At 71.5% G+C, this 41,914-nt stretch carries 40 protein-coding genes and 1 pseudogene; 21 read left to right on the top strand and 20 right to left on the bottom strand.

Annotation, left to right across the window (positions count from 1 at the left end; genetic code table 11):
- Positions 1-91 precede the first annotated feature (91 nt).
- The gene (locus tag ABZX61_RS63515) at positions 92-775 is read right to left on the bottom strand and encodes an HAD family hydrolase (RefSeq protein ID WP_355212438.1); all 684 of its coding nucleotides are present in this window, start codon (positions 773-775) and stop codon (positions 92-94) included.
- A 220-nt stretch (positions 776-995) separates the two neighbouring features.
- Positions 996-2,435 carry an ATP-binding protein gene (locus ABZX61_RS63510; RefSeq protein WP_355212435.1) on the bottom strand — a complete coding sequence of 480 codons (1,440 nt, stop codon included), beginning with the start codon at positions 2,433-2,435 and terminating at the stop codon, positions 996-998.
- A gap of 548 nt (positions 2,436-2,983) precedes the next feature.
- On the opposite strand from ABZX61_RS63510, the gene ABZX61_RS63505 reads away from it, so the two are divergent.
- From ABZX61_RS63505 to ABZX61_RS63490, 4 genes are all read left to right on the top strand, one after another.
- A complete protein-coding gene (locus ABZX61_RS63505; RefSeq protein WP_355212432.1) occupies positions 2,984-3,391 on the top strand; it encodes a hypothetical protein in 408 nt (135 codons plus the stop codon).
- Positions 3,392-3,544: 153 nt separating this feature from the next.
- A complete protein-coding gene (locus ABZX61_RS63500; RefSeq protein WP_355212444.1) occupies positions 3,545-4,162 on the top strand; it encodes a hypothetical protein in 618 nt (205 codons plus the stop codon).
- A gap of 342 nt (positions 4,163-4,504) precedes the next feature.
- A complete protein-coding gene (locus tag ABZX61_RS63495) occupies positions 4,505-5,671 on the top strand; it encodes a glycosyltransferase (RefSeq protein ID WP_355212429.1) in 1,167 nt (388 codons plus the stop codon).
- 118 nt (positions 5,672-5,789) lie between these two features.
- Entirely contained in the window at positions 5,790-5,960 is a 171-nt protein-coding gene (locus ABZX61_RS63490) for a hypothetical protein (protein WP_355212426.1), read from the top strand.
- A gap of 46 nt (positions 5,961-6,006) precedes the next feature.
- On the opposite strand, the gene ABZX61_RS63485 is transcribed toward ABZX61_RS63490, so the two are convergent.
- The 3 genes from ABZX61_RS63485 to ABZX61_RS63475 form a co-directional block, all read right to left on the bottom strand.
- Entirely contained in the window at positions 6,007-7,380 is a 1,374-nt protein-coding gene (locus tag ABZX61_RS63485; RefSeq protein WP_355212423.1) for an MFS transporter, read from the bottom strand.
- 246 nt (positions 7,381-7,626) lie between these two features.
- On the bottom strand, positions 7,627-8,043 hold the full coding sequence (locus ABZX61_RS63480; RefSeq protein WP_355212420.1) for a RidA family protein: 417 nt from the start codon (positions 8,041-8,043) through the stop codon (positions 7,627-7,629).
- A 22-nt stretch (positions 8,044-8,065) separates the two neighbouring features.
- The gene (locus tag ABZX61_RS63475; RefSeq protein ID WP_355212417.1) at positions 8,066-8,656 is read right to left on the bottom strand and encodes a TIGR03086 family metal-binding protein; all 591 of its coding nucleotides are present in this window, start codon (positions 8,654-8,656) and stop codon (positions 8,066-8,068) included.
- Between the two features lie 58 nt (positions 8,657-8,714).
- Between ABZX61_RS63475 and ABZX61_RS63470 the strand changes: the two genes are divergently transcribed.
- The gene (locus ABZX61_RS63470) at positions 8,715-9,203 is read left to right on the top strand and encodes a MarR family winged helix-turn-helix transcriptional regulator (RefSeq protein ID WP_355212414.1); all 489 of its coding nucleotides are present in this window, start codon (positions 8,715-8,717) and stop codon (positions 9,201-9,203) included.
- An 11-nt stretch (positions 9,204-9,214) separates the two neighbouring features.
- Here the strand turns inward: ABZX61_RS63470 and ABZX61_RS63465 are convergent, their stop codons facing one another.
- Entirely contained in the window at positions 9,215-9,991 is a 777-nt protein-coding gene (locus ABZX61_RS63465; RefSeq protein ID WP_350742447.1) for an SDR family oxidoreductase, read from the bottom strand.
- 198 nt (positions 9,992-10,189) lie between these two features.
- On the opposite strand from ABZX61_RS63465, the gene ABZX61_RS63460 reads away from it, so the two are divergent.
- Positions 10,190-11,059 (top strand): helix-turn-helix transcriptional regulator, encoded by an 870-nt coding sequence (locus ABZX61_RS63460; RefSeq protein WP_355212411.1) that lies wholly within the window; start codon positions 10,190-10,192, stop codon positions 11,057-11,059.
- 52 nt (positions 11,060-11,111) lie between these two features.
- On the opposite strand, the gene ABZX61_RS63455 is transcribed toward ABZX61_RS63460, so the two are convergent.
- On the bottom strand, positions 11,112-11,798 hold the full coding sequence (locus ABZX61_RS63455) for a GntR family transcriptional regulator (protein WP_350742451.1): 687 nt from the start codon (positions 11,796-11,798) through the stop codon (positions 11,112-11,114).
- Between the two features lie 239 nt (positions 11,799-12,037).
- Between ABZX61_RS63455 and ABZX61_RS63450 the strand changes: the two genes are divergently transcribed.
- The 10 genes from ABZX61_RS63450 to acnA are packed head-to-tail and all read left to right on the top strand — an operon-like array spanning position 12,038 to position 23,495.
- Positions 12,038-13,195 (top strand): extracellular solute-binding protein, encoded by a 1,158-nt coding sequence (locus tag ABZX61_RS63450; protein ID WP_355212407.1) that lies wholly within the window; start codon positions 12,038-12,040, stop codon positions 13,193-13,195.
- A gap of 10 nt (positions 13,196-13,205) precedes the next feature.
- Entirely contained in the window at positions 13,206-14,954 is a 1,749-nt protein-coding gene (locus ABZX61_RS63445) for an iron ABC transporter permease (protein ID WP_355212404.1), read from the top strand.
- Positions 14,947-16,044: an ABC transporter ATP-binding protein gene (locus ABZX61_RS63440; RefSeq protein WP_355212401.1), complete on the top strand. Its 1,098-nt coding sequence runs from the start codon at positions 14,947-14,949 to the stop codon at positions 16,042-16,044. Before ABZX61_RS63445 ends, ABZX61_RS63440 begins: the two co-directional genes overlap by 8 nt.
- A 5-nt stretch (positions 16,045-16,049) precedes the next feature.
- Positions 16,050-17,120 carry an isocitrate/isopropylmalate dehydrogenase family protein gene (locus ABZX61_RS63435; RefSeq protein WP_355212398.1) on the top strand — a complete coding sequence of 357 codons (1,071 nt, stop codon included), beginning with the start codon at positions 16,050-16,052 and terminating at the stop codon, positions 17,118-17,120.
- Positions 17,117-17,764, top strand: coding sequence for an aspartate/glutamate racemase family protein (locus tag ABZX61_RS63430; RefSeq protein WP_355212395.1), 648 nt, complete (start codon positions 17,117-17,119; stop codon positions 17,762-17,764). The genes ABZX61_RS63435 and ABZX61_RS63430 overlap by 4 nt, the downstream gene beginning before the upstream one ends.
- A complete protein-coding gene (gene otnK, locus ABZX61_RS63425) occupies positions 17,761-18,966 on the top strand; it encodes a 3-oxo-tetronate kinase (RefSeq protein WP_355212392.1) in 1,206 nt (401 codons plus the stop codon). The genes ABZX61_RS63430 and otnK overlap by 4 nt, the downstream gene beginning before the upstream one ends.
- The gene (gene otnC, locus ABZX61_RS63420) at positions 18,963-19,574 is read left to right on the top strand and encodes a 3-oxo-tetronate 4-phosphate decarboxylase (protein ID WP_355212389.1); all 612 of its coding nucleotides are present in this window, start codon (positions 18,963-18,965) and stop codon (positions 19,572-19,574) included. The genes otnK and otnC overlap by 4 nt, the downstream gene beginning before the upstream one ends.
- The gene (locus ABZX61_RS63415) at positions 19,571-20,626 is read left to right on the top strand and encodes an Ldh family oxidoreductase (RefSeq protein ID WP_355212386.1); all 1,056 of its coding nucleotides are present in this window, start codon (positions 19,571-19,573) and stop codon (positions 20,624-20,626) included. Before otnC ends, ABZX61_RS63415 begins: the two co-directional genes overlap by 4 nt.
- Entirely contained in the window at positions 20,614-20,919 is a 306-nt protein-coding gene (locus ABZX61_RS63410) for a putative quinol monooxygenase (protein WP_350743286.1), read from the top strand. The genes ABZX61_RS63415 and ABZX61_RS63410 overlap by 13 nt, the downstream gene beginning before the upstream one ends.
- Before the next feature lie 14 nt (positions 20,920-20,933).
- On the top strand, positions 20,934-23,495 hold the full coding sequence (acnA, locus tag ABZX61_RS63405; RefSeq protein ID WP_355212441.1) for an aconitate hydratase AcnA: 2,562 nt from the start codon (positions 20,934-20,936) through the stop codon (positions 23,493-23,495).
- On the opposite strand, the gene ABZX61_RS63400 is transcribed toward acnA, so the two are convergent.
- Positions 23,443-24,195 (bottom strand): TetR/AcrR family transcriptional regulator, encoded by a 753-nt coding sequence (locus ABZX61_RS63400; protein ID WP_355212383.1) that lies wholly within the window; start codon positions 24,193-24,195, stop codon positions 23,443-23,445. The genes acnA and ABZX61_RS63400 overlap by 53 nt on opposite strands.
- 95 nt (positions 24,196-24,290) lie before the next feature.
- Between ABZX61_RS63400 and ABZX61_RS63395 the strand changes: the two genes are divergently transcribed.
- Positions 24,291-25,040 carry an SDR family oxidoreductase gene (locus ABZX61_RS63395; protein WP_355212380.1) on the top strand — a complete coding sequence of 250 codons (750 nt, stop codon included), beginning with the start codon at positions 24,291-24,293 and terminating at the stop codon, positions 25,038-25,040.
- Between the two features lie 78 nt (positions 25,041-25,118).
- The gene (locus tag ABZX61_RS63390) at positions 25,119-25,505 is read left to right on the top strand and encodes a pyridoxamine 5'-phosphate oxidase family protein (protein WP_355212377.1); all 387 of its coding nucleotides are present in this window, start codon (positions 25,119-25,121) and stop codon (positions 25,503-25,505) included.
- A gap of 84 nt (positions 25,506-25,589) precedes the next feature.
- On the opposite strand, the gene ABZX61_RS63385 is transcribed toward ABZX61_RS63390, so the two are convergent.
- From ABZX61_RS63385 to ABZX61_RS63370, 4 genes are all read right to left on the bottom strand, one after another.
- Complete coding sequence (locus tag ABZX61_RS63385; RefSeq protein WP_355212374.1) at positions 25,590-27,200, bottom strand: phospholipase A2; 1,611 nt, start codon at positions 27,198-27,200, stop codon at positions 25,590-25,592.
- Between the two features lie 222 nt (positions 27,201-27,422).
- Positions 27,423-29,138 (bottom strand): ABC transporter ATP-binding protein, encoded by a 1,716-nt coding sequence (locus tag ABZX61_RS63380; RefSeq protein WP_355212371.1) that lies wholly within the window; start codon positions 29,136-29,138, stop codon positions 27,423-27,425.
- A complete protein-coding gene (locus tag ABZX61_RS63375) occupies positions 29,135-30,886 on the bottom strand; it encodes an ABC transporter ATP-binding protein (protein ID WP_355212368.1) in 1,752 nt (583 codons plus the stop codon). The genes ABZX61_RS63380 and ABZX61_RS63375 overlap by 4 nt, the downstream gene beginning before the upstream one ends.
- 275 nt (positions 30,887-31,161) lie before the next feature.
- A complete protein-coding gene (locus tag ABZX61_RS63370; RefSeq protein ID WP_355212365.1) occupies positions 31,162-31,734 on the bottom strand; it encodes a dienelactone hydrolase family protein in 573 nt (190 codons plus the stop codon).
- A gap of 254 nt (positions 31,735-31,988) precedes the next feature.
- On the opposite strand from ABZX61_RS63370, the gene ABZX61_RS63365 reads away from it, so the two are divergent.
- The 3 genes from ABZX61_RS63365 to ABZX61_RS63355 all read left to right on the top strand — a co-directional run bounded on the left by ABZX61_RS63365 (position 31,989) and on the right by ABZX61_RS63355 (position 34,154).
- Positions 31,989-32,945 (top strand): aminoglycoside phosphotransferase family protein, encoded by a 957-nt coding sequence (locus ABZX61_RS63365; RefSeq protein WP_355212362.1) that lies wholly within the window; start codon positions 31,989-31,991, stop codon positions 32,943-32,945.
- A 224-nt stretch (positions 32,946-33,169) separates the two neighbouring features.
- The gene (locus ABZX61_RS63360; protein WP_355212359.1) at positions 33,170-33,607 is read left to right on the top strand and encodes a DNA-binding protein; all 438 of its coding nucleotides are present in this window, start codon (positions 33,170-33,172) and stop codon (positions 33,605-33,607) included.
- A 154-nt stretch (positions 33,608-33,761) separates the two neighbouring features.
- Complete coding sequence (locus tag ABZX61_RS63355) at positions 33,762-34,154, top strand: nuclear transport factor 2 family protein (protein ID WP_355212357.1); 393 nt, start codon at positions 33,762-33,764, stop codon at positions 34,152-34,154.
- Positions 34,155-34,315: 161 nt separating this feature from the next.
- Here the strand turns inward: ABZX61_RS63355 and ABZX61_RS63350 are convergent, their stop codons facing one another.
- From ABZX61_RS63350 to ABZX61_RS63315, 8 genes and pseudogenes are all read right to left on the bottom strand, one after another.
- Positions 34,316-35,116 (bottom strand): class I SAM-dependent methyltransferase, encoded by an 801-nt coding sequence (locus ABZX61_RS63350; RefSeq protein WP_355212355.1) that lies wholly within the window; start codon positions 35,114-35,116, stop codon positions 34,316-34,318.
- Positions 35,117-35,296: 180 nt separating this feature from the next.
- Entirely contained in the window at positions 35,297-36,487 is a 1,191-nt protein-coding gene (locus ABZX61_RS63345) for a cytochrome P450 (RefSeq protein WP_355212352.1), read from the bottom strand.
- A gap of 249 nt (positions 36,488-36,736) precedes the next feature.
- Positions 36,737-37,048 carry a S8 family serine peptidase gene (locus ABZX61_RS63340; protein ID WP_355212349.1) on the bottom strand — a complete coding sequence of 104 codons (312 nt, stop codon included), beginning with the start codon at positions 37,046-37,048 and terminating at the stop codon, positions 36,737-36,739.
- 76 nt (positions 37,049-37,124) lie between these two features.
- Positions 37,125-37,292: pseudogene (locus ABZX61_RS63335) on the bottom strand (S8 family serine peptidase); the annotation flags it as partial.
- A 347-nt stretch (positions 37,293-37,639) separates the two neighbouring features.
- Positions 37,640-38,518 (bottom strand): hypothetical protein, encoded by an 879-nt coding sequence (locus ABZX61_RS63330; RefSeq protein WP_355212347.1) that lies wholly within the window; start codon positions 38,516-38,518, stop codon positions 37,640-37,642.
- 77 nt (positions 38,519-38,595) lie between these two features.
- Positions 38,596-39,645 (bottom strand): CU044_5270 family protein, encoded by a 1,050-nt coding sequence (locus ABZX61_RS63325; RefSeq protein ID WP_355212344.1) that lies wholly within the window; start codon positions 39,643-39,645, stop codon positions 38,596-38,598.
- Positions 39,645-40,229 (bottom strand): RNA polymerase sigma factor, encoded by a 585-nt coding sequence (locus tag ABZX61_RS63320; protein WP_355212341.1) that lies wholly within the window; start codon positions 40,227-40,229, stop codon positions 39,645-39,647. The genes ABZX61_RS63325 and ABZX61_RS63320 overlap by 1 nt, the downstream gene beginning before the upstream one ends.
- A 68-nt stretch (positions 40,230-40,297) precedes the next feature.
- A partial coding sequence (locus ABZX61_RS63315; protein WP_355212338.1) for a LuxR C-terminal-related transcriptional regulator occupies positions 40,298-41,914 on the bottom strand: 1,617 nt, incomplete at its 5' end.

The following is a 41,914-nucleotide window of genomic DNA, read 5'->3' as shown; positions in this document are numbered from 1 at the left end:
GCATCGCCCACTGCGCCGCGGTCAAATCTCCCCGACCCACGCAAAGATCATCTCGGAAGTGGACCCAGATGATCCACTTCTGAAACAGGCCCTAGAGCTGACTCATCCGGCGCTCCCCGCCCGCCCAGCGGGCAACGACCTCCACCATCTCGGGAAACGCATCGATGAACGCGTCCACGCGATGCCCGTCGAAATCCGCACGCCGCCTGACGCCGCTCTGCATGCAGGCGATGAAACCCAGCCCCGCCCCGTTGGCGGCCTGAGCGTCACCGGGGGAGTCGCCCACGTACACGCACTGACCGGGCTCCAGCCCCGTCGCAGCCAGCAACTCGTCGAAAGCGCGGCCGTCCGGCTTGCCGAAACGCACGTTGCCGGCGTGGTAAACGCCGTCCAACCGGCCCGCCAGGACATGATCCGGGGCCAGCAGATGCTCCACCTCCGCCTCTGTACGCGAGGTCAGCAGCAGGACACCGTGCCCCGCTGCGGCGAGCTCATCGAGCGCCCGCAGGTTCTCCGGCGTGATCGCATCCAGCCGGCCGTCCGCCACGTACTCCCCGAGCACCTCCCGATATACCGCCGCGAACGCCGCGAGATCGACGCCCGGCGAACGCTTCGGCATCGCCTCCAGCAGCGGCAACCCCCACGTGGACAGATGCACCGCCCGGGACATCGGCGAACGACCGAGACGCGCCAGGACCTCGTTCTCCAGCTCGAAACACGCCGCCTCGGTCAGGCAGAGCGTGTCATCCACATCGATCACCACGGCGCGAATCACACCGCCACCCTAACGACGCCACCGCCGGCGCAGCAGACAGGCGGCAGGGGGCGAGCGAGCGAGCTATCCAACGTGCACCTGCTGAGCCGCCCGTACAGCTCGCCGGAAGCGCCCGTCCCCCGCCGGCGAAACCCTGGCCGCCCTTACCCCGCTCGGCGGCCGACGTCGTGACCGCCCTGATCCAGGCAGCCCGCGGCGCAGGCGGCGGGCCGGCTTCGGGTCACGAGCAGGCGGTCGGCTCCAGCCGGGCGGCCGTGCGCTCGTGCTTCGGCTGAGCCGCCGTCTCCTGGGAGCCGAGGAGCGCGCGGGTGAGTGCCTGGCCGTCGCCCGCCATCGCCTGCAGCGCCGTGTCGAAATGATCGTCGGTGAGCACCCGCTCGTCGGAGCGCAACGCGACCAGGATGACCCGGCGCAGCAGTTCTTTGATGAACGACGCCGTGACCCCCTCGGTGGCGGCGACCACCTTGGCGGTGTCGGCGACAATGGGCCGGTTGCGGGCGTACAGGCGGATCAGGCGTTCGCGCGCCGCCGCGTCAGGCGGCGGCACCTCCACCGCGAGGTCCACCCGTCCGGGCCGCTGCACCAGGGCCTTCTCCAGGGCCTCCACCCGGTTGGTGGTCAGGACGAACGTCACGTCGACGTCACCGCTGATCCCGTCCATGGCATCCAGCAGGGAGAACAGCAGCGGGCTGGTCTCGTGGTGGCTGCGGTCCTCGGCGATCAGGTCCACGTCCTCGACGACCACGATGGACGGTTGCAGCTTGCGCGCCACCGCCACCGCGTAGTCGATCTTGCGCATGGCGGGTCCGGTCATCAGCACCGCCGTGTGCTCGCGCAGCCGTCCGATGAGGTAGCGCGTGGTGTGGGTCTTGCCGGTGCCCGGCGGCCCGTACAGCAGCAGCCCCCGGCGCAGGTGCTGGCCGGCCTCGGTGAGGCGGTCGGCGTGCTCGGCGATGCCCACGACGTGGTCCTCGATGGCCTCCAGCCGTCCTTCCGGCAGGACCACCTCGTCGGGGTCCAGCTCGGGGCGGGGCAGGAAGGTGAGCAGTTCGTTCTCCCTGTGCTCGCTGAAGCCGAAGCTGAGCACCTGGCCGCGGAACGGGTCGTTGTCCTGTTTGAGCCGGTTCACCTCGTCGCGTACGGCGCTCGCCACGTCCCGCCGGGCCGCCAGCACGGTGAGCAGGCTGTGGCCGTCGTAGTCGTCCTTGTTGCTCAGCCCGATGAGCACCGGGGTGCCGTCGGGCGCCGCCGTGGCGACCAGGCCGAGCTGCACGATCTCGATCGTGGTGTCGGGGCCGATCGGGGCCGTTCCGTAGTCGGGGCGGCCGAGCATGCGGCTGCCCTCACGCATCGCCGCGAGCAGCATGTTGATGATGCTCTCCCAGCGCCGCTCACCGCCCACGATGCCGAACCACTGCGCGCCGGGGGAGTGGGCGTCCAGGTAGAGGTCGGCGGCGGTCTGCAGCGCGGCGTGCTCGTAGAGCCGGTACTTCTCCTCCACGACGACCACGTCGCTGAGCGGGCAGCCGAGGTGCTCGGTCACCTTGGCGACCAGCGGAGAGGTGGCGTTGGCCTCGCCGATCCGCTCGGCCACCACGGTGTAGACCTGCCGCAGGCTCTCGGCGAGCGCTCGCGCGTCGGCGAGTTCGATGTCGGTCACATCCCTATCATCGCGATCGGGGCGGACGAATGCGCCTGATTAATTGCCATCGGGTACGTCCTGGTGCATCCCGAAATCCCGCGCGGGACCGAGAACGCGTACGCCCATCTGGCTTGCGCCCCACCGCTCCGGCCACGTGAACGGACGCACCGGCGCGGTTGCGCACCGGTTTCCGGGCAGAACCCACAGGGGCAATCCCCTCCAGGCCCGCGAGGGGAACGGCAACTCAACGGGGCGGGAAGTAGCTTTGATCGGCTCGGCGGGAGTGACCCGCTAAGGTGAGGCGCCCCCTCATTCCCGCCGTCGCTGGAAGTGCCACGTGATCTCTCGTTACCGTCTGGGCCTTCCGGCTCTGCTCCTCACGGGCCTTTATCTTGGTGCGCTGGCAGTCGCCGCGGCGATCGCGCTGACCTCTGGCGGTGTCGGCATGTTGTGGCGGCTGACCCTCTTCACACCGGTGGACGAATCTACCCCCGCGACGTGGCCGAACGTACTCGTCATGCTGGTGGCCGGTCTGCCATGTGCCTGGGCACTGTGGCAGTGCCTGCGTGGCCCGCTGGCGGGGCCACCTCCGGAGCAGGACCGCGCCGTACGGGGGTGGCGTCGCCTATCTCGTGCTGGAGCTTGTCGGCCTGCGTATGCCCGACTGGCTCGCGCTGATCTGCGCCGGGGCAGGACTGCTCTGGACGATCCTGATCCTGCGGGCGCAGCGGGAGGATGGGCGCTGGACGCGGTCCACCGTCCGGTACGGCACCGTCGGCTTGGTGGTTCCCTTCGTGTCGATACCGGTGGCCGCGCTGCTCGGAGCAGCCCTTGGAACCGTCTATGCCGACGCCACCACGGCACTCAGCGTCCTGTTCACGATCTGGCTCGCCCGTTCGGCCCACGAGCCCGCGGGACCGACCCAGCCCGCCGGGACCGTCGCGGGCGCTGAGCAAACGGTCATCCAGTCGTAGGTGATGCCGGAGAGCTGTTCCATCCGCGCCGATGAGGCCGGACCGTCCGATACGGGCTGCCGGCCGAGGCTTTGCAGCAACTGCTTCTCCATAGGCCGCCGCCCGGAAGTGATCAGGCGCCGATCCGCCACGATAATCGTGACCGTGATCCTCATGGACGCAGTTCTGGAGACCGACGGAACGGCGGACTTCACCGCCTGGCCGGTCGCTGAACCGGCCACGGACAAAATCCTTGTCCTCTCCGGCCGGATGAGCCCGGCCGAGGTCGGCACCGCGATGGCGGTCATCTTCAGCTACGCCGACATCCCGACTGCGCCGATCAGCGATCTCCACCATCTGCTGGACCGGCATCTGGCCGATGCCGAAGCGCTTATCGCTCCAGGCGGGCTACGGATCAGGGACACGGCCACCAATGCCGAGATCCTGCCGGGATGCTGTTGCGGCCTGGAAAACTGGCGGGAGTGGCGCAACGTCCTGCACAAGCAGGGCATCTGGCTCGGGCACGATCCCGACACCGAGCTCGAATACATCGCCGGAGCCGTCCGGCTCAGGCAGGAGTCAGGCTCACGCTCGCTACCTTCACCCACGCATGAGGTGGAGATCCAGCTCGACGACCTGCCTGCCCTCCTGGCCACAGTGCACCTGCGGCTGCAGGGCTTCCTCAGCCTCGTCGGCCGATGGGCGAGCGAGACCACGCCGCGAGCCGCCGACCGCCTCGTCACCATTCTCGACGAGAACTTCGAAATCAACGGCCCTCTCGAACTCGGCTGAGAACACCACGCGTATCAAGTGCTCAGAAGCCGGGAAGGCGTCGGCGCTGATGTCGGTGGCGAAAGCCAGGAACGCGGTGACGGCCCAGGCGGTCCGGCGGGCGGTGCCGGCCGACCATGTATCTCTCACGATAGGTGACCAAGACTGGGCTCGGTGACAAATGGCAATGGCAAGGAGATCTCACTCCTTGCCATTTTCAGGTTATAGCGCACTGGGGGGCTTGCGGCAAGACCCGGGTGGTGCCTCAAGATGGTCCGCCGAAGCCAGAAAACCTGCGGAAACGGGGGACACGAAATGCGTGTGGTGTTGTCGACGTGGGGATCGCGCGGGGACGTAGAACCCTTGGCGGCACTCGCGGTGAGGCTGCGGGAACTCGGCGCGGAGGCACAGGTGTGCGCTCCGCCGGACGAGGAGTTCGCGGCGCTGCTGGCGCGTGTCGGCGTGCCGCTGGTGCCGCTGGGCCCCACGGTGCGCTCGGTGGTCGCCGGCCCGAAGCCGCCTTCGGCGCAAGCCGCGTTCCGGCTCGCTCCCGAGCTGGTCGCCGCGCGGTTCGACACGCTCACAACGGCCGCCGAGGGATGTGACGCGCTGCTGGCGACCGGCCTGATGCCGGCCGGTGCACGCGACGTGGCCGAGAAACTGGGCATCCGGTACGTGTGCGCCTGCTTCCATATCCTGGGACTGCCGTCGCGGCACTTCCCTCCGGGGGCGCGGCCGGGCCAACAGTCCCCGCCGGGCGAGACCGACAACCGGGTGCTGTGGGAGCAGGACGCCCAGCGGGTGAACGCGTTGTACGGCGAGGCGCTCAACAGCCACCGGGCGGCGATCGGCCTGCCGCCGGTGGACAACGTCCGCGACTACGTCCTCACCGACCGGCCGTGGCTGGCGGCAGACGCGACCCTGTGCCCGTCGCAGGGTATGACGGACCTTGACGTCGTACAGACCGGGGCATGGATCCTGCCCGACGAACGCCCGCTCCCGGAAGAGCTGCAGGCGTTCCTGGACGCCGGCGAACCGCCGGTGTACGTGGGCTTCGGCAGCATGGCCGCGTACGCCCCGAAGGACGTCGCCCGGGTGGCCATCGAGGCGACCCGCGCGCACGGCCGCCGCATCCTGCTCGCCCGCGGCTGGGCCGACCTGGCCCTGATCGACGATCGGGACGACTGCTTCGTCGTCGGCGAGGTCAACCAGCAGGCACTGTTTCCCCGGGTGGCCGCCGTCGTTCACCACGGCGGCGCGGGCACCACGACGACGGCCTCCCGGGCCGGCGCGCCCCAGGTCGTGGTTCCCCAGATCGCGGACCAGCCGTACTGGGCCGCCCGGATCGCCGAGCTGGGCGTCGGCGTGGCACACGACGGTCGGACCCCGACCGTCGAGTCCCTGTCAGCCGCGCTCACCACGGCCCTGGCGCCCGAAACCCGAGCACGAGCCAGGGCCGTGGCGGGCACGATCCACACCGACGGAGCGATGGTGGCCGCGAAACTGCTCCTCGACTCAGCCGGCCGGTAAAGGCCGCCCGTGCCCGCGTGAACGCCCGGCCTGCCGGGCGCGCGGGTGTGGGGGAGCCGCTGCCGGTCTCGATGATGGTGGCATCGAGCTCGCCCGACGCCGGCGGCGCCAGGAACCGATGAGCTTCATCCCGCTGCGCGAGCACCTGGCCGCCGGACCGGACATCGGCTTCGCGGTCGCGACCGAGGAGGCGTATCCGGCCACCGCCGACCGGCTCCACGCGATGTGGCCGCTGGTCACCAGGCTGCGCGCGGTGAGTCGCCCTCACCCGGACGCTCGTCGACGGTGATCGGCACCGAGGTGGCCCGCGCCGTCGGAGCCGGAGGCGGGCGTGTCTACGCGCGGCCGGTCACCTCGTCGCCGGCGGTTCGGGGGAGAAGCAGAGTGGGGATCGCCAGGAGGGCCAGGATGATCGAGAGGAGGACGAACGCCACGCGGTACGGCCCCGCCGCGCCCGCCACCCCGGGTATCGTCTCGCCCAGCCGTACGAGCAGCGCGCCGATCGCCACGCCGAGGCCCGCGCCCAGCTCCTGCAGCGTCGACAGCAGCGTGTTGGCGTGGTTCATCCGGTCCTGGCCGACGTCGGCGAAGGCCACGCTGTTGTACGCGGTGAACCCCGTCGACCGTACGATCCCGCTCACCAGCAGCAGCACGAGGATCACGGGCAGCGGTGTCGTGGGCTCGAGGAACGCCATCCCGACCAGGCACGCGGCGCCGATCACGATCGACCAGAGCAGGACGGTGCGGATCCCGAGCCGGCGCATCAGCGACGTGGTGGCGGGCTTGATCCCGACGTTCCCCACGAACAGTGCGATCACCACCAGCCCAGCCTGCGCCGCCGACCAGCCGAACCCCACCTGGAACAGCAGCGGCAGCACGAACGGGATCGCGATGATCACGCCGCGGTAGACCGACCCGCTCGCCGCCGTGACCCGGTACGTCGTCACCCGCAGGATCCGCAGGTCGACGATCGGGCGCGGAGCGCGCAGCAGGTGCCGTACCGCCAGGCCCAGACCTGCGACCGCGAGCACCAGCGCCACCGCCGTCGACGGCCCGAACCCCGAGCCGAGCCCTTCCAGCGCCACGATCAGCCCCGCGACGCCCACCGCCATGAGGGCGAACCCGGCGCGGTCCAGCGGGTCACGGGCGTCGGCGCGCAGGTCGGGCACGATCCGCAGCGCCACGACCAACGCCGCGAGCCCGAGCGGCACGTTGATCACGAAGATCCACCGCCAGGACGCGTAGTCGGCCAGCAACCCGCCGACGACCGGCGCCAGCACCGGCGCGAGCAGGCCCGGCCAGGTCAGGTACGCGATCGCCCGGACCAGATCGGACTTCTCCGTCGTCCGCAGCACCACCAGCCGGCCGACCGGCACCATCAGCGCACCGCCCGCCCCCTGCACCACCCGCGCGGCGACGAGCGCGGGCAGCGTCGGGGCCAGCGCGCAGCCGAGCGAGGCCAGCACGAACAGCACGATCGCCACCCCGAACACCCGGCGCGGGCCGAACCGGTCGGCCAGCCAGCCGCTGACCGGGATCAGCACCCCGATGGTGAGCACGTACGCGGTGATCGCGACGTTCACGTCGATCGGCGCGATCCCGAGCTCCGCGGCGATACGCGGCGCGGCGGGCGTGATCACCGTGCCGTCGAGTATCTCCATGAAGAACGTGCCGGCGACCAGTAAGGCCAGCCCTCTCTGGAATTCCACGTCGGCAAGGGTATAGACGGCGCAAAACCGGATATTCGGCACCCTCCCCACGGCTTCCCCAGGCCACAGACGAACACCGTCCTTCGCCGACGTCGTCACGATGCCCGAGCTGTGGTACCGAAGGTCATGAGGTTGAACCCGGAGGGGATCGGCCAGACCCCAGGGCTGGGAACCTGGCTCACGCGCACGCGGCCGATCCTCCTGCACGTCGTCCCCAAGGAGACGCCCGGCTTCGTGAAGGTGGGATCAGTCGCGCGCCGATGGGAGCACGGCGACGGCTTCGACCTCGACGAGCTGGTCCTTGTAGCCGAGCACGGTCACGCCGAGCAAGGTGCTGGGCACGTCGTGCTCGCCCATGTACTCCCGATACACCTCCCACACCGTGCCCAGGTCACTCTGCTGGGAGGAGGCCACATAGACCGTGGTCTTGACGACATCGGTCAGCGACGCGCCCGCCCCTTCCAGCGCGGTCACAAGGTTGCGCATCACCTGGTGCGCCTGGCCGGCGTAGTCGCCGACCGCGACGGTCGCACCGTCGAGATCGAGGGGACACGCGCCGGCCACCCAGACAGAACGCACCGGCGCGTCGGCTACCGCGGCATAGGCGTACTCCACCTGCTGCGTGAGCTGGTGGTTGCGGATCAATCTGACGCCGCTGCTCATGTTGTGCTCCATTCCGAAGATTTCACGTGGGCCAGCTCGGCGAGCGGCCCAGGATTGCCACGATCTCATCCAGCCGCGACCCGCCCGACCATGGGAGCGCCGGTGCGAAGGCCGCCCCGGGCGCGAGGCGCGCCTGACCAACGGGTACGGCTTGCGCCACGGCGAGGGCGGCGTCCAGCAGGTCCGGCGGGAAGTCGACCGCGACGCCCAGCGCCTTGGCGAGATCCCAGGAATGCACCACGTAGTCGATGAAGTGGAAGCTGATCGCCTGCGCCCCGGGGAAGGCGCTCCCGCTTGCGAACTCGGGCAGCGGGAACATGCGCTCCAGCACGCCGTCGGCGGCGAAGGCCGCCAGGACGTGTTCGGCGGAGGCCCGGTAGCTCGCCACGGGGTCGTCGCCGAGGGAACGCAGCTTCCACCGGGCGAGATCGCCGTCTCCCCTGGACGCCGCGGCGAAGCCGTAGTGCTGGGTGGCCATGTGGGCGAGCAGGCCGTACACGGTCCATCCGAGGCAGGGCGTCGGACGGGACAGATCCTCGGGCCGCACTCGATCCGCCAGTTCGACGCTGGCGCGAACGGCCTGCGCGTCGAGTGCGACCATGAGCTCATTCATATGCACTCGCATATGATCTGGGGATGCATATGATCTGTCAACCGGATATCTTGGACCTGTGACGGCCCGCCGCGATCTCGCCGAGATGCTGCATCCTCTCCTGCAGTCGCTCATCGCGGCGGAGCTGCCGGTGCTGGCGGCGCATGGGGTCTCCATGTGGGGATACACCGTGCTCGGCGCCCTGGACGACGGCTCCGTACGTACGCAGGCCGCTCTGGCCGAAGCGATCGGCGCCGACAAGACCCGCATCATCGGCACCCTCGACAAGCTGCAGGCGGCCGGGCTGATCACCCGCGAGCCGGACCCGCACGACCGCCGCGCGCGGATCCTCACGATCACCGCCGAGGGCCGCGAGGTGCGCGGGTCGGTGCGGGCCGAGATCCAGGCGAACGAGGAGCGCCTGCTCGCCCGCCTGCCCGCGGCCGACCGCCACGGCTTCCTCCGCGCCCTGCAGGCGCTCCACCGGCTGCCCCGCGAACAGATCACCGAGAGGTCGCGGCTCGACCGGCGTCTCACGCAGCGATCGAACGCGACCCACGACCGTTGAGGAGCGGCCGATCAGCTGGGCTGGCCGGTCGGCATGATGGTGACCTGCTGAAGGTTCACCCGCGGCGGGAGGCTCGCGAGAAACCCGACGGTCTCGGCGACGTCCTGCGGCGTGAGCCACTCCATCGTCTCCTTGGCGCCCTCCAGCCACGCCCGGGCCCCCTCGTCGGTGACGTGGCTCTGCAGCTCGGTCGCGACGATGCCCGGCTCGATCGCCGAGACCCGCACCCTCTTCGCGCCCAGCTCGACCCGCAGGTGGCGGGAGAGATGGGTGACGTACGCCTTGGTCCCGGAGTAGACGGCGAAGTTCGGGAAGATGTTCTGGGCCGCGATCGACGAGGTGTTGATCAGGTCGGCCACTCCGCGCTCGGCGGCGGCCTTCACCAGCTGAGGGGTGAACGCGGCGATGGCGTTCATCAGGCCGGTGATGTTGAGGTCGATCTGGCGCTGCCACTGGGCGGTGGCCAGCTCCTCGATCGGCGCGGGGAGCATGACGCCCGCGTTGTTGAACAGCAGGTCGGCGCCGCCCAGCTCGGCCGCCACCCGGTCGGCGGCCGCCTGCGCCGCGGCCGCGTCGGTGACGTCGACGGCCAGGGCCAGCGCCCGGCCGCCGTTCTTCTCGATCCGGGCGACCAGGTCGTCCAGCCGCTCGGCGCGCCGCGCCAGGACGACGACGCGGGCGCCCAGCTCGGCCAGGTGCTCGGCCGCCGCCTCGCCGATGCCGCTGGAGGCGCCGGTGACGACCGCGACGCGGCCGGTGAGGGGACGGGCAGAGATCTGCGTGGTCATGGTGGGTACCTTTCAAGGTGGGTGAAGTCACAGGTGGCCGTGACTGGCATCGCCGCCGGCCCCCTCATCAGGACACCACCCGCCAGGCCCTCGCAGGCCGTCAAAATGGGCCCTCACCAGGCAGGTCTCCGCGAAACTGGTACTGTCAGGGCCACCCCGGCGAGGACCGGTCGTGCCAGGCTTGGCCACACTGGAGACATGGACCGAAGCAGCGAGATCGCCGACTTCCTGCGCTCACGGCGCGCCGGGATCACCCCCGAGGAGGCCGGGCTGCCCTTCGACGGGCGCACCCGCCGGGTGCCCGGGCTGCGCCGCGACGAGGTGGCCCGCCTGGCCGGGGTCAGCACCGAGTACTACACCCGGCTCGAGCAGGGCCGCGGCGGCTCCCCGTCGTCCGAGGTCGTCGAGGCCATCGCCCGGGCCCTGCGGCTCAACCCCTCCGAGCGCGAGCACCTCACCAACCTGCTGGTCCGCCCCGCCGACGCGCGGCGGGCGCCGGTCAGCCCGCAGCGGGTCAGGCCGGGCCTGCACCTGATGCTGCACACCCTCGACCACGTGCCCGCCTTCATCCTCGGCCGCCGCACCGACGTCCTGGCCTCCAACCGCCTCGCCCGCGAGGTGCTGACCGACTTCGACGCCCTGCCCGCGCCCCGGCGCAACCTGGCCCGCTACTACCTGCTGGACCCCGAGGCCCGCGAAAGGGTCGGCGACTGGGAGCGGATCGCCGCCGAGACCGTCGCCGTCCTGCGCCTGGAGGCCGGCCGCTATCCCAACGACCGCCAGCTCGCCGACCTCGTCGGGGAGCTCACCCTGAAGTCGCCGGAGTTCTCCACCTGGTGGAACGACCACCGCGTGCTGCGCCGCACCCACGGCGCCAAGACCTACCACCATCCCCTCGTCGGCGATCTCCACTTCTCCTACGAGTCCTTCCAGGCACCCGGCGACGTCGACCAGACCCTGTGCGTCTACAACGTCGAACCGGGCTCGGCGACCGCCCAGGCCCTCCAGCTCCTCACCAGCTGGACGGCGCCGCAGCAGCAGGCGCACCCCCGGCCCGGAGCCTCCTGACGCTGCCCGGCGCTCGCCCGGCGGTTCGCGCCGAGCCCGGCCGTCGTCCGTGTCAAGAAGGTTCGGCGGGTTGCTTGCGCAGGCGCCAGGCGGCCTGGGCGCCGAGGCTGGTGTCGATGTGCTCGCGCATCACGCCGGCGGCCGACTCCGCGTCGCCCGCGATCACGTACTCCAGCAGGGCCTCGTGCTCGGCGGCCTTGCGGTCGCGGGCGGCCTGGCCGCGCTCGACCTCCAGGGCGAGGCGGCGATAGCGGTCGGCCTTGTCCCACAGGCCGTCGAGGGTCTGGATGAGCAGGTCGTTGTGGGAGGCCGCGTAGAGGGCGGCGTGGAACTTGCGGTGGGCCACGAACTGCTCGTAGCCAGGGTTGCCGGGCAGCGGCTTGAGGCCCTCGTGCGCAGCGCGCATGGCGGCGATGTCGGCCTTGGTGCGCCGTTCGGCCGCCAGCCCGATCGCCAGCGGGTCGAGGGAGCGGCGCAGCTCCAGCAGGTCGCGGGCCTCCTCGGCGGCCAGGGGCGCGACGCGGGCGTCGCGGTGGGCGTCCAGCTCGACTAGCCCCTCACTTTTGAGCCGGCGCAGCGCCTCGCGCAGGGGAGTGGTGCTGATGCCGATGTCGCGGGCCAGCTGCGCCTGTGCGATGACGGAGCCGGGAAGCAGCTTCCCGGACAGGATCAGCTCTTTGACGCGCAGGTAGGCGAAGTCCGCCTTCGTCGTGTAGAGCTCGGCCGCTGATTCGCTCATCGCTGTCCTGTCTCGTCGGTGACCGTTATAACCTACACCGCCATCCAGTCTTGTCGGCAAGAGTCGGGACCGTTCGTCAGAGAACCAGAGCGCCGGATCGTAGCCGCTATAAGGCATCTAAGAGGCTCTTCCCGTTACATTCCGGAAACGAGGGCTTGACGTCATAGGTTATAACGAAGCAGAGTATGCGGCATCGCAGGCGACGGCTGGTCGGTCGCGCCTGGTCTAGGAGGAAGCACATGACCACCTTCCACCCCACGTTCCGCGCCCTGGGCGTCGCCGTACTCGCACTCGGCCTCCTCACGGCCTGCGGCGGTGGAGGCAGTAATGGAGACGGGGCGGCGAAACAGCCGCCGCCGAACACGATCGCGACGGGACAGGCCCCGTCCTACTACCCGAGCGACTATGCCCAGCTCATCGAGGCGTCCAAGAAGGAGGGCGGCACCCTCACCATCTACTCCAACACCGACCAGGAGAACTGGGCGCCGATCTTCCGGGACTTCGAGAAGAAGTACCCCTGGGTGACGAAGATCGCGGCCAACAACCTGGACAGCGACGAGGTGTTCCAGCGGGTGCTCAGCGAGCAGGCCACCGGCAGCTCGCCCGCCGACCTGGTCGTGTCCAACGCCGCCCAGGCCTGGGCCGACTTCGCCGCCCGGCCGGGAACCCTGATGGAGTACGCCTCGCCGGAGAAGGGCAAGCTGCCGGACTTCGGCGAGCTGCTGCCCAACGTGTACGCCATGTCGGCCGACCCCATGTCGATCGCGTACAACACCTCGCTGCTGCCCGGGAAGCCGACCGGGCTGAAGAGCCTGGCGGCGATCCTGGCTAAGGACCCCACCCAGTACAAGAGCAAGATCACCACCCGGGACGTGAGCGGCGCGTTCGGCTTCACCGTCTCGCACGCCTTCGCCGAGGCCCGCCCCGACTCCTGGGCCTCGCTGCAGTCGGTGCTGCCGCTGGCCAGGCCGGAGACGTCGTCCGGCACCCAGCTGGAGAAGATCACGTCCGGCGAGTACGTGGCCGGCTTCTTCGTCAGCGCCGCCCCGGCGTACCCGGTGGTGGAGAAGAGCGGCGGCCTGCTGGCGATCTCCTTCCTCGACGACGGCACGGTCGTGCTGCCGCGCGGCGTGGGCATCGCCGCCAAGGCGCCGCATCCGGCGACCTCGAAGCTGTTCGTGGACTTCGTGCTGTCGCAGGAGGGCCAGCGGGCGGTGGCCGAGGGCGGGCTGACCTCCTACCGCGACGGCGTCGCGACCGGCGACGGCCTGCACACCTATCAGGAGCTGGTCAAGGCCGTGGGCCAGGCCAACATCATCCTCGCCAAGTACGCGAAGGTCCCCGACGCCGAGGTCAAGTCGTTCACCGGCAAGTGGAACGGCCTGCTCGGCCGCTGAGAGGAACACGATGACCACCCTTTCCCCGCCGCGTCCGCCGGCACATCCCCCGCCGCGCTACCGCAGGCCGCTGGGGCTGGCCCGGGAGAGCTGGCTGCAGTACGCCGTGCTGCTCCTGCTGGCGGTCCTGGTGCTGGCGCCGGTCGTCCCGACGCTCTACCAGTCCTTCCTCGACCGCCCCCTGTACGAGGCGGGCGGCGTGCTCGGCGCCGGCAACTACGTGCGGCTGTTCACCGAGGCGGGATTCGGCCGCGTCGTGCTCAACACGGCGCTGTTCGCGGGGCTGACCACCGTGCTCAGCCTGCTCATCGCGGTGCCGATGGCCGTGGTCGTGGTACGCACCAAGCTGCCCGGCGGCCGCGTCTTCGCCGCCGCCATGCAGTGGCCGTTCTTCATCTCCTCGCTCATCCTCGGCTTCGGCTGGATCACCATGTACGGGCCGGCCGGGTTCGTCAGCGTCGAGGTACGCCGCCTGCTCGGCTTCCTGCCGTGGAACCTGTACTCCATCCCCGGCATGGCGCTGACCGAGGCCGTGGCGCTGGCCCCGATCGTCTACACCTTCTGCGCCAACGCGCTGCGCCAGAGCGACGCCTCGCTGGAGGCCGCCGCCCAGGTGTGCGGGGCCGGGCCGCTGCGCATCCTGCGCTCGGTGATCCTGCCGCTGCTGCGCCCGCCCGTCGTCTACAGCTCGATCCTGGTGGTCAGCATGTCGGTGGAGACGCTGAGCGTGCCGCTGCTGTTCGGCCAGCCGGTACGCATCGACGTCTTCTCCACCTTCCTGTACCGCAACGGCCTGCAGTCCATCAATCCGGACTACGGGGTGCTGGGCGCGGCGTCGGCGATCATCCTGCTCGTCACCGTCAGTCTGGTCGCGCTGCAGGCCAAGCTGCTGAAGAACGCCCAGCGGTTCGTCTCCGTCCGCGGCAAGGCGACCCGCCCGCGACCGCTGGACCTGGGTCGGCTGAAGTGGATCAGCATGGCCGCCATCGCCTTCTACGTGGTGATGGGCGCCCTGGTGCCCATCGGCGGGCTGGTCTTCCGCTCCTTCACGCAGGTGTTCACGCCGCTGCAGTCGCCGTTCAAGACCCTCACCGGGGACAACTACGAACGGATCTTCACCTATCCGGTGTACGTGCAGTCCATCGTCAACAGCCTGCTGGTTGCGGCGATCGGCGCGGTCCTGGTCAGCGCGCTGTCGCTGCTGGCGGTTATGGTGGCCAGGCGTTCGACCTTCCGCTTCGCCCGCGCGGTGGAGTATCTGGCGCTCGCCCCGCAGGCGATGCCCGGCATCATCGTCGGCATCGGCCTGTTCTGGGCGCTGGCCTTCGCGCCGTTCGGGCTGGGCACCCTGATCCAGGGCACGCTGTGGGCGCTGATCATCGGTTTCGGGCTGCGCGCGCTGCCCAGCGGGTTCGGCTCCATCTCCCCGTCGATCATGCAGATCGGCCGGGAGCTTGACAACGCCGCCCGGGTCTCCGGCGCCGACTGGGTGCGGACGTTCACCCGCATCCTGGCGGCCCTGCTGCGGCCGGCCTTCGCCGGGGCGCTGATCCTGACGTTCGTGACGCTGCTCAAGGAGTACTCGCCCGCGGTGTTCCTGGGCTCGGCGGACTCCAACATCATCGGCACGACCATGCTCGAGCTGTGGGTGCAGGGCAACACCGGCTCCGTGGCCGCGCTGGCCAGCCTGCAGATCGCCATCACGGCGACCTTCGTCGGGCTCGCCGGACTACTTCTCAAGGGGCGTACAGATGCCTGAGGTCAAGGTCGCCAACCTGTCCAAGCAATTCGGGGACAACGCCGTCCTGCGTGACATCTCCTTCACCATCGCCGACGGCGAGTTCTTCACGCTGCTCGGCCCCAGCGGCTGCGGCAAGTCCACCACCCTGGCGTGCATCGCCGGCCTGGAGCGGCCGAGCACCGGCAGCATCGCGGTCGGCCCGGCCACGTTCGTCGACGCCGGCACGTTCGTGCCGCCCGAGGGGCGCAACCTCGGGATGGTGTTCCAGTCGTACGCGCTGTGGCCGCACATGACGGTCGCGCAGAACCTGGCCATGCCGCTCAAGATCCGCAAGGTCGACCGGCGCACGCAGGACGAGCTCATCACCGAGGCCCTCGGCAAGGTGGGCCTGGCCGAGCTGAAGGACCGCTACCCGCACCAGCTGTCCGGTGGCCAGCAACAGCGCGTCGCCCTCGCCCGCGCCCTGGTCTACTCGCCCAGCGTGCTGCTGCTGGACGAGCCGCTGTCCAACCTGGACGCGCAGCTGCGCGAGCAGGCCCGCGCCTGGCTCAAGCGGCTGCAGGAGGAGCTCGGCATCACCACCGTGTACGTCACCCACGACCAGGAGGAGGCCCTGGCCCTGAGCGACCGTATCGCGGTGATGTCCAAGGGCGACATGGTGCAGATCGGCACCCCGAAAGAGATCTACGAGACCCCCGCGACCGCCGAGGTGGCCGCGTTCGTCGGCCGCTGCAACTTCCTCACCGGCACGATGACCGGCCCGGCGGAGGTGCTGCTGGACTGCACCGGGCAGACCGTCGCCGTCCCGGAGGGCACGCCGGGCCCGCGCGTCACCGTGGCCGTCCGCCCCGAACGGCTGGAGATCCTCCCGCCCGGCCGCACCGCCCCCGCCGACGTGAACGTGCTCACCGCCGAGGTGCTCACCAGCTCCTACATCGGCTCCCGCTACGAGTACGACCTGCGCCTGGGCGACCACGTCATCCAGGCGGAGACCGCCCGCCCGGGGCTGAGCGGCGAGGTCACGCTCGTCGTCGAGCCCGCCGCCTGCCTGCTCTACCCGACCACCGACGCCCTGCCCGAGGACGTCGAAGCACTCGTAAGGACGTAAATTTCGTGACTTCCTACCGTCTTGGCGTACTCGAAGGCGACGGCATCGGCCCCGAGATCGTCCCCGCGTCCGTCCTGGTCGTGGACGCCGCGCTCGCCGCCGCCGGCGCCGCCCCCGTCGAGTGGGCCGAGCTGCCGCTCGGCGCCTGCGCCATCGACAGCCACGGCGACGCCGTACCGGAGACAACGCTCGCCGCCCTCGCCGAGGTGGACGCCTGGCTGCTCGGCCCGCACGACAGCGCCGCCTACCCCGAGCCGCACCGCTCCAAGCTCAACCCCAGCGGCACCATCCGCAAGCACTTCGACCTGTTCGCCAACATCCGCCCGGCCAAGTCCTTCGAGGGCGCCGACGCCGTCGTCCCCGGCACCGACCTGGTCATCGTCCGGGAGAACACCCAGGGCTTCTACGCCGACCGCAGCACCTACAAGGGCAGCGGCGAGTTCATGCCCAGCCCCGACGTGGCCATCGCCATGGGCATCATCACCCGGCCCGCCGTCGAGCGGATCGCCGTCGAGGCGTTCGAGCTCGCCTCCCGCAGGCGCGGCAGGCTCACGATCGTGCACAAGGCCAACGTGCTGAAGCTGACCACCGGCATGTTCCGCGACGTCTGCCGCGAGGTCGCCGCGCGCTATCCGGACGTGGCCGTGGACGACTTCCACATCGACGCGATGACCGTGCACCTGGTGCGGCGGGCGAACGACTTCGACGTGATCGTCACCGAGAACATGTTCGGCGACATCCTGTCCGACCTGGCCGGCGAGATCGCCGGATCGCTCGGCATCGCCCCGTCCATCAACGCCTCCCACGAGCGCGCCATGGCCCAGGCCGCGCATGGCTCCGCCCCCGACATCGCCGGCCAGGACGTCGCCAACCCCATCGCGATGATCCTGTCCAGCGCCATGCTGCTCGACTGGCTCGGCGCCCGCCACCAGGACCCCGCCCTGGTCCGGGCCGCCGCCCTGATCGAGGCCGCGGTCGCCGACACCGTCCGGGGCGGCACCCGTACCCGTGACATGGGCGGCACGGCGGGCACCCGAGCGTTCGCCGAGGCCGTCGCCGCCGGTGTGCAGCGATGAACCCGACGATCGCGGTCGTCAACGCCACACCGGCCTCCATCCGGCCCGCCGCCGACGGGCTCGGCGAAGGGTTTCCCGAGGCCAGGGCCTGGCACCTCCTGGACGACCGGCTCGTCACCGAGGCCGACGCGGCCGGCGGCCTGACACCCGCGCTGACGCGTCGCATGCTCGCGCTCATCGACTACGCGGTCCGCGGCGGCGCCGACGCGGTGCTGCTGTCCTGCTCGATGTACGGCCCGGCCGCCGGGCTCGCCCGGCGGCTGCACGAGGTGCCGGTGACGGGCTCGGACGAGGCCGTGTTCGCCGACGTCGCCCGGCGGCGGCCCGGCACCGTGCTCGTGCTCGGCTCGCTCGACTCCGCGGCGGCGGACTCGGCGCGGCGGCTCAAGGAGGTGGCGGACGGCGTCGAGGTGCGCGCGATCGCGGCGCCGGGAGCCGCGCCCGCGGCCGCCGCCCGCGACTGGCCGGACCTGACCGACGCGCTCGCGCGGGCCGCCGCGCCGCACCTTGACGGCGTCGAGCTGGTCCTGCTCGGGCAGTACTCGATCAGCCCGGTGCACGCCGAGCTGGCCGACCGGCTCGGCCTGCCGGTGCTAAGCCCGCCGCTGGCGGCGGCCCGGGCGTTGCGCGAGGCGCTGGCATGAGCCCGCTGCTGGGCTGCGTGGCCGACGACTACACCGGAGGCACCGACGTCGCCGCCGCGTTGCGCCGGTCGGGCCTGCGTACGGTGCTGATCTTCGGCATCCCCGGGCCCGCGACGGTGCTCCCGGACTGCGACGCCGTCGTCGTCGCGCTCAAGACCCGCTCGATCCCGGCCGGGGAGGCGGTCGCCGCGTCGCTCGCTGTTCAGCGGTGGCTTCACGAGCGCGGGGTCCGGCGCCTGTACGTCAAGTACTGCTCCACCTTCGACTCCACCGACCAGGGCAACATCGGCCCGGTCGCCGACGCGCTGACCGAGGCGGGCGGGGCCCGCCTGACCGTGGTGTGCCCGGCCGCTCCCGAGCACGGCCGCACCGTCTACCAGGGGCACCTGTTCGTCGGCGACCGGCTGCTGTCGGAGTCGTCGATGCGCCACCACCCGCTGACGCCGATGACCGACCCCGACCTGGTCCGCGTCCTGGGACGGCAGACTCCGCACCGCGTCGCGCTGGTCGCGCACGAGACCGTCCGGCGCGGAGCGGACGCGGTGCGCGCGGCGCTCGACGCGCTGCAGGCCCAGGACGTCCGGTACGCGGTCACCGACGCCCTCGACGACCGCGACCTCGATGTCATCGCCCGCGCCAGCGCGCACCTGCCCGTCATCACGGGCGCGGCGGGGCTGGCCGGAGCTTTGGAGACCGCCCGGCACGAACCGGCCACGCCTGCCCTTCCCACGGGACCAGGAGTGGTGCTCGCGGGCAGCTGCTCGGCCGCCACGCTGGAGCAGGTGGCCCTGGCCCGCCGGCACATGCCCTCCTACCGGCTGCGCGCCGAGCAGGACGGGCTGGTCGAGGAGGCCATCGGCTGGCTGGAGGCCAACCTCGCGGCGGAGGGCCGCGCCATGGTCTACTCCTCGGCTCCTCCCGAGGAGCGCTCGCCCGGCGCCGCCGGGCTGCTGGAGCGGGCACTGGCGACCGTCGCCGCCCGCGCCGCCCGGCTCGGCGCCGGGCGCATCGTCGTCGCCGGCGGCGAGACCTCCGGCGCCGTGGTCAACGCGCTCGGCGTGACCGGCGCGGTCGTGGGCGCCGAAGCCGACCGGGGAGTCCCCTGGCTGCTCACCACCGGCCACCCGAGCCTGGCCCTGCTGCTCAAGTCCGGCAACTTCGGCCGTCCCGACCTGCTCGTCACAGCCCTGGAAGCACCATGACCGATATTTCCTCACAAATCGCTGAGCTGGGCGCGTCCCTGTTCCGCCGGCGGCTGACGCACGGCCGCACCGGCAACCTCAGCGCCCGCACCGGCGACGCCTTTCTCATCACCCCTACCGGCGGCTCCCTCGGCGACGTCTCGCCCGATCAGCTGTCGCTGGTCAGCCTGGCGGGCGAGCACCTGGACGGGCCGCGCCCGTCGAAGGAGGCCTTCCTGCACGCCGCCTTCTACCGCGCCCGCCCGGACGCCGGCGCGGTCGTCCACCTGCACAGCACCTACTCCGTCGCCGTGTCCTGCCACGACGGCCTCGACCCGGACGACGTGCTGCCGCCGCTGACCGCCTACTACGTGATGCGCGTCGGGCGGCTGCCGCTGCTGCCGTACCACGCGCCCGGCGACCCGGCACTGGGGCCGATCGCCGAACGGGCCGCCCGCAGCGCGCACGCGCTGCTGCTGGCCAACCACGGGCCCATCGCCGCCGGCGCCGACCTCGCCGCCGCCGCGGACGTCGTCGAGGAGCTGGAGGAGACGGCGCGGCTGTGGCTGCTGCTGCGCGACCGCCCCGTCCGGCCGCTCACCCCCGACCAGGTCAGGAGCCTGTCGTGATCCCTGCCTCCGAGCTGATCTCCTTCGGGATCGAGGTCCTGACCTCGCTCGGCGTCCCCGAACCCGACGCGCGGCTGGTGGCCGACAGCCTGGTCACGGCCGACGCGTGGGGCCACCCCTCGCACGGCATGCTGCGCCTGGAGTGGTACGCCGACCGCCTGCGCTCCGGGGCCATGCGCGCGGTGACCGACGTGGCCACCGTGCTCGACGGCGGCGCCGTCGCCGTCCTCGACGGCCGCGACGGCATCGGCCAGGTCGTCACCGCGTACGCGGCCCGCGACGCCGTACGCCGCGCCGGCGAGCACGGCGTGGGCGTGGTCGCGGTGCGCGACAGCAACCATTTCGGCACCGCCGCGTACTTCACCCGCATGATCGCCGCCGAGGGCTGCGTCGCCCTGCTGACCACCAACGGCAGCCCCGCCATGGCCCCGTGGGGCGGCCGGGAGAAGAGCGTGGGCGCCAACCCGTGGTCCATCGCGGTGCCCGGCGGCCGGCGCGGCCCGGTCGTGCTCGACATCGCCAACACCGTCGTCGCCCGGGGCAAGATCTACGCCGCTCTGGAGCGCGGGCACGCCATCCCCGAGGGCTGGGCCCAGACGGCGGACGGCGTCCCCACCACCGACCCGGCCCTGGCCGTCGACGGGCTCATCCTGCCCATGGCCGGGCACAAGGGGTACGGCATCTCGTTCATGATGGACGTGCTGTCGGGCGTGCTGACCGGCAGCTCGTACGCCACCGACGTGGCCGGCCCTTACGTCCCCGACCGCCGCAGCGGCTGCGGCCACCTGCTGCTCGCGCTGCGCCTGGACGCCGTGGCCGACCCCGCCGACTACGCCCGCCGCCTCGACGACCTCATCGACCGCACCAAGGCCGTGCCGCTCGCGCCCGGCTTCGACGAGATCTTCTATCCCGGCGAGATCGAGGCCCGCAACGCCGCCGAATCCGCCCAGGCCGGAGTGCGCCTGCCCGGAAAGACCCTGCAGGGCCTGCGCCGGCTCGCCAAGGCGTGCGCCGTCCCGCCACCCGCCTGGATGAGCGCATGTTCGTCGTGATCGTCCAGCTCCAGGTGCGGCCCGACCGCCTGGAGACCTTCCTCGACGGCATCCGGGCCAACGCCCGCGCCACCCGCGACGAGCCCGGCTGCCTCCGCTTCGACGTGGTGCGCAGCGACGACGACCCGCACCGGTTCGTCCTGTACGAGATCTACCGGGACGAGGCCGCCTTCTTCACCGAACACCGCGCCGCGCCGCACTACGCCGCCTGGCGCCAGGTGGCCGAGGCGTGCGTGACCGAGCACCGCAACACCTTCTGCCATCCCGTCTCGCTCCAAGGGCAGGCCACGTGACCGACTTCCTCACGGTGGGATCTCGCCGTTACCGCATCCACACCGTCGACGCACCCGCGCGCCTGCCGTACAGCCTGCGCATCATGCTGGAGAACCTGCTCCGGCACGCCGCCCCCGCCGAGCAGGTGCGGGCCCTGACCGGGTGGCGGCCGCACGCCGGCCGGACCGCCGCGGTGGACCTGCATCCCGCCCGGGTGTTCCTGCACGACACCAACGGCGTGCCCGTGCTGGCCGACCTGGCCTCCATGCGCGACGCCATGGCGGCGCTCGGCGGCGACCCCGCCTCGGTCAACCCGGCCATCCCCGCGGAGCTGGTCATCGACCACTCCATCATCGCCGACGTCTTCGGCCGCCCCGACGCGCTGGCCCGCAACGCCGACCGGGAGTACGAGCGCAACGGCGAGCGCTACCGCTTCCTGCGCTGGGGCCAGGCGTCGCTGCGGGGCTTCACGGTGGTGCCGCCGGGCAAGGGCATCATGCACCAGATCAACGTCGAATACCTGGCCCAGGTGGTCATGACCCGCGGCGATGAGGCGTACCCGGACCTGTGCCTGGGCACCGACTCGCACACCACCATGGTCAACGGGCTCGGCACGCTCGGCTGGGGCATCGGCGGCATCGAGGCCGAGGCGGCCATGCTGGGCCAGTCGGTGTCCATCCCCGTGCCCGACGTGGTGGGCGTGCGCCTGCACGGCGAGCTGCCGGTCGCCGCCACCGCGACCGACCTCGTGCTGACCCTCACCGAGCTGCTGCGCGAGCACGGGGTGGTCGGCAAGATCGTCGAGTTCCACGGGCCGGGGGTCACGGCGCTGCCGGTGACCGACCGGGTGACGATCTCCAACATGAGCCCGGAGTTCGGCTCCACCGCCGCGCTGTTCCCCGTCGACGCCGAGACGATCCGCTACCTGCGCTTCACCGGCCGCGACGGCGACCACGCCGACCTGGTCGAGGCGTACGCCAGGGCGCAGGGGCTGTGGCACGAGCCGGACGCGCCGCCCGCGTACACCGCCGACCTGGACCTCGACCTGGCCACCGTCGTCCCGTCCGTCGCCGGCCCGCGCCGCCCCCAGGACCGCATTCCCCTGGAGGGGGTGAAGGCCGCCTTCCGCGCGCAGGAGCGGCCCCCCGTCGCGGGGGAGCGGGAGATCACGCACGGGACCGTCGCCATCGCCGCCATCACCTCCTGCACCAACACCTCCAACCCTTCGGTCATGGTCGCCGCCGGGCTGCTCGCCAAGAAGGCCGCCGAGCGCGGGCTGAGCGCCAAGCCATGGGTGAAGACCACCCTGTCGCCCGGCTCGCGCGTCGTCATGGACTACTACGGCGAAGCGGGCCTGACTCCCTACCTGGAACGGCTCGGCTTCACCCTGGCCGGGTTCGGCTGCATGACGTGCATCGGCGCCTCCGGCCCGCTCGTCGAGGAGGTGTCGAAGGCCGTGGCCGAGCACGACCTCGACGTGGCCGCGGTCCTGTCGGGCAACCGCAACTTCGAGGGCCGTATCCAGCCCGAGGTGCGCTCCAACTACCTCGCCTCGCCGCCGCTCGTCGTCGCCTACGCCCTCGCCGGCACGATGGACCTCGACCTCACCACCGAGCCTCTCGGCACCGACCCCGGCGGGCGTCCCGTCTACCTGCGCGACCTGTGGCCCGCCCCGGAGGAGGTGCGCGCGGTCATCGAGCGGGTGATCAGGCCGGAGATGTTCGCCCGCGCCTACGCCGACGTCCTCGACGGCGACGAACGCTGGCAGCGCCTGGACGTCGCCGGCTCCGCCACCTACCCCTGGGACCCCGCCTCCACGTACGTGCGCCGCGCCCCCTACCTCGACGGCATGTCGCCCGAGCCGCCGCCCGTCACCGACATCACCGGCGCCCGCGTCCTGGTCAAGCTGGGCGACTTCATCACGACCGACCACATCTCACCCGCTGGGGCCATCCTCCCGTCCAGCCCCGCCGGCCGCTACCTCACCGGCCTCGGCGTGCCACGCCACCAGCTCAACACCTACGCCTCCCGCCGCGGCAACCACGAGGTCATGATGCGCGGCGCCTTCGCCAACGTCCGCCTGCGCAACCAGCTCGCCCCCGGCACCGAAGGCGGCCTCACCGCCGACTTCCTGGACGGCGGCACGATCACCACCGTGTACGAGGCCGCCCGCGCCTACCAGGAGGCCGCCGTGCCGGTCGTGGTGCTGGCCGGGGAGGGTTACGGTGCGGGCTCCTCCCGCGACTGGGCCGCCAAGGGCCCCGCGCTGCTCGGCGTGCGCGCCGTCATCGCCAAGTCGTTCGAACGCATCCACCGCTCCAACCTGGTCGGCATGGGCGTCCTGCCGCTGCAGTTCCTGCCCGGCCAGGGCCCGGACGAGCTCGGCCTCACCGGCCGGGAGGTCATCGGCGTCACCGGCCTGGCCGCGCTCGACGGACCGCGGCTTCCGCCCACCCTGACCGTCACCGCCGGCGGCGTCACCTTCCAGGCCCGCCTCCGGCTCGACACGCCTCGCGAGGCCGACTACTACCGGCACGGCGGAATCATGCCCTATGTCCTGCGCGGCCTGCTGGCAGCTGCGCGCCGATCCCGTTGAGCACACGATCCAGCCCGTGCCGGAAGCGCTCGGCGGGGGAGAGGTGCGCGGTCCTGGATTCCTGTACGGATCGGCCGAACAGGGGGTAGGCGCCCGACCCGACGATCTGCCGCACGTACGGCCCGATGTAGTCGCGTTTCCAGCGCTCCGGGTCCAGGCCGGTACGGCGGGCCTCCTCCAGCCAGCCGATCTCGCGGCGGATCGCGCTGTGGACGTAGTCGTTCACCATGCTGACGAAGCCGGTCATCTCGTCGATGTCGAGACCGAGCCGGTCGAGCGCGCCCAGGGCGAACTCGTGCACCCGCAGCAACTGCGGGCCCAGGGTCGGGCGTCCGCTGAGCAGCGGGGTCAGCCAGGGATGGCGCAGGCCGGCGGCCCGGGTCTCGTGGGCGACCAGGGACAGGTCGCCTCGCCAGTCGCCGGACGGCTCGGCGGGGAGTTCGAGCTCGCCCATCGCCAGGTCGATCATGAGGTCGAACAGGTCATCGCGTTTCGGTACGTAGCGATAGAGCGACATGGCGCCGGTGCCCAGCTCGCCCCCGATCCGGCGCATGGTCGCGGCCTCCACCCCCTCGGCGTCGGCGATCCGGACGGCCGCCCGGGTGATCTGCTCGCGGCTGTAGCCGGGCCGCCGCCCGGGCCCCGAACGCTCCAGGCGCTCCGGCCGCATCCAGATGCTGATCAGTTCCTCGTCGGACATCCTGGCCTCTCCCTAACTTGCGTACACAGTACTCGAATGACTAGGGTCCCATTTCGAGTACGGAGTACGCGAAATAACGGAAGGCGTGATCAGCAATGACGACCTTGACCGGCAAGACGGCGCTCGTGACCGGTGCCAGCAGGGGGATCGGCCGGGCCGTCGCCACCCGGCTGGCCCGGGAGGGTGCCCGGGTCGCCGTCCACTACGGCAGCAACGAGGCCGCCGCCAAGGAGACGGTCGTGGCCATCGAAGCGGCCGGCGGGCAGGCGTTCGCCGTACGGGCCGAGCTGGGCGTGCCGGGGGACGCCGAAGCGCTGTGGGCCGGCTTCGACGCCCACGCCGACGGCCTGGACATCCTGGTCAACAACGCGGGCATCCTCGGCGACCAGGGTGAGATCGACGGCGTGACCAGGGACGGCTTCGAGCGGCTGTTCGCGGTCAACACGACCGCGCCGTTCTTCATCACCCGGCTCGCCCTGCCGCGACTGCGGGACGGCGGCCGGATCATCACCATCGGCACGATGCTGACGCGAGGCGCGGCCATGCCGCGGGCGATCGGCTACGCCATGTCCAAGGCCGCGCTCGACGTGCTGACCACCGCGCTGGCCAAGCAGCTCGGGCCGCGTGGCATCACGGTCAACACCGTGGCGCCCGGCGTCATCGACACCGACATGCACCAGGGACGCCTGGTCGGCGAGGCCCTGGCCTGGCTGTCGTCGCAGTCGCCGCTGGGCCGGCTGGGAACCCCGCAGGACGTCGCCGACGCGGTGGCCTTCCTGGCCGGCGACGACAGCCGGTACATGACCGGACACCGCCTGGACGTCTCGGGCGGAACGACCATGTGACCCGCGGCGATGAGTTCAGTGCCGTCGGCCGGTCTACCTGTGTGACCGCCACGCCGCACACGCCGTCCGGAGGTTCCGATGGCCGACCAGCTGCCCGTCGAGGTCACCAATCTCGACCGCTACGACCACGACGTGCTGCCGTGGGACCGCGCCCACGCCGTGCTCAGCGGTTCGTCGGGGGCGGACATCACGTGGTTTCTCGGCACCGTACGGCCCGACGGCATCGACCTGAACCTCGAGGGCACCGCGCACCGGGTCACCGACGCCACCATGGTCAAGCGCGTGGCCGCCCTGTACGCCGAGCTCGGCTGGCCCGCGACCGCCGAGGGCGACGCGATCACCGCGCCGTTCAGCGCGCCGAGCGCGGGCCCGGCGCCGTGGCACCTCTATCGCTTCTCGATGCGCGTCGCGTTCGGCGTCGCCACCGCCGAACCGCACGGAGCCACCCGCTGGCGGTTCGCCTGAGCGCCTGCCGCGGCGACCGAGGTCGGGCCGGACGGCGGGCGATGCCGCGGTCCGGCCCGAGAAGAGGTTCAGCGGGCGCCGTTCTCAGGGCCTGCCGAAGCCCAGGACCGCCGCGTAGTAGACGGCCGCGATCTTCCTGCAGGCGCCCCGCACCAGGAAGAAGTAGCCGCCGCACACCTTGTCCTTCAGGGTGATGTAGAACCGGGTGTCCACATCGAGCTTCCGGAAGACGGTGCGGTCGAGGTAGTACTTGTACTTCATCCTCTGGTTGGTCATCAGACCGTACCCGTAGTCGTGGGAGTCACAGGCCGGCCGGAAGTCGAACCCGGCGGGGCGGTCCGCTCCCGGCTTCGTGCAGTGGTCGTGAACGATGCCCCTGACCTTGAAGCCGCTGGCGGTCCGCTTCCAGTCGGGCTTCTTCCAGCTGCCGCCGTGGTAAGCCCAGGCCGAGCAGCCCGACTTCGTGTACCACATCCAGGTCTTGGCCGAGTCGCACTTCTTCGGGTAGGACTGCGGGGGGTCCACGCCGTCCGGCAGGAAGTCGCCGGCCGGCGGCTCGGTGGCGTTCGGGTCGTCGAGCCCGGCCGCGCCCTCGGTCGGCCCGCCGTTGGCCGGCATGTCGGTGCCGGTGGCGACCACCTGGGGAGCCGCGGCGCCCTCAGGGAAGGTGAGCTGCCAGTCGCCGTTGCTGACGGACTCGATCGACGACAGACGCCCCACCGAGTCGTAGGCGTAGGTCCCCTGGACGGCGCCGAGGCTGGGATCGCTCGCGGTGCGCAGCAGGCCGTTCAGGTCGTAGGCGTAGCGCGCCTCGGTCTGCGGCGCGTCGGTTCCGTACGCGACCTTGATCTCCTTGAGCCGGCCCGTGTAGTCGCCGTTGGAGGTGCCGGTGGCCGTGGTGGCCGTGGCGTAGGTGAACGTGGTGACGCTTGCGGGGCTCTCGCCACGGGTCGGTTCCTTGACGCTGCTGACGCGGCCCTGGGCGTCGTAGGTGATGGCGGACTTGCCGAAGGCGACGGTGCCCACGCTGGTCACCCGCCAGGGGTCGGCGCCCGGCGCCCCGGTCGGCCGGGCCCAGGTGTAGGTGAGCTGGAGGTCGGCGTTGCTGATGGGGGTGCCGTCGGCGTTGGTCAAGGGCTCCTTGCCCGGGTCCAGGGGACCCAGATCCGTCACGAACGTCTCGGTCGTCGTGGTGCGCATCGCCCCGATGACCGCGTCCCACTTGGTGGTTTCGGTGATCTTGGATCCGTCGGCGGCCTCGTACGTCTGGATGCCGCCGCCGTCGGGGAAGGAGACGCTGCTCTTCAGGGCGAAGCTGGTCGACGTCCCTTCGTCGAGTTCCGTGACGACGATGGTGCCGTTCTGGTTCTCGAGTTTCCGGTTGATCTCTCCGCCGGCGAACTCGGCCTGCCAGCCCGGCCCGAAGACGCCCAGCTCGGGCCTGGTGGCCGGGGCGGACTGCGGCCGGGCCAGATCACCGGCGGTCAGGGCCACGCCGTGCTTGCGGCTGATCGCGCCCGCGGACACGTCCAGCTCGGTGAGCTTGAAGGTCTTGGTGTCGGAGGAGTACTGGCCGGGACCGACCTCCTGAACGTTCGCCGGTGGCGGGTCGGCGAGCGCGGTGGCGGAGACCTCCGGGGCGAGGAAGGGGAGAAGCATCGCCGAGACGGCGACGGGGAGCGCTAATCGGCGCAAGGGGTGCCTCCAGGTGAAAGGAGAAAGTGATTTGATCACCTGGAGAGTAAGGGCTGACAATCCGCTCGACAAGAGCTGGACAATTTTCTTGAACGGTGCTGAAATCGCCTACGAAGCCATGTCTTGGAGATAATTTATTGATGCATTCATGCAGGTGGGAGGCTAGGTCGTGAATTTGTAGAGCATTTGTAGCGGTGTTGTAGAGTCTTCCCGAATAATGACTCAGCAAAATGACGTGAAGGTATATTCGGTGTTCCAGAAATCGGCGTAGCGGCCGCCGCGGCGCAGCAGTTCGTCGTGGCCGCCTTCTTCCACGATCCGGCCGCCGTCCAGAAAGACGATGCGGTCGGCGCGCCGGACGGTCCGCAGCCGATGCGCCACCATCACGACCGTCCGGCCCGCCATCAGGCGCTCGATGCCTTCGTGGACGGCCGCCTCGTTCACCGGGTCCAGCGCGGAGGTGACCTCGTCCAGCAGCACGATGGGCGCGTTCTTCAGCAGCGCCCGCGCGATCGAGACACGCTGGCGTTCGCCGCCGGACAGCAGCGCGCCGCCCTCGCCGACATTCGTCGCCCAGCCGCCGGGCAGCCGCTCGATCACCTCGTCCAGCCGCGCCGCGGCCGCCGCCGCGCGCACTTCGGCTTCGCCGGCGTCGGGACGGCCGAGACGTACGTTCTCCTCGATCGTGCCGTCGAAGAGATAGACCTCCTGGAAGACGATGGCGATCCGCGCCATCAACGCCTCGGTGCTGACGGCACGTACGTCCACGCCTCCCACGCGCACCGCGCCCGCGTCCACGTCGTAGAACCGTGCCGGCAACTGCAGCAACGTGCTCTTGCCCGCCCCGGACGGTCCGACGACGGCGAGCCGCTGCCCCTCCGGCACGGACAACGACACGTCGTCCAGCACCGTACGGCCCCCGTGCCTGAACACGACGGAGTCGAACTCCAGGGCATGGCCCGCCGGCGGGACCGGTTCGCGGGGTTCCGGCAGCGGCTCGGTGCGCAACAGCGTGTCGAGCCTCGCCAGCTCGGAACGCGCGCCGCGGAGCCGGCCGCCGAGGTCGGCCAGCGACAGCAGCGGATCGGCGCAGCGGGCGGCGAGCACCAGGATGGTCAGCACCTCCGCCGCGCCGATGCCCCCGCCGAGCGCCAGGTAGGCGCCCAGGACCAGCAGCGCCGTGAAGATCGCCTGCACGGTGAGTGCCAGGCCCAAGGTGCCGGGCAGCGCCGACAGCACGGTACGGCGGGAGGCGCGCCGGACTTCCCGCAGCGAGCCGTCGAGCAGCTCGAAGCGTTCGCCGGTCCGGCCGCCGGCCCGCAGCACCGGCTGGGCCTGGAGATACTCGATGACCCGTCCCGTGGCCTCGTGGTCGCGTTCGTGGCGGTCCTCGTCGGCGGCGGCCATCGAGCGTCCCGTCCAGATCTGGACCGCCGCCACGACCGGGACGGCGACCAGTGCGGCCAGGCCCAAGGGCGGGTTGAAGGCGAGCATCACCGCGACGATCGTCAGCGGGGTCACGCAGGCGGAGACGAACGGCGCCAGCAGATGCGCGATCACGCTCATCGCCTGCAGGACGCCGCGGCTGGCCAGCACGGACACCTCACCGACCCGGCCGGCGCCGTACCAGCCCAGCGGCAGGCGGGCCAGATGATCGCCGAGCCGGTGGTACATGCCGCGCAACAGCACCGTCCCGACGCGGAAACCGGACAGATCGCTGCGATAGCGCAGCACGGCGTAGACCGCGACCGCGGCCCCGAACGCGACCAGCCACGGCCCGGCGTCCGCGGGCGCGCTCCCGAACAGCGCCCGCAGCACGGGAACGAGCAGCGCGTAGGACAACCCCTCGGCCACCGCGGTCGTCGTCATCAGGGCCACGGTGCGACGCACCGGCCGGGCGTACTCGTCTCCGAGCACGCGCAGCAGCATTCGGATCATCGGGGCTCATCTCCCTGCGGTACGGTTTCGATCCCGCCGGCGACCGCCGACCGGTGGGATCTCCAGAGCGCGGCGAACTTTCCGTTCCGCGCCAGCAGCTCGGCGGGCGTGCCGCGCTCGACGATCGACCCGTTCTCCAGCATCACGACGGTGTCGGCGCCGGCGATCGTCTCCAGGCGATGGGCGATGACCAGCACCGTGCGATCGCCCGACGGCGTGGCCAGGGTTCGGCGTACGGCCTGCTCGGTGTGCGGGTCGGCGAAGGCGGTCGCCTCGTCGAGCACCAGGACGGGCGTGGCGGCGAGCAGCGCGCGTGCGATCGAGATCCGCTGCGCCTCGCCGCCCGACAGCCCGGTCTCTTCATGGAGCACCGTCTCGTACCCGCGCGGCAGCTCGAGGATGCGCTCGTGGACATTCGCCAGCCGGGCGGCGCGAACCACGTCATCGTGGCCGGCGTGCGGCACCGCCAGCGCGATGTTCTCCGCGACCGACGCGCGCAGCAGGCGGACGTCCTGGAAGACGAAGGAGACCAGCCGATACAGGTCCTGGCTGCCGAGCTCGCGCAGATCGGCACCGCCCAGGACGACCGAGCCGTGGGTCGGGTCGAAGAACCGCGGCAACAGCTGGACCAGCGTGGACTTCCCGCTCCCCGACGGCCCGACGACCGCGGTGACCGTCCCCGGTTCGAGCACCAGGTCGATCCCGCGCAGCACCTCGTGATCGGCTTCGTACCCGAACCGGACGCCACGCAGCTCCACCCGGTGGCCCCGCGGCGCGACCGGACGCGCGGGCTCCGGCAGCGACCGCACCGCGAGCACGTCCCGGATCCGGCCGACCGCCCGCCGGGCGGCCTGCATGTCGTCGAAGCCGTGGCCGAGGGCCGCCACGGGAGCGGTCAGGCCCAGCCCGAGCAGCAGGAAGGGCAGCAGGTCGGGCGGGGTCAGGCCACCGTTCATGATCAGGGCCGCGCCGCCGATCAGCACGACCAGCAGCACGAACGGCGGCGACAGCGCCAGCTGCATCCCCGCGGCGATCGCGGAGACAGCGCGCACCCACCGGAAGAAGGTGGCGGCGAAATCGTCCGCGGCCGTGCGGAACCTGCGGTGGGCGCGCTCGGATCCGCCGAACGCCTTGACCACCGAGATGCCCTGCACGAACTCGACGGCCGAACTCGCGATCCGTCCCATGGCCGCGTCGAACTCCTCCTGCTCGCGCAGCCGGGCCGGGGTCATCATCAGGGGGACCAGCGCCACGGCCAGCACCACCGGTATCAGCGTGATCAGCGTGAGCCGCCAGTCGACGGTGAACAGGTAGATCAGCGACACCAGCGGCACCACGAACGCGGTGACCAGCTCGCCGGGGGTGTGGGCGATGAACGGGTGCACGGCGCTCACGTCCTCCCCGACCACCTTCGCCAGCTCGCCGGTCCGGCGCCGGGAGAACCAGCCGATCGGTACGCGTCCCAGCCGCGCGGCCAGCTGCCGGCGGAACGACAGCTGCACCTGGCCGTCGAGGACGTGCCCGATCCCGGACGAGGCGGCCGTGAACAGCAGCCGTACGAACAGGCCGGCCGCGCCCGCGATGACGACGGTCCAGACGTGACCGTGATCGGCCGGGCCGGGCGACAACAGCGTACGGCCCAGTTCGACGACCGCCAGCAGCGGCGCCAGCCCCGCGACAGCGCCGATGACCTGCAGGATCACAACGGTGGCGAAACTCCATCCGTAGGGGCGCAGCAGCCTTGCCATGCCCGGTCCCGCCGCGGGACCGGGGGGCGAGGACCGGTCAGTGGTGCTCATCGGTGCGTCGATGCGCTGGCTGGGGCTCTCATGACCGGAAATTCTCGTCCGGCTGCGGTTCCATGGCGTCCCGCAGGCGGAGTCATCTGCCACTACCGCACCGGGATCACCGACCGGCCGGACTACGACGCCGGGAGTAGTCGGGTCTTCCCGTTGGCGCCGGTGATGACGAGCCTCAGCACGTCCGTCCCGAGCCCGCCCTCCCACCCGAAGACGGCCGCCGGTTACAGGTCGGCGAGGAAGTCCAGCGCGACGGCCCAGGCGCGCTCGGCAGCTTGCGCGTTGTAGTCGGGCAGGTCGGGGTCGGTGAACAGGTGGCCGACGCCCGGATAGCGGAAGACCTCCACGTCGGTCCGCGCCCGGCGCATCCGGATGTACCAGGCGTTCAACCAGTCGGCGGGTTCGTAGGTGTCGGGATCGGCGACGTGAAGCTGGACCGGCAGGTCGTCGGCCGAGAGGTCGTCGGCCATGTCGGAGGTGCCGTGCATCAGCAGCAGCCCTCGAGACTGCTCGTCACCCAGGGCGAGGTTCTGGGCGATCGCCGCGCCGAGGGAGAAGCCCGCGTACACCAGGCCGTCCGGGGACAGCGGGGCCGCTGCAGTCACGGCCCGCTTCAGCAGCTCATCGCGGCCGATCTCCTCCTTGATCGCGGTCCCCTCCTCGGGTGTGTCGACGACGCGGCCGTCGTACAGATCGGGGACGTGCACCTCGTGGCCGGCCGTCCGCAACCGGTCAGCGGCCTGGTGGACGGCGGGCCGCAGGCCGTACATCGAGTGCAAGAGGAGAATTCGTGCCATGCGCCGCAGCTTAGCCAGCGCCCGGGGTGGTGCTGACGCGGCATTCCCGGAATTGGCGACGGGTTCCACGTGAAGATCAAGCTGATCTCAGGATTCATCCGCTGCCGCGCCGCCTGGGCGCAGCGCCGGGGAGGGCGGGTCGGGGCGCATGGGCGGGCCGGAGGGTTGGGGCGCTTGGCTTGGACCGCCGGACAGTGGCCCGCACGACGACCGGTCCGGGACTGTCTCGCCGTGCGCCGCCTCCCGGGTTGCCGATGGCTGCGAGTGAGGACAGCATGGCCCGGGTGCCGTGGGGAGGGATCGTGGACGACGAGGCGAAGCGGGCAGTGGCACGGGCGTACGGGCTGGGGGAGCCGGTCGGGCCGGCCGTGTACGCGGCGCGCGGCGAGCTGGGCCGGATCTGGCGGCTGGACACGGGGCGCGGTTCGTGGGCCGTGAAGGAGTTGCTCGTGTCCGCCGAGGAGAGCGCCGCGCGGCAGGACGCCGCGTTCCAGCTGGCCGCCGGGAAGGCAGGGGTGCGCCTGCCGCGGCACGTCACGACGGTTGAGGGCGACGTACTGCTCGACGGGAGGTGGCGGGTCTACGAATGGGTGGATCTGGTGCCGGGTGAGGTGGTCACGGCGGCCGAGCTCGGCGTGGTGACGGCCGGGCTGCATGGGGTGGGGCACCCGGCGACGGGGCCGGTGGTCCCGTGGTTCGCGGAGCCGGTCGGCCGGGACGCGTGGGAGGAGCTGGCGGCGGCCGGGGGTGAGTGGGCGCCGACGCTGGAGCGGGCGCTTGCCGATCTCGTCGCGCTGGACTCTCTGGTCGCCTCGCCCGGGTCTTCCATCACCACCTGCCATCGCGACGTCAACGTGGAGAACGTGTGCCGGGCAGCCGGCGGCGGCGTGATCGTGCTGGACTGGGAGAACTGCGGGCCGGCGCGCCCGGCGTTCGAGCTGGCGGGGATCCTCGTCGATCTGCCCCTGGAGGACGCGGTCGCGGCCTACCGGGCCTATCGGGGCGCGGGTGGGCCTGCGGTGGTGGCCGAGCCGGCCGACTTCTCGATGGCGATCGTGGTGCAGGGGCATTTGCTGGAGTTCTACGCCAGGCGTGCCCTGTCACCTGAGGAGTCGGACGAGAATCGCGGCAGGGCCCGGGCCCGGTTGCACGCGATGCTCGACCGGCCGCTGACACCGGCGAGGATCGACCGCATCCTGGCGGCGCTCTGAGCCCCTCCCGGCTCTGACGGCCCGCGCGCGCCGCTCGTCTGGCGCGCTCCCTGCTGTCCTCAGTTTCCCGAGACAGTGACGCTCCTAAAGGCGACGTCGGTACCACCATGGTCGCCGCGGTCACACGCTTGATCGCTACGGCAGCGGCCTACTATCGCGATCTTAAACGCTCTGTTTAAAACAGTAAGTTGACATCGGTTTGAGTGTTGCGGCATCGTGAGCACATGCCCACAGATGCCGATCACCACCTCGACCCCTTCACTCCTCCGCAGCCGGAGCAGGCGCGCGCGCAACGCGTGTACGCGTCCCTGTTCCGGATCGCCGAGCGGCACGCGGTCACCGATGAGCAGCGCGGCCGGCAGGTCCATGCGTCGGCCATCGGCCCGCACGAAGCCGTCCGGCTCGTGACGTTCCTGCTCAGCGGAGCCGCACGGCTCGATGACGGCGAGCCGGAGGTCGACCACGCCGACATCACCGCGGCGTTGAGCCTCCTTCCGCTGGTGCGCGGGGAGCTGGACGCGCTGGAGGTCAGCCTGCTGGAGATGGCGCGGGGGCGCGGCATGACCTGGCAGGAGATCGCGTTCGGGCTCGGGCTCGGCACCGCCCAGGCCGCCAGGCAACGCCACGAACGCCTCGCGGACCGTGTCGAAGACCTGGAGTAGCACGGACCTCCACACCCCTGCTTCGGAGGATGTCCGTCGTTGGTGTGGGTGTTGTGCCGGCGGCGAAGTTCGGGGCGGTCTCTCCGCGTCTGGATGAACGCGCCCCGGGGGCCGGCTTGACCTTGTCGCCAGCGTCAGCCTTTATCGTCGCGACATGAGCAGCTTCGATCGGGTCACCCTCCTCAAGCACGACCAGAGCTTCTTCGATGCCCTGGTGGCGAGCGATCTCGCCGTTCTGGAGGAGCTACTGGCCGACGACTTCGTCCTGGTCGGGGTCGAGGACGGGGCCGTCGCCGACAAAAGGATCCTGCTCGACCTGGTGGCCTCCGGCTCCCTGCGGTTCCCGCGGATCCACTCGTTCCTGGACGAGGCGATCGTCCGGGTCATCGGCACAGTAGGCATCGTCGTCGGGCGTACCGGCATGAACTTCACCAATCCCGACGGCACCACGTTCAGCGCCGGAAGCCGCTACACCCACGTTTACGTCGCCGACGCCCGCGGCGCCTGGCGCTTTGTCTCAGCCCAGGGCACGGCGATCAAGGCTTGATACCCGGCGCGGGCGTCTGGGTCGCGGGTTCGGGCAGGCGACGCCGGCCGGGGTCCGCGCCTACCTGAATGAGGCCGACAAGAAGATCGCCGGCAGATCCGCGGTTGCGACGGTGCTCAGGCGGGTCGCCGCGTCTCGCTGGGTCGCGGTCGCCGCGGGGGTCATCGTCCTTGCGAGCCGGCCAGGTCGGACCGGCGGGCGACGTACAGGATCCGGTCGTGTTCGTCCTCGTCGGCCGGGTCCCGTGCGGACGTCCCCACCAGCCCGTGGGTGGCCACGACGTGCAGTCCGGCCTGCTCGGCCGCCTCGCGTACCGTCCGCTCGGAATGGTGCCGTTGCACGTGGCGCATCGACAGCCGCTCCCAGCCCGCCCCGTTCCGTTCGAACAGGTCGAACTGCGTGATCACGACAGCGTCGGCCTCGATCCGCGGGGACTCCGCGAACCAGGCCACGTACCGGTCGCCCCGGTCGGCGACCGTGGGGACGCTGAACATGCGGCGGTAGTAGCCGATGGTGTTCAGGTCGAAGACCAGCACCCCGTCCTCGGTGAGCTGGTCGCGCGCGGCCGTCAGCGCCTGTCGCAGCTGCTCCGTGCCGGTCAGGTACGTCATCGGCACGTCCACGCAGGCGACCACGTCGAAGCCGGTCAGTCCGGGCGGGGGCTCCTGCAGCCGTCCCACCAGGAACCGGATCTCCTCGGCCCCGGGCCGGCGGCGGGCCGTCGCGACCATCGCGGGGGACAGGTCGTAGCCGGTCACCTCGAACCCGCGCTCGCGGAAGGCCACGCTGCTGCGGCCGGTTCCGCAGCCGGCGTCCAGGAGCCGCCGTCCGCCCGACCCGTACCGATCGGCCGCCTCCACGAAGCGGGCCACCAGGCTGGAGGTGTCCAGCTGCGCGTTCAGCTCGTCGTAGCGGGCCGCGATGCCCTCGTAGGCGGCCAGCGTCTCGTCCACGTGCGACATGCGTGCCTCCCGGATGCGGGTGTCCCGCCGCGGCGCGAGCCGTGCCGGGCCGTTGGGCCCGGCACAGCCGATGGAGATGGACTACCAGATGAACCATGCCTGCCGGTTGACCCGGCGGCCGGTGACCCGGTGCAGCAACTTCCTCACGGAGCTCACCTCCTTCCTGACGACCGAGGGTGGTCAGGTCTGATGCGGGATCCGGCGCAGCTGGAACGGGGGAGGGGTGATGATGCCCGCGACGTGGGGCTGCCCGTGACCGCCGCGTACCTCGAGGCGGGCGCCGTCGGTCACGGCGGCGAGCAGGTCGGAGGCCAGGTTGCGGGCGACGACGGCGCCGGCGCAGGTGAACGAGCCGCCGCCGAAGGGCAGGTAGGGCCCACGGGAACCGGGGCCGTCCCATCTGCCGGGCCGGAAGCGGGTGGCCTGCGGCCAGTGCCGTTCGTCGCGGTGCAGGAGGTAGGCGCAGACCGACACGCTTTCTCCCGGTTCCAGCCGTACGCCGCCGACCTGGTGGGCGCGGAGTACGGGGCGGCCCATCAGCCAGGCCACCGGCCACAGCCGCAGCGACTCCCGTACAGCCGAGTCCGCGGGCACGGTCGCCAGGTCGACGCCGTCGGTCGCGGCCGCCAGCAACGCCCAGGCGACCACGTGGCTCACGGGCGCCACCGAGGTTCGGAACAGCAGCAGGTACACCTGGGCGAGCTGGGCGGCAGGCGTATCGGGCGGGGCGGCCTCGAGTATGGCGTCCAGCAGGTCGCCGGGCAGGTCGCGGCGCGGACCGGCCCGCCGCGCGAGCACCTCGACGGCGAGTGCCCGCACCACGCGCACCCACAGCGCCCGCCGCATCGCGCTCGCCAGCCGGCCGCTGGGGCGGATCAGGACATCGTTCCGCACCACCTGCGCCATCAGCTCCCGCAAGGGCGGCGGGCTGTCCGGCCGCAGCAGCGCCTCGGCCAGGAACCGGTACGCGGCGGCGCGCCCGGCCGAGGGCCACTCGCTGACCTCCCCGAGTTCGGCGACCACGGCGGGCAGCCGCTCGCGATGCGCGGCCAGATGGGCGCGTAACGTCGCGCGGGCCGCCCGTCCGATCGCGACCTGCGTCTCCCGCGGCTCCAGCCGGCCGCCGCGGACGTGGAAGAAGTCGGACACGTCGTCGTAGTGGCCCTCCTCGTCCTGCAGCACCCGCAGGGCCTCCGCCGGGTCGGCCACGCACAGCGAACCGTCGTCGGGCAGCCGGAACACCGGGCCCCGCTCGCGGGCCGCGTGCTCGACGAACCCCAGCGGGTCCCGCCGGTACCACCGCGCCGCCCCGCCCGGCCACGGCCGCGTCGCGCCGGAAGCGGCCCGATCCGGTCCTCCGACCGTTGTCATTCCCACCTGCCCCATTTCGGGTGTACGCGCACGCCCGCCGGTACGTGGTCGACACCAAATCAGGAATAGTGCCGGTTAATAAGTTAACGCCGAGGAGTATCGCCACTGAATTTACAGAATTGGTGGAATCTCGGCAATGAATGCGTTGCGTCGTAATGGCATTGCTGACCGTATGCGCCGTGCATGAACTGGGCTACTTCGATGTCAAAAGGAAGTCGCGCTACATATCCGAGAGCGTGAAATGGCATTTCAAAGGCGCGCCGCCACCCGGAGCCCGCGACGCCGCGCCGGGATCGCGGCGTCGCGGGCTCGGGCTTCCGGGCGCCCCGCTACGAGCCGACCGCGCACGCGCGGGTGATCGTCTGGACGACGCCCGCCCCCGCGTGGTCGCCGGCCGTCGCGCGGGTTGGTCACCAGCGCGGTCCATCCGCCGCCGGCTTTGGCCGATTCGACCAGCGCCGCCTTGATCCGCTCGCCGTTTCGGTCGGGATGTTGCTGGGCGATGATGGCGGCGGCCCCCGCGACGTGCGGCGCCGCCATCGAGGTCCCGTTGTGCGCCATGTGGCCCCCCGCCGAGGTTGGCGGCCACGATGTCGGTTCCGGGTGCGGAGATGTCCGGGTTGACCGCGTGGTCGAACGAGCGCGGGCCCCGGCTGGAGAAGTCGGCCGTCCGGTCGTCGCGGTCCACCGCCCCCACGGTGAGCGCCGCGTCCGCGCTGCCCGGCGAGTTCACGGTGCCGGGCGCTCGGACGTTGCCCGCGGCGATCACGAAGAGCGTGCCCTTGGTGGCCGACAGCGTGTTCACGGCCAGTTCGAGCGGGTCGAGCCGGGAGTGTCCTGGCCGCCGAGGCTCATGTTGACCACCTTTGCCGCCCGCGGTCAGGCCGAGGCCGGCGAAGCCGCGGGCCTGCCTGGCTCCCGCGGGCAGGCCCGACTGACTGATGATCGGGATGTCGGGGCGGTCGGCGTCGCCGTACCGGGAGGAGAGCAGCCCCGGTCAGCAGCGTCACCGTTCCCGCGGCCGGGGGAGGCGCTCCGGGGATCGGGGGAGCGCCTGAGAGTGCCAGCGAGAGCAGAACCTTGATTATACGCACCTGCAGCGTGGGGGCGGGCCGCTCGGGGTGCTACGAGCGGCCCGCCGTCACCGTCCGGTCAGATGATCTTGCGGTAGATCCGGGACGCGATCGCCTGGGCCGCGCTCTCCCTGCCGAACTCCTGGTAGACCCGCGACGTGATCTCCACGGCCTTGGGCGAGTAGGCGGGGTAGAAGGCCTTCCCGCACTCCAGGTCCTTCAGCGCCGCCTTGATCTCCTTGTCCAGGTACGGCTTGGCCTCCGCCGGCTTCAGGTTCGGCCGGAAGATGACGGGCTTGCCCTTCGGGGCCTGGGGCAGTTCGCCCTTCCAGGCCTTCCTGGCGACCTCCGAGGCCTGCCGTACGATCTTCGTGTGGCTCAGGCCGTCCAGCGCGGTCGGCCTGGTCTCGCCGACCCCCAGGCACGTGGCGAACTGCTTGCCCAGCCGCACGAGCTCCTTGTCCTGGTCGAGGACGCTCAGCGACTTCTGCACCGCCGCTTCGAGCTGGTCGTAGTAGTCCTCCTGGGAGGTGACGGTCTTGCCCAGCACGTCCTTGACCACCTGGGAGAAGCAGGCGTCGTCGGCGGCGCGCCACTTCTTCAGGTCGGCGGCCGAGAGGGACATCAGGGTCTTGTTGTTCGGGTTGTCCGGCGAGGTGGGGTTGACCACCTCGTCCTTCGGATAGACGTTCGGGGACCAGACGCCGAAGCCGTACCTGGCCCGGTACGTCCGCAGCGCCTTGAGGTCGCCCGCGAGCCGTTCCCGCTCCCCGGGCTGCCACCGGCGCTCGGGCGCGAGCGCGGCCACGTAGGCGAGGCCCTGCTCGGTCATGCAGGCGACGCGCTTGTCCTCCATCTGCCGCTGCCTGTCGTACGCGGCGTCGTCCCCGGGCGGTGCGGCGAGAGCGCCGAACGAACCGGCGAGCAGGGTGGCCGCGACGGCCTTGGCGATGAACATGGGTAGTTCTCCTTCATCCAAATGTGGGCATGCGAAACAGAACTCCCGGCCGAAAAGGCCGGATCTGGGGGAAAGTCTCAGCAGGGGATCTTCATGCGGGACGCCTTCGGCGACACCTCGGGCAGCCCCGGGACGAGGTCGGCGGCGAGCACGGCGACGCCGTTCACCGAGCCCTTCTTCTCGAAGTACTCGCCCTCGGGCAGCTTCACCTTCTTGGCCTCGGTGATCACCGTGCGCTCGCCCAGGTAGCGATAGGTCTGACGGTCGAAGATCAGCTCGGACCGGCGGCCGTCGCCCTCGTCCATGGCGACGGACAGCCCGGGGCGGCCGGAGACGTCCACGGCGTCGCCGATGAGCACGATGCCGTCCAGCCCGGCGGCCACCTGGTAGAGCGCGGCGCCCAGGCTGGGCCGTACCACGGACTCGCGGATCAGGCCCTGGAGGGCGGTCCAGATGCGCAGCGGCTCCTCGCCCGTGTCGGCCACGATCTTCGCGCGCACCTGGGCGGGGTCCGTCGGCCAGGCGCCCAGCCGGGCGTAGGCCGGTTGGCCGGGGCAGCCCGACGACTCGGAGAGGATGTCCTCGACGCCGCGGTCCCAGAACTTCCGGGGCGCCGGTCCCGTGGCCGACAGGGCCTGCTTGCGGCTCAGCCAGGGCTTGCCCACGTCGGCGGCCTCCCAGCGCTCCTCGTTGACCATCACCTTGGTGTACTGCGTCGTGCCCGCCTTGTCCTTGGTGTACAGGCTTTGCTGGGCGAGCGTCTTGGTGTGGACGTACTGGCCGCGGGACGGCACCGTGTCACCCTGGTCGGCGGCGGCCCGCGCGGCCAGGGTGAGCAGTGCCTTGGCGTCGGCCGGAGGCGCGGCGAGCAGGTTTCCGGGGGTGTGCGGGGCGGAGCCGCCCAGGCCCACCTCGGTGACGAGGATGCCGGCGGTGAGCGTCACCGCCATCGCGCCGACCAGGATCACGCGCCGGGCCGGCAGCACGGTGGCCCACCTGCGGCGGCCGAGCTGGGACGCCTGCGCCTGCCGGGCCTGCCGGAGGAAGCGGTCCCGCCCCGCCGCGGCGGCCCGCGGCGTGGGGTCCGGCTCCGTGAACACGGCCTCGATCAGCTTGAGCTCGTCCATCACCACTCCTTCATCGGGTTGACGTCGCCCAGGGCGGTACGCAGCTTCTTCCTCGCCCTGTTGATCCGGGACCCGACGGTCCCGATCGGTATGTCCAGCGCCGTGGCGATCTCCTCGTAGCCGAGCCCGCCGAACACGAGCAGGAACACCGCGTCGCGATCGCCCTTCGCGAGCCCTTTCAGCCCGCGCACGAGCTCCGGCCTGCTGGCCTCCGCCGCGAGCTGTGAGGTCACCCGGTCCTCGTGCCCGTCGGCGGAATCCTCGGCCGGGACCTTGCTGAGGGCGTTCAGGCGGCGCCCTTCTCTGCGGCGGTGCCGGGCCACGACATTCGTCGCGATGCCGTATAACCACGACCGCACGGTGCCTCGGTCGGAGTCGAAGCCGCCTCTGCCGTTGAACGCGATCAGGAAGGCGTCCGCGACCATGTCCTCGACGTGCTCGCTGCCGAGCCGGGCGGCCAGATATCGGTAGAGCTCGTTGAAGTACCGGTCGTACAGGAGAGCGAAAAGGTCAGGGTTGTCCATCGACCGCTCGACCACGGTGACGTCTTCCATCACGTCACTGGCGTCAGGTGGTGCAACCATGGCGTCCTTTCGGAGGGAACTGTCACCCCGGAGTTCGCCGCTCAGCCGGTTTTCTTCACGGCCGTGTTTCAGCCCAGGTCGAGGCGGGCGAGTTCGGTGCGGGTGGTGACGCCGAGCTTGGGGAAGGCGCGGTAGAGGTGGTGGCTGACGGTCTTGGGGCTGAGGAACAGCTGGGCGGCGATCTCCCGGTTGGTGACACCCGTGGCGGCCAGGCGTACCACCTGGAGTTCCTGGGGTGAGAGCGAGGCGGCCAGGTCGGGGGCGCCCTGGGCGACGGTCTCGCCCGCCGCGCGCAGCTCGGCGCGCGCCCGTTCGGCCCACGGCGCGGCGCCGACGCGTTCGAAGGTCTCCAGCGCCGAGCGCAGGCGGGTCCTGGACTCGTTCTTGCGGCGGGCGCGGCGCAGCCACTCGCCGTGGAGCAGGTCGGTGCGGGCCCGTTCGTAGGGGCGGTTCGCGTCGGCGTGCGATCGTACGGCCTGCTCCCAATGCCGCTCCGCCTCCGCGTCGTCGGTGGCGAGCAGGGCCCGGCAGCGGTGCAGCACGGCCTCCGCCCACGGATGGCGGGCGGCGGCGGCCCAGGACTCGAAGCGGGCCAGCGGTTGCGCGGCGCGGGCGGGCAGGCCCAGCCGTACGGCGGCCTCGATCTGGTCGGGAGCGAAGTAGACGGGCATGATCTGGTGCCGGAGCGGCCCCCGGGCGGCGGCGTCGAAGCGCTCCAGCGCGGCCTCGAAGCGGCCCTGACCGAGGTCCAGCAGGCCGAGCGCCCACTCGGCCCAGCCCACGATCGTCGCCACCGGATGGGCGCTGACGTGCGCGATCGTGCGCTCGGCGAGCTCGCGGCAGTCCTGCTCCCGGCCCTGGACGGCAGCCACCATGGCCATGACGCTCTCGAAGTGCGCGATGCGGTGCGTCTGGCCGATGTCGGTGGCGAGCCGGCGTCCCTCGGTCGCGGTCGTGACGGCGTCGCGGAAGCGCCCGAGGTACATCTGGTGGATCGCCAGCACCGCCTGGGCGAGCGGCAGCAGCCCGATCATGCCGTCGGCCCGGCACTCCTCGATCGCCGCGTGGGCGATGGCGAGCCCGTTGTCGAAGTCGCCCGAGATCCCGGCCAGCGAGCAGATGCTGATCCGCAGGGCCGTCATGCCGGAGGGGATCGCCGCGGCCAGGTCGATGAGCTCGCGGAACGGCGGCAGCGCCCGGTCCAGGTCGCCGGCCAGGAAATCGGCCATCGCGTGGGCCGCCCGGACAAACCCGTCGAGCCCGTCCTCCGGCGTCAGCGGCAGGCCCGCCAGCCCCGCCGAGGACTCGGCGACGGCCGCCGGATCGCTCAGGTACCACGCGTTGCGCACCGCGTCGAGCAGGAGGAGCGCCGCGCCCCTGCGGTCGAGGCCGGCGATGGCGGCGGCGCCGTCGACGAGGATCCGGTGGGCTTCCTGCACCGCGCCCCGGTCGAACGCGATCCGGCCGCGCAGCCCCGCCAGCCGGGCGAGGGTCAGCGGGTCGTCGCCCAGCCGCCGGGCCTGATCGGCCAGGACCTGCGCGTGCTCCAGGTCGCCGGCGTCCGCGGCGGCCTCGGCCGACAGAGCCAGCCGCCGGGCACGTTCGGCCAGGCCGGGGGTGAGCCGGGCCGCCCGCTCCAGGGCCGCGGCGGCCGCGGCGTGGCCCGCGCGTTCGCGGGCGCGGCC

Origin of the sequence: Nonomuraea sp. NPDC003709 (assembly GCF_040610775.1) — a bacterium.
Classification (GTDB): Bacteria; Actinomycetota; Actinomycetes; order Streptosporangiales; family Streptosporangiaceae; genus Nonomuraea; species Nonomuraea angiospora_A.
Note: the sequence above shows the minus strand (reverse complement) of the source record. Positions and strands in the feature narration are given on the sequence as shown.

Coding starts and splice junctions, on each gene's coding strand:
- ABZX61_RS63475 (WP_355212417.1), bottom strand. CDS start 8,656: ATGAATGAGCTCATGGTCGCACTCGACGCGCAGGCCGTTCGCGCCAGC.
- ABZX61_RS63365 (WP_355212362.1), top strand. CDS start 31,989: ATGGCTGCGAGTGAGGACAGCATGGCCCGGGTGCCGTGGGGAGGGATC.
- ABZX61_RS63345 (WP_355212352.1), bottom strand. CDS start 36,487: ATGACAACGGTCGGAGGACCGGATCGGGCCGCTTCCGGCGCGACGCGG.
- ABZX61_RS63490 (WP_355212426.1), top strand. CDS start 5,790: ATGAGCTTCATCCCGCTGCGCGAGCACCTGGCCGCCGGACCGGACATC.
- ABZX61_RS63450 (WP_355212407.1), top strand. CDS start 12,038: ATGACCACCTTCCACCCCACGTTCCGCGCCCTGGGCGTCGCCGTACTC.
- ABZX61_RS63325 (WP_355212344.1), bottom strand. CDS start 39,645: ATGGACGAGCTCAAGCTGATCGAGGCCGTGTTCACGGAGCCGGACCCC.
- ABZX61_RS63330 (WP_355212347.1), bottom strand. CDS start 38,518: ATGTTCATCGCCAAGGCCGTCGCGGCCACCCTGCTCGCCGGTTCGTTC.
- ABZX61_RS63410 (WP_350743286.1), top strand. CDS start 20,614: ATGTTCGTCGTGATCGTCCAGCTCCAGGTGCGGCCCGACCGCCTGGAG.
- ABZX61_RS63360 (WP_355212359.1), top strand. CDS start 33,170: ATGCCCACAGATGCCGATCACCACCTCGACCCCTTCACTCCTCCGCAG.
- ABZX61_RS63500 (WP_355212444.1), top strand. CDS start 3,545: ATGGACGCAGTTCTGGAGACCGACGGAACGGCGGACTTCACCGCCTGG.
- ABZX61_RS63465 (WP_350742447.1), bottom strand. CDS start 9,991: ATGACCACGCAGATCTCTGCCCGTCCCCTCACCGGCCGCGTCGCGGTC.
- ABZX61_RS63440 (WP_355212401.1), top strand. CDS start 14,947: ATGCCTGAGGTCAAGGTCGCCAACCTGTCCAAGCAATTCGGGGACAAC.
- ABZX61_RS63395 (WP_355212380.1), top strand. CDS start 24,291: ATGACGACCTTGACCGGCAAGACGGCGCTCGTGACCGGTGCCAGCAGG.
- ABZX61_RS63480 (WP_355212420.1), bottom strand. CDS start 8,043: ATGAGCAGCGGCGTCAGATTGATCCGCAACCACCAGCTCACGCAGCAG.
- ABZX61_RS63350 (WP_355212355.1), bottom strand. CDS start 35,116: ATGTCGCACGTGGACGAGACGCTGGCCGCCTACGAGGGCATCGCGGCC.
- otnC (WP_355212389.1), top strand. CDS start 18,963: ATGACCGATATTTCCTCACAAATCGCTGAGCTGGGCGCGTCCCTGTTC.
- otnK (WP_355212392.1), top strand. CDS start 17,761: ATGAGCCCGCTGCTGGGCTGCGTGGCCGACGACTACACCGGAGGCACC.
- ABZX61_RS63320 (WP_355212341.1), bottom strand. CDS start 40,229: ATGGTTGCACCACCTGACGCCAGTGACGTGATGGAAGACGTCACCGTG.
- ABZX61_RS63370 (WP_355212365.1), bottom strand. CDS start 31,734: ATGGCACGAATTCTCCTCTTGCACTCGATGTACGGCCTGCGGCCCGCC.
- ABZX61_RS63390 (WP_355212377.1), top strand. CDS start 25,119: ATGGCCGACCAGCTGCCCGTCGAGGTCACCAATCTCGACCGCTACGAC.
- ABZX61_RS63460 (WP_355212411.1), top strand. CDS start 10,190: ATGGACCGAAGCAGCGAGATCGCCGACTTCCTGCGCTCACGGCGCGCC.
- ABZX61_RS63375 (WP_355212368.1), bottom strand. CDS start 30,886: ATGGCAAGGCTGCTGCGCCCCTACGGATGGAGTTTCGCCACCGTTGTG.
- ABZX61_RS63455 (WP_350742451.1), bottom strand. CDS start 11,798: ATGAGCGAATCAGCGGCCGAGCTCTACACGACGAAGGCGGACTTCGCC.
- ABZX61_RS63380 (WP_355212371.1), bottom strand. CDS start 29,138: ATGATCCGAATGCTGCTGCGCGTGCTCGGAGACGAGTACGCCCGGCCG.
- ABZX61_RS63430 (WP_355212395.1), top strand. CDS start 17,117: ATGAACCCGACGATCGCGGTCGTCAACGCCACACCGGCCTCCATCCGG.
- ABZX61_RS63340 (WP_355212349.1), bottom strand. CDS start 37,048: ATGGCGCACAACGGGACCTCGATGGCGGCGCCGCACGTCGCGGGGGCC.
- ABZX61_RS63355 (WP_355212357.1), top strand. CDS start 33,762: ATGAGCAGCTTCGATCGGGTCACCCTCCTCAAGCACGACCAGAGCTTC.
- ABZX61_RS63445 (WP_355212404.1), top strand. CDS start 13,206: ATGACCACCCTTTCCCCGCCGCGTCCGCCGGCACATCCCCCGCCGCGC.
- ABZX61_RS63400 (WP_355212383.1), bottom strand. CDS start 24,195: ATGTCCGACGAGGAACTGATCAGCATCTGGATGCGGCCGGAGCGCCTG.